The organism is Agrobacterium tumefaciens, from assembly GCF_009649785.1.
GTDB classification, from domain to species: Bacteria; Pseudomonadota; Alphaproteobacteria; order Rhizobiales; family Rhizobiaceae; genus Agrobacterium; species Agrobacterium tumefaciens.
In genome coordinates this window covers 115344-173014 of the sequence record NZ_WJOK01000004.1, presented here as the reverse complement: position 1 = coordinate 173014, position 57671 = coordinate 115344, and the positions used below count along the sequence as shown (strand labels likewise).

At 58.4% G+C, this 57671-nt stretch carries 50 protein-coding genes and 1 pseudogene (2 of these 51 cut by a window edge); 36 read left to right on the top strand and 15 right to left on the bottom strand.

The features are described from left to right. From GH784_RS06060 to GH784_RS06040, 5 genes are all read left to right on the top strand, one after another. Nucleotides 1-659, top strand: the end of a protein-coding gene (locus GH784_RS06060) for a gamma-glutamyltransferase family protein (protein WP_025596001.1). 1126 nt of this gene lie to the left of the window's left edge; the window shows 659 of its 1785 coding nt (coding positions 1127-1785); the start codon falls outside the window, past its left edge; its stop codon occupies nucleotides 657-659. A gap of 4 nt (nucleotides 660-663) precedes the next feature. Next, entirely contained in the window at nucleotides 664-2475 is a 1812-nt protein-coding gene (locus tag GH784_RS06055) for an ABC transporter ATP-binding protein (RefSeq protein WP_025596002.1), read from the top strand. A gap of 240 nt (nucleotides 2476-2715) precedes the next feature. After that, complete coding sequence (locus GH784_RS06050) at nucleotides 2716-4170, top strand: sensor histidine kinase (RefSeq protein WP_025596003.1); 1455 nt, start codon at nucleotides 2716-2718, stop codon at nucleotides 4168-4170. Next, nucleotides 4167-4604, top strand: a complete 438-nt coding sequence (locus GH784_RS06045) for a response regulator (protein WP_003517744.1) — start codon at nucleotides 4167-4169, stop codon at nucleotides 4602-4604. Before GH784_RS06050 ends, GH784_RS06045 begins: the two co-directional genes overlap by 4 nt. Nucleotides 4605-4608: 4 nt before the next feature. Beyond that, nucleotides 4609-5646 carry a sensor histidine kinase gene (locus GH784_RS06040; protein ID WP_025596004.1) on the top strand — a complete coding sequence of 346 codons (1038 nt, stop codon included), beginning with the start codon at nucleotides 4609-4611 and terminating at the stop codon, nucleotides 5644-5646. A gap of 210 nt (nucleotides 5647-5856) precedes the next feature. Here GH784_RS06040 and GH784_RS06035 read toward each other — a convergent pair whose 3' ends face one another. Together GH784_RS06035 and GH784_RS06030 are read right to left on the bottom strand one after the other, a co-directional pair. Further along, a complete protein-coding gene (locus GH784_RS06035) occupies nucleotides 5857-6081 on the bottom strand; it encodes a hypothetical protein (protein ID WP_003517740.1) in 225 nt (74 codons plus the stop codon). Between the two features lie 129 nt (nucleotides 6082-6210). Then, a complete protein-coding gene (locus GH784_RS06030) occupies nucleotides 6211-6420 on the bottom strand; it encodes a cold-shock protein (RefSeq protein ID WP_003517737.1) in 210 nt (69 codons plus the stop codon). A 224-nt stretch (nucleotides 6421-6644) separates the two neighbouring features. On the opposite strand from GH784_RS06030, the pseudogene GH784_RS27370 reads away from it, so the two are divergent. Further along, nucleotides 6645-6850, top strand: a pseudogene (locus tag GH784_RS27370) (type II toxin-antitoxin system VapC family toxin); the annotation flags it as partial. A gap of 66 nt (nucleotides 6851-6916) precedes the next feature. Here the strand turns inward: GH784_RS27370 and GH784_RS06020 are convergent. The 5 genes from GH784_RS06020 to GH784_RS06000 all read right to left on the bottom strand — a co-directional run bounded on the left by GH784_RS06020 (nucleotide 6917) and on the right by GH784_RS06000 (nucleotide 13966). Then, complete coding sequence (locus tag GH784_RS06020) at nucleotides 6917-8920, bottom strand: CocE/NonD family hydrolase (RefSeq protein ID WP_153793274.1); 2004 nt, start codon at nucleotides 8918-8920, stop codon at nucleotides 6917-6919. Between the two features lie 105 nt (nucleotides 8921-9025). After that, on the bottom strand, nucleotides 9026-10639 hold the full coding sequence (locus tag GH784_RS06015) for an ABC transporter ATP-binding protein (RefSeq protein ID WP_076844814.1): 1614 nt from the start codon (nucleotides 10637-10639) through the stop codon (nucleotides 9026-9028). Next, on the bottom strand, nucleotides 10636-11460 hold the full coding sequence (locus GH784_RS06010) for an ABC transporter permease (protein ID WP_112291291.1): 825 nt from the start codon (nucleotides 11458-11460) through the stop codon (nucleotides 10636-10638). Before GH784_RS06010 ends, GH784_RS06015 begins: the two co-directional genes overlap by 4 nt. Next, a complete protein-coding gene (locus GH784_RS06005) occupies nucleotides 11457-12404 on the bottom strand; it encodes an ABC transporter permease (RefSeq protein WP_003517729.1) in 948 nt (315 codons plus the stop codon). Before GH784_RS06005 ends, GH784_RS06010 begins: the two co-directional genes overlap by 4 nt. Beyond that, nucleotides 12404-13966 (bottom strand): ABC transporter substrate-binding protein, encoded by a 1563-nt coding sequence (locus GH784_RS06000; RefSeq protein WP_013761343.1) that lies wholly within the window; start codon nucleotides 13964-13966, stop codon nucleotides 12404-12406. The genes GH784_RS06005 and GH784_RS06000 overlap by 1 nt, the downstream gene beginning before the upstream one ends. 234 nt (nucleotides 13967-14200) lie before the next feature. Here GH784_RS06000 and GH784_RS05995 point away from each other — a divergent pair, with 234 nt between their 5' ends. Continuing rightward, a complete protein-coding gene (locus tag GH784_RS05995; protein ID WP_003517727.1) occupies nucleotides 14201-14467 on the top strand; it encodes a CBU_0592 family membrane protein in 267 nt (88 codons plus the stop codon). Nucleotides 14468-14473: 6 nt separating this feature from the next. Here the strand turns inward: GH784_RS05995 and GH784_RS05990 are convergent, their stop codons facing one another. Then, nucleotides 14474-15364 carry a LysR substrate-binding domain-containing protein gene (locus GH784_RS05990; protein WP_013761341.1) on the bottom strand — a complete coding sequence of 297 codons (891 nt, stop codon included), beginning with the start codon at nucleotides 15362-15364 and terminating at the stop codon, nucleotides 14474-14476. 118 nt (nucleotides 15365-15482) lie between these two features. Further along, the gene (locus GH784_RS05985; protein WP_003517716.1) at nucleotides 15483-15701 is read right to left on the bottom strand and encodes a hypothetical protein; all 219 of its coding nucleotides are present in this window, start codon (nucleotides 15699-15701) and stop codon (nucleotides 15483-15485) included. Nucleotides 15702-15999: 298 nt separating this feature from the next. On the opposite strand from GH784_RS05985, the gene GH784_RS27725 reads away from it, so the two are divergent. Beyond that, nucleotides 16000-16326, top strand: coding sequence for a GCG_CRPN prefix-to-repeats domain-containing protein (locus tag GH784_RS27725; protein ID WP_013761339.1), 327 nt, complete (start codon nucleotides 16000-16002; stop codon nucleotides 16324-16326). Between the two features lie 269 nt (nucleotides 16327-16595). On the opposite strand, the gene GH784_RS05975 is transcribed toward GH784_RS27725, so the two are convergent. Both GH784_RS05975 and GH784_RS05970 read right to left on the bottom strand, forming a co-directional pair. Next, nucleotides 16596-17390 carry an SDR family oxidoreductase gene (locus GH784_RS05975; protein ID WP_038493680.1) on the bottom strand — a complete coding sequence of 265 codons (795 nt, stop codon included), beginning with the start codon at nucleotides 17388-17390 and terminating at the stop codon, nucleotides 16596-16598. 251 nt (nucleotides 17391-17641) lie between these two features. Continuing rightward, nucleotides 17642-18532 (bottom strand): LysR family transcriptional regulator, encoded by an 891-nt coding sequence (locus tag GH784_RS05970; protein WP_038493677.1) that lies wholly within the window; start codon nucleotides 18530-18532, stop codon nucleotides 17642-17644. 133 nt (nucleotides 18533-18665) lie between these two features. On the opposite strand from GH784_RS05970, the gene GH784_RS05965 reads away from it, so the two are divergent. Then, the gene (locus GH784_RS05965; RefSeq protein ID WP_246670448.1) at nucleotides 18666-20180 is read left to right on the top strand and encodes an MFS transporter; all 1515 of its coding nucleotides are present in this window, start codon (nucleotides 18666-18668) and stop codon (nucleotides 20178-20180) included. A 152-nt stretch (nucleotides 20181-20332) separates the two neighbouring features. On the opposite strand, the gene GH784_RS05960 is transcribed toward GH784_RS05965, so the two are convergent. Both GH784_RS05960 and GH784_RS05955 read right to left on the bottom strand, forming a co-directional pair. Further along, nucleotides 20333-21268, bottom strand: coding sequence for an MYG1 family protein (locus GH784_RS05960; RefSeq protein WP_153793273.1), 936 nt, complete (start codon nucleotides 21266-21268; stop codon nucleotides 20333-20335). 253 nt (nucleotides 21269-21521) lie between these two features. Then, nucleotides 21522-22805 (bottom strand): cystathionine gamma-synthase family protein, encoded by a 1284-nt coding sequence (locus GH784_RS05955; protein ID WP_112391039.1) that lies wholly within the window; start codon nucleotides 22803-22805, stop codon nucleotides 21522-21524. A 126-nt stretch (nucleotides 22806-22931) separates the two neighbouring features. Between GH784_RS05955 and GH784_RS05950 the strand changes: the two genes are divergently transcribed. Next, a complete protein-coding gene (locus GH784_RS05950) occupies nucleotides 22932-23390 on the top strand; it encodes an Lrp/AsnC family transcriptional regulator (RefSeq protein ID WP_013761333.1) in 459 nt (152 codons plus the stop codon). Nucleotides 23391-23471: 81 nt separating this feature from the next. Here the strand turns inward: GH784_RS05950 and GH784_RS05945 are convergent, their stop codons facing one another. Continuing rightward, a complete protein-coding gene (locus tag GH784_RS05945; RefSeq protein WP_323131466.1) occupies nucleotides 23472-25499 on the bottom strand; it encodes a hypothetical protein in 2028 nt (675 codons plus the stop codon). 332 nt (nucleotides 25500-25831) lie between these two features. Here GH784_RS05945 and GH784_RS05940 point away from each other — a divergent pair, with 332 nt between their 5' ends. From GH784_RS05940 to GH784_RS05820, 25 genes are all read left to right on the top strand, one after another. Then, the gene (locus tag GH784_RS05940; protein ID WP_065688923.1) at nucleotides 25832-27478 is read left to right on the top strand and encodes an ABC transporter ATP-binding protein; all 1647 of its coding nucleotides are present in this window, start codon (nucleotides 25832-25834) and stop codon (nucleotides 27476-27478) included. A 294-nt stretch (nucleotides 27479-27772) separates the two neighbouring features. Further along, nucleotides 27773-28258 carry a MarR family winged helix-turn-helix transcriptional regulator gene (locus GH784_RS05935; RefSeq protein WP_026330963.1) on the top strand — a complete coding sequence of 162 codons (486 nt, stop codon included), beginning with the start codon at nucleotides 27773-27775 and terminating at the stop codon, nucleotides 28256-28258. Then, complete coding sequence (locus GH784_RS05930) at nucleotides 28258-28968, top strand: SDR family NAD(P)-dependent oxidoreductase (protein ID WP_065688924.1); 711 nt, start codon at nucleotides 28258-28260, stop codon at nucleotides 28966-28968. Before GH784_RS05935 ends, GH784_RS05930 begins: the two co-directional genes overlap by 1 nt. 1 nt (nucleotide 28969) lies before the next feature. Continuing rightward, entirely contained in the window at nucleotides 28970-30301 is a 1332-nt protein-coding gene (locus GH784_RS05925; protein ID WP_035199278.1) for an NAD(P)/FAD-dependent oxidoreductase, read from the top strand. A gap of 140 nt (nucleotides 30302-30441) precedes the next feature. Beyond that, entirely contained in the window at nucleotides 30442-32103 is a 1662-nt protein-coding gene (locus tag GH784_RS05920) for a peptide ABC transporter substrate-binding protein (RefSeq protein WP_025596018.1), read from the top strand. Nucleotides 32104-32227: 124 nt separating this feature from the next. Beyond that, complete coding sequence (locus GH784_RS05915) at nucleotides 32228-33178, top strand: ABC transporter permease (protein WP_013761327.1); 951 nt, start codon at nucleotides 32228-32230, stop codon at nucleotides 33176-33178. 42 nt (nucleotides 33179-33220) lie between these two features. After that, on the top strand, nucleotides 33221-34111 hold the full coding sequence (locus GH784_RS05910) for an ABC transporter permease (RefSeq protein WP_003517690.1): 891 nt from the start codon (nucleotides 33221-33223) through the stop codon (nucleotides 34109-34111). 12 nt (nucleotides 34112-34123) lie between these two features. Continuing rightward, on the top strand, nucleotides 34124-35449 hold the full coding sequence (locus GH784_RS05905) for an NAD(P)/FAD-dependent oxidoreductase (RefSeq protein WP_111804116.1): 1326 nt from the start codon (nucleotides 34124-34126) through the stop codon (nucleotides 35447-35449). Nucleotides 35450-35508: 59 nt separating this feature from the next. Then, on the top strand, nucleotides 35509-35850 hold the full coding sequence (locus tag GH784_RS05900; RefSeq protein WP_153793293.1) for a cupin domain-containing protein: 342 nt from the start codon (nucleotides 35509-35511) through the stop codon (nucleotides 35848-35850). 418 nt (nucleotides 35851-36268) lie between these two features. Next, nucleotides 36269-37177 (top strand): LysR family transcriptional regulator, encoded by a 909-nt coding sequence (locus GH784_RS05895; RefSeq protein WP_003517687.1) that lies wholly within the window; start codon nucleotides 36269-36271, stop codon nucleotides 37175-37177. 147 nt (nucleotides 37178-37324) lie between these two features. Next, nucleotides 37325-38107: a carbon-nitrogen hydrolase family protein gene (locus GH784_RS05890; protein WP_003517686.1), complete on the top strand. Its 783-nt coding sequence runs from the start codon at nucleotides 37325-37327 to the stop codon at nucleotides 38105-38107. Between the two features lie 15 nt (nucleotides 38108-38122). Then, a complete protein-coding gene (locus GH784_RS05885) occupies nucleotides 38123-38788 on the top strand; it encodes an RraA family protein (protein ID WP_153793272.1) in 666 nt (221 codons plus the stop codon). Nucleotides 38789-38850: 62 nt separating this feature from the next. Then, nucleotides 38851-39891, top strand: coding sequence for an ABC transporter substrate-binding protein (locus GH784_RS05880; RefSeq protein WP_112650519.1), 1041 nt, complete (start codon nucleotides 38851-38853; stop codon nucleotides 39889-39891). A gap of 299 nt (nucleotides 39892-40190) precedes the next feature. Beyond that, nucleotides 40191-41264, top strand: coding sequence for an ABC transporter ATP-binding protein (locus tag GH784_RS05875; protein WP_019566397.1), 1074 nt, complete (start codon nucleotides 40191-40193; stop codon nucleotides 41262-41264). Beyond that, a complete protein-coding gene (locus GH784_RS05870; protein WP_003517681.1) occupies nucleotides 41261-42139 on the top strand; it encodes an ABC transporter permease in 879 nt (292 codons plus the stop codon). Before GH784_RS05875 ends, GH784_RS05870 begins: the two co-directional genes overlap by 4 nt. Before the next feature lie 12 nt (nucleotides 42140-42151). Then, nucleotides 42152-42946, top strand: a complete 795-nt coding sequence (locus GH784_RS05865) for an ABC transporter permease (RefSeq protein ID WP_013761321.1) — start codon at nucleotides 42152-42154, stop codon at nucleotides 42944-42946. A 12-nt stretch (nucleotides 42947-42958) separates the two neighbouring features. Beyond that, nucleotides 42959-44359: an ethanolamine ammonia-lyase subunit EutB gene (locus GH784_RS05860; protein ID WP_019566395.1), complete on the top strand. Its 1401-nt coding sequence runs from the start codon at nucleotides 42959-42961 to the stop codon at nucleotides 44357-44359. Beyond that, entirely contained in the window at nucleotides 44359-45135 is a 777-nt protein-coding gene (eutC, locus tag GH784_RS05855) for an ethanolamine ammonia-lyase subunit EutC (protein ID WP_153793271.1), read from the top strand. The genes GH784_RS05860 and eutC overlap by 1 nt, the downstream gene beginning before the upstream one ends. 105 nt (nucleotides 45136-45240) lie before the next feature. Beyond that, nucleotides 45241-46638: an NAD(P)/FAD-dependent oxidoreductase gene (locus GH784_RS05850; RefSeq protein ID WP_153793270.1), complete on the top strand. Its 1398-nt coding sequence runs from the start codon at nucleotides 45241-45243 to the stop codon at nucleotides 46636-46638. After that, a complete protein-coding gene (locus GH784_RS05845; RefSeq protein ID WP_113090437.1) occupies nucleotides 46635-47897 on the top strand; it encodes an NAD(P)/FAD-dependent oxidoreductase in 1263 nt (420 codons plus the stop codon). Before GH784_RS05850 ends, GH784_RS05845 begins: the two co-directional genes overlap by 4 nt. After that, nucleotides 47897-49294 carry an FGGY family carbohydrate kinase gene (locus tag GH784_RS05840; RefSeq protein WP_153793269.1) on the top strand — a complete coding sequence of 466 codons (1398 nt, stop codon included), beginning with the start codon at nucleotides 47897-47899 and terminating at the stop codon, nucleotides 49292-49294. The genes GH784_RS05845 and GH784_RS05840 overlap by 1 nt, the downstream gene beginning before the upstream one ends. Nucleotides 49295-49638: 344 nt before the next feature. Then, nucleotides 49639-52044: a glucan 1,4-alpha-glucosidase gene (locus GH784_RS05835; RefSeq protein ID WP_194842948.1), complete on the top strand. Its 2406-nt coding sequence runs from the start codon at nucleotides 49639-49641 to the stop codon at nucleotides 52042-52044. A 36-nt stretch (nucleotides 52045-52080) separates the two neighbouring features. Next, nucleotides 52081-53085 carry a phosphogluconate dehydrogenase (NAD(+)-dependent, decarboxylating) gene (gene gnd, locus GH784_RS05830; RefSeq protein ID WP_019566389.1) on the top strand — a complete coding sequence of 335 codons (1005 nt, stop codon included), beginning with the start codon at nucleotides 52081-52083 and terminating at the stop codon, nucleotides 53083-53085. Continuing rightward, nucleotides 53082-54467, top strand: coding sequence for a glucose-6-phosphate dehydrogenase (gene zwf / locus GH784_RS05825; RefSeq protein WP_019566388.1), 1386 nt, complete (start codon nucleotides 53082-53084; stop codon nucleotides 54465-54467). Before gnd ends, zwf begins: the two co-directional genes overlap by 4 nt. 35 nt (nucleotides 54468-54502) lie before the next feature. After that, complete coding sequence (locus GH784_RS05820) at nucleotides 54503-55180, top strand: ROK family protein (RefSeq protein WP_111804122.1); 678 nt, start codon at nucleotides 54503-54505, stop codon at nucleotides 55178-55180. Between the two features lie 66 nt (nucleotides 55181-55246). Here GH784_RS05820 and GH784_RS05815 read toward each other — a convergent pair whose 3' ends face one another. Further along, nucleotides 55247-57025 (bottom strand): diguanylate cyclase, encoded by a 1779-nt coding sequence (locus GH784_RS05815; RefSeq protein ID WP_026330958.1) that lies wholly within the window; start codon nucleotides 57023-57025, stop codon nucleotides 55247-55249. A gap of 345 nt (nucleotides 57026-57370) precedes the next feature. On the opposite strand from GH784_RS05815, the gene GH784_RS05810 reads away from it, so the two are divergent. After that, a protein-coding gene (locus GH784_RS05810) for an ABC transporter ATP-binding protein/permease (RefSeq protein ID WP_019566385.1) crosses the window boundary here: on the top strand, nucleotides 57371-57671 show its 5' portion. It continues 1646 nt past the right edge of the window; 301 of the gene's 1947 nt are visible here — the first part of the coding sequence; it begins with the start codon at nucleotides 57371-57373; the stop codon falls past the right edge of the window.

Sequence of the window (57671 nt, the reverse complement as noted above, 5' to 3'; positions counted from 1 at the left end):
CCATGGCCATGCTCGCCGAAATGAGCGGCAAGGGCACCGTCTACGAGCCCACCATGTCGCATCTTACCGAAAAACGCGGCGATACCGTGCATATCGATGTCATAGACCGCTGGGGCAACATGGTCTCAACCACGCCCTCCGGCGGCTGGCTGCAATCATCGCCAATCGTTCCGGGACTGGGCTTTGCGCTTAATTCCCGCGCCCAGATGTTCTGGTTGAAGGAAGGCCTGCCGACCTCGCTCGCACCTGGAAAACGCCCGCGCACCACGTTGACACCCTCGCTCGCGCTGCATCAGGGACGCCCTTCCATGGTGTTCGGTACTCCGGGCGGCGATCAGCAGGATCAGTGGCAGCTGCCCTTCTTCCTGCGTTATGCGCATCACGGCAAGAACCTGCAGGCGGCCATCGACATGCCGCTGTTCCATACCTCGCATTTTCCGGGCTCGTTTTATCCGCGCACCAGTTCGCCGGGCGAGATCATGGTGGAAAGCACCGTGGGTGATATGACGCTGCAGGAGCTTCGCCGCCGCGGACACAAGGTCACCGTTGCCGATGCGTGGTCGGTGGGGCGCCTGACTGCCGCAAAGCGGGATGCCGATGGCCTGCTGCGGGCCGCCGCAACCCCGCGACTGATGCAGGCCTATGCTGTGGGACGATGACATCATGAATACGACACCTGTTCTCTCCGTTAGAAACCTGACCACTTCTTTTCTCGTCGATGATGCTTGGAAGAGCGTCGTCCGTAACGTCTCCTTCGATGTCGCTCCGGGCGAAACCGTCGCGATTGTCGGTGAGTCCGGTTCGGGAAAGTCCGTCACCTCGCTGTCCATCATGCGCCTGCTTAGCCCCGCTTTCAGCCGGATTGAGGGTGAAGTTTTCTTGAACGGGCGCAATCTTCTGGCGCTTTCCGAGAAGGAAATGCGGGGCGTGCGGGGCAACGACGTCTCGATGATATTTCAGGAGCCTATGACGTCGCTCAATCCCATCTTCACGATCGGCCGCCAGATTTCCGAGGTCCTCATCCGGCACAAGGGCTTTTCGAAGCAGCAGGCAAGGGCGGAGACTGTCCGGCTTCTCGAAAAGGTTCGTATTCCCAACGCGGCCGGTCGCTTTGACGAGTATCCGCATCAGTTTTCCGGTGGCATGCGCCAGCGCGTGATGATCGCAATGGCGCTCGCTTCCCGGCCGAAACTGCTGATCGCCGATGAACCGACGACCGCGCTCGACGTCACCATTCAGGGCCAGATTCTCGATCTGATCAAACTGCTTCAGGAAGAGGAGGGCATGTCGGTCCTCTTCATTACTCATGATATGGGCGTCGTGGCGGAGATCGCCGACCGCACCATTGTGATGTTCCGGGGCGATGAGGTCGAGACCGGACCAACCGGGGATATATTCCAGCGCGGCAAGCATCCCTATACGCGGGCGCTGCTTTCGGCGGTGCCGAAGCTCGGCTCGATGCGCGACCGGCAGTGGCCGACGCGCTTTCCGGTGCTCGACATGAAAACCGGCCTGTCGACCGAGCCGGTAGAAGTGGCCGAAACGGTTGCGAGCGGACAGACACCTGTCCTGTCGGTCAAGAACCTCGTGACGCGGTTTCCCATCCGCTCCGGCCTTTTGGCCCGGCAGACGGGTGCGGTTCACGCGGTCGAAAACGTCTCCTTCGATCTGTTTCAGGGGGAGACGCTTGCACTGGTCGGCGAGTCCGGTTGCGGAAAGTCGACGACCGGCCGCTCGATCATGCGTCTTGTCGAACCGACGGCCGGCGAGGTTTCGCTCGATGGTTACGATGTGATGCGGCTCGATACCGTCGGCCTGCGCAATATGCGTAAGTCCGTACAGATGATCTTTCAGGATCCGTTCTCGTCGCTCAATCCGCGCATGACGGTGGGTACGGCGATTTCCGAACCCTTCATCAAGCACAAACTGGGCACCACGAAGCAGGCGAAGGAAAAGACTGCCGATCTCCTCGAAAAGGTTGGTCTAACCGCCGACATGGCGAGCCGCTATCCTCACGAATTTTCCGGCGGCCAGCGCCAGCGCATCGCGATTGCCCGTGCGCTTGCCCTCGATCCGAAGGTCATTGTTGCCGACGAAAGCGTGTCGGCTCTCGATGTTTCGATCAAGGCGCAGGTCTGCAACCTGCTCCTCGACCTGCAACAGAGCCTCAATCTCGCTTTCCTCTTCATCTCCCACGATATGGCGGTGGTGGAGCGTGTCAGCCATCGCGTCGCGGTGATGTATCTCGGTGAGATTGTGGAGATCGGTCCGCGCGCTGCTGTTTTCGACAATCCGCAACATGCCTACACGAAGAAACTCATGGCGGCAGTGCCGGTACCCGATCCGGCGCGACGCGGAATAAAGCGCGGCATATCCAACGATGAACTGAAAAGCCCGATACGGCCGATGGGATTTCAAACGCCGACGCGAAACTATAAAACCGTTTCCCCGGGCCATCTGGTTCAGGTTGTTTAAGGCAATTCTGGCATTCCGGGTTGAAAAACCGTGAAGTTTCGCACCGCTATCCGCTATTCTGAGCGGAATATTTTTTACAGCCTCGCTCAACGCGCGTCGTCAAAAGTGGTTCCCATATGAATCGAAAATAAAACGTTCGATTCAATGCGCCGCATATTCTAGTTTGCGCGCGAATGAGGTGCATGCCGGGAATTTACAACTGTGATTAGTTTTTCGCCTTTTGCTCAGCGAAGCCTGTTTATGCTCGCTGTAGGTGTTGCAATATTGACCGGAATGGTCGCCACTTCGCTGTGGCTGGTGCAGGTGAACAACCGGTACTCGCAAGAAACAGCCGAGTTGCGCCGTGTGCGGGCTGCCATTCTCGATATCCTGACGTCGATGCAGGACATTGAAACGGGGCAGAGGGGTTATCTGCTGACCAACAACATCGAGTATCTGAGCCCATATCAGGAGGCCTTGAGCCTGTTGCCGCAGAGGCAGTCCAGACTTCTCGAAGTGCTGAAGGACCAGAAGCAATACGAGCAGGATCTGACGGATCTCGGTAATGCCGTCGCCAACAAGCTGGCTGAAACCCAGGAAACCATCGATCTGCAAAAGGCAGGACGCATCACCGAGGCAGTCGAAGTCGTCCGTGAGAATGACGGCAAACGGTTCATGAACGAAATCAGGGCGATCTTGTCGAAGCTGCAATCGCAGACCGACGATCGGCTCCGCATCATCGTCGGAGACCAACTTGGCGCCGCCAATACATTGCAATGGGTAACGCTCGGCGGCACGCTGGCGATCCTGCTTGTTGTCGGCGGTTCAATCTTTCTGGTTTTCACATATATCCGTGCGTTGAACCGGTCTCGGGAAGATGTTGACGAGTTAAATCGCCATCTGGAGGAGCGGGTTGAGGAAAGAACCCGTGATCTTCGCAGCGCCAATCAGGAAATTCAGCGCTTCGCCTATATCGTCACGCACGATTTGCGTGCGCCGCTCGTCAATATCATGGGGTTCCTCTCCGAATTCGATACGTCCCTGAAGCCGGTCACCGCATATGTGCTCGCAGACGGCAAAATGCCTTCCGACGACGTGGTTCGGGATGCCAGACTGGCTGTCGAGGAAGATCTTCCCGAGGCGATCAGTTTCATCCGCTCTTCGACACGCAAGATGGACCAGCTGATCAATGCGATCTTGAAGATATCGCGCGATGGTCAGCGAAAGCTGCAGCCGGAAAAAGTCGACATAGAGACATTACTGTCATCGCTCTCCGAGACGGTTCGTCACCAGATCAATGCCAATGGCGGCGAGATCAGTGTCGAGACATCAAAGCTGACAGTCGTGACGGATCGTATCTCTATCGACCAAATCCTTGGCAATCTTTTCGACAATGCGGTGAAATACCAGATGCCGGGACGACCGCTGCGATTGACTGCCCGTGCTTATCCGTCCGGGCGGGGTGCCATCAGCATCGAAGTCAGCGACAACGGGCGCGGCATTGGCGAGCATGATCTGGAGCGGGTGTTCGAACTCTTTCGCCGCGCCGGTGATCAGGATCAGCCGGGGGAAGGCATCGGCCTTGCCCATGTTCGGTCGCTAATAAGAAGTTTAGGAGGAGACATTAAGGTGAGTTCCGAACTTGGCAAAGGCAGTACATTTACATTGCTGTTGCCGAGCGATCTCAGAAAAGTGACGAAAGAAGGCGAAAAATGAAGGCAACCGGTCAAGAGGTAACGATCATTATGATCGAGGATGACGAAGGTCATGCTCGGCTGATCGAGAAGAACGTACGTCGCGCAGGTGTGAATAACGAGATCATGCCCTTTACGCTCGGTGCAAAGGCACTCGACTACATCCTCGGTGAAAACCGCGATGGCGTTGTCAGCAAAGATCGATATCTTCTCGTTTTGCTCGATCTTAACCTCCCTGATATGTCGGGTATCCGAATTCTCGAGGAGATCAAGAGTAACGAATATACGCGCCGTTTGCCGGTGGTCGTTTTGACGACGACGGATGACGAAACCGAGATTCAGAAATGTTATGACCTTGGTGCAAATGTCTATATAACCAAGCCGGTCGACTACGAAGGCTTTGCGAGTGCGATAAAGAACCTCGGCCTGTTCTTCTCCGTAATTCAAGTACCTTGAAGGCATGATGGCATTGCGCGTTTTGTATGTTGATGATGATCCGGCTCTGGCGCGGCTTTCCAGCCGGATCCTCGGTCGTCACGGAATGGAGGTGGTCCATGCCGCATCCGTGGCGTCCGGGCTCAAGATGTTTCAAGACGAGCAGTTCGATATCGTCGTTCTGGACCATTACTTCCAGACATCGACGGGAATGGAGTTCCTTGCCGCGATTCAGTCCTTGCCGGGGCGGGTTCCCGTTCTTTATGTAACGGGATCGAACGAAGCCCAGATCGCGATCGACGCCCTCAAGGCGGGTGCCGCCGACTACGTCATAAAGAATGTCGGTGACGACTTTTTCCCGCTGTTGCTTACGGCTATCGATCAGTCGCTGGAAAACCATCGTCTGCGTCAGACGAAGGAGGAATCCGACCGGTTGCTGGTGAAGGCCAAGGAACATGCGGAAATGATGGTGAAGGAGATGAACCATCGGGTCGCCAACAGCCTCTCGCTGGTATCCGCCATGATTCGCCTGCAGATAAACACCATCAAGTCTGAGGAAGCCGAAGTCGCCTTGCTGGAAACCCAAAGCAGGATTTCGGCGATCGCCGGCGTTCACCGCAGCCTTTACAATACCGACAATATAGGTCTGGTATCGCTCAATTCGTACCTGACGTCGATCATCGATGGGTTGTTTCAGGCGGTTCCCGGATCTTCGTCCATTACCGTCGAAACATCGCTTTGTGACATCAGCCTCAAGGCAGACCATGCCGTAGCTCTGGGTGTCATCATCACCGAGCTGCTGACCAACGCGCTGAAATACGCTTATCCAGATCAATCCGGCACGGTTCGCGTCGGACTTTCGGAAGAAAATCGGCAATTTGTTCTCGTTGTCGAAGACGATGGTGTCGGTTCAAAGCCCGACGCATCTCCGCGTGGTACTGGCCTCGGAACAAAGCTGATTATGGCAATGGCTCAGAACATTGGTGCTCGTGTCGAGCAAACGCATACGCACCCGGAACAGGCCAAGGGAACGCGTTACACGATGACTTGGAGCGAGACGTAAACGCCGATAGCTTCGGTTTTTAAATATAATTCTAATTTAGTGATTTAATATAACTGGCGCCGCGCTTGGGCAGCTGGAACGTAAGCTTGCCTGGGAGTTGACAGGCATGCAACAGCTCAAGGCCCGGCGTCTGTATATACCGGGATGGTTAGGAAGCCGTCTGATGCGAATTGGCTTCAGGCACCTGTTCTGACGATGCCGTCAAAACCATCATCGTGCACGGGCACGCTTGGCAAGAAGAGCGGATGTCGCAGAAATGCGATCAGACTGTTCCTTTGCAAGACGTGCTTCCCGCAGCCGCAAGGTCTTGGCGTCGCGGGATTGCGTGATCGAATCAAGCTCGTCGAGCGCTTTGTCCTTTGCGAAGAACGGCGTCTGGATGTTGCTGAAGGCAACCTCGGCCTTCTGGCGCGAGATACTGTATTTTTCTGTCATGGGTGTTCCGGTGGTAAGGCTCGGCATGCGAGCGGAAAACAAAAGGCCAGGCAATTTGCCTGGCCTTGATTGGTTCGGGGTGCTTCCGGCAGTGCCAGTACATCCGTGGTCAAAGGGAAGCAAAACCCGTTAGGCAGCCTGCAGATTGCAGGCCGACATTTTGCCGGACTTGTTGTCGCGTTCCAGGTCGAAGCCAATCTTCTGGCCTTCGACGAGTTCGCGCATACCAGCCCGCTCAACGGCGGAGATATGAACGAAGGCATCTGTGCCGCCGTTGTCAGGCTGAATGAAGCCGAAGCCTTTAGTGGAATTAAACCATTTAACTGTGCCAGTGGTCATGATGAACCCTTTCATAGCGATAGAGGACCCACAGCACTGAGAAGCGCTGCGAACATTGATAGCGATTTTGAAAGGAAAGGTTCGTTCAGAACGCGGTGCCAATCGCGCAACAAGCAAAGCTAAGCAAGCAAATTCGATGGTTCGTTATAGCGTGCTTGCATGGTTGCGTCAACTATTAGTTTTTCTAATTTTTGCGTCTCGACAAAAAGTTGTGCTTGGCCATCCCTTTTACTCGCTCTGCATTGTTTTTAGCGGGAAGGCCTTCACGCAGTATCGCCGTGCGGGCGGATCCCGCACAGGCGTTTTGCCAGACTCCTTCATTGGGGCTCATGCCGCAGTTCAAGGTCTCCCGCTTCTGACACGAGACGTAGGCCGATATCGATCCTGTTTCCCAACCGTGACATTGATCGCTCCTGAACAGGAAAGCTGACAGGTACGGTATCGAGACAATAGTATGTTGTAGGCCCCCGCAAACACCTGCAAGGGCCATGCGACATCAGATGAGGTCGCGTTTGTAGCGCTCATCCCACTTCCGGGTTTTGACGAGGCTGCCATTTTCGAGTGCCGAAAGTTCTCCGGTCAGGTAGAAATTCTCCCTGTCGGAGCGCATCTCGGTGCGGCTCTCGATCTTGATGCGCCACCCATCGCGGCCAATTTCATATGTCTGGGTGAGGACGTATTTCGCGGAGAGGGGATCTCCGTCGCGAATGGTCAATTGACGCCGCAGGCTATGGCTGAGTTCGGTGTCGATGTCGTCAAACCGCAACACGCCCTCGCCGAACAAGCCGCCCACGCCTTCCGTGACATAGGTGTTGATACCCGTCTCATGGTCCTGTTCGGTCCAGCGGCGGACCGTGCCGGGATCGACCTGCGTCATGGGTGTCGATGGGCCGTGGGCAGGGGCCTCGAAACGCACAGGCTTGTCGTCACAGGTGGCACGCACGGGCAGGTCAAGCGCACTTTCTGCAATGGAGACGCTGATCGTCGCATCGTAAGGCGATGTCCATACCATCGGCCAGTAGGCCGTGGCGATGGCGAGTTGCAGCCGGTGCCCTTTGGCAAAACGATAACCGCAATCATTGAGCTTGATTGCGACATCGTAAAATTTGCCGGGTTCCAACGCTTCCGGATTTTCGTGGCTATCGCGGTGAGTCAGGTTGAAAACCTGATAACTGACACGTGTGACACAGCCATCCGGCAGGACGTCGTTGAGGCGCAGTGAAATCTGCGCGACAGGGCAATCTGCGGCAATGCGCAGACGCGCTACCGGCGCACCGAGGATATCGAAATCCTCTTCCATCAAGGCGGTTTCGAAAACGAGCGCGCCACCGTTGTCGAGCCGCTGATCGGTTGGATGTTCGCCGGGGCATCCGGTCGCCATCCATTCCCCGCCCGCCTTGCCGTGGCTTTGCGGCGAACGAATGCTGAGAATTGCCGGTTCGCTTGCCGTATCGCGCAGTTCCTTCGCTGCACCGGGGTAAAGTGAGCGGGTTGCAATTTCGGGCGAAGGCCATGTTGCTTCACCCACCCAGCGGCCTTGCGTCGTCGTGCGCGTACCGGTCGGTTCGATCGTGTCGCTGACGAAGGCGCGCAGCATCGGCTCGTCCATGACGCCGGTGTCCTTGCCTTTCAGCCAATGGTCCCACCAGCGCGTTGCTTCCTGCAGGAAGCCAATTGCGGGACCGGGAACACCATCTTGGGGGTAGATATGGCCCCACGGACCGATGATGCCGCGACGCGGGACCTGAAGGTTCTCCAGAAGCCGCGGGACGGCATTGGTATAGCTGTCCGCCCATGCGCCGATGGCAAGGACCGGGCATTCAATGGCGCTCCAGTCTTCGCAGACCGAGCCGTGTTTCCAGTAATCGTCGTAACGTTGGTGTTCCAGCCAGAGTGCGGGAAAGAAGGGGAGCTTCTCCAGGCGCTCGATCCAGCTGTCGCGCCACGTGTCGCCAACGATCTCCGGATCGAGCGGACGGCTCTGATAAGCAAGCATGATGGTGCCCCACCACAGATTGTCGTTCAGCAGCAGGCCGCCCATGTAGTGAATGTCGTCGGTATAACGGTTGTCGGTCGAATAGGCGGTGATGACGGCTTTCAGTGCCGGCGGACGGCGGGCGGCGACCTGCAGGCCGTTGAAGCCGCCCCAGCTCTTGCCCATCATGCCGACATTGCCGCTGCACCACGGCTGGCGGGAAATCCAGTCGATCACCTCGAGTGCGTCGTCCTGTTCCTGCTTCAGATATTCGTCTGCCATGTGGCCATCGGATTCGCCTGTGCCACGCATGTCCACGCGAATCGCGGCATATCCCTGGCTGGCAAAATAGCCGTGCATCGGCTCGTCGCGCCCGCGGGTTCCGTCTCGCTTGCGATAGGGAATATACTCGAGAATGGCGGGAACCGGCGATTGTTCCGCGCCCTCCGGCAGCCAAAGGCGAGCACCAAGGCGTACGCCATCGCTCATGGGAATCCAGATATGTTCTTCAACACGTATTGTCATTTGGGGTATTCCAGTCGGGTCATTTGAAGCGGGCATCGCTTTGCCGGGAGACAACAATGAAAGAATGCGAGGCGGCTCCCATCAAAGAGTGAACCGCCCCGCAGATCATGCGGCGGGGAGGCCACGTTTTGCCAGCACGCCATCCAGCCAGTCGCGCCGCAGTTCGGGGACGGAGGTGATGAGCTGTTCGGTATAGGGTTGGTAAGGAGGTGCAAAAACCTCCTTGGTCGTCCCGGTTTCGACAATGCGGCCATGCTGCATCACCATCGTCCTGTCGGCGAGCCGGCGAACGACGCCGAGGTCATGGGTGATGAACAGATAGGAGACGCCCAGTTCATCCTGCAACGAGCGCAACAGTCTGAGAATTTCTTCCGCCACGAGAGGATCAAGTGCCGATGTCACCTCGTCGCAGATGATAAGATCGGGTCTTGCGGCAAGTGCGCGTGCGATACACACGCGCTGCTTCTGCCCCCCGGAAAGCGCTTTTGGCAGGCGCTCTGCAAACTCCCGGGGCAGACCGATCAGGTCCAGCAACCGGTTCACCTCGGAGGCGCGCTCATCTTCATTCATTCCGAAATAGAACGACATGGGACGGCCGATGATCTCGCCTACGGTGTGGCGTGGATTGAGCGCCACATCCGGAAGCTGGTAGACGAGCTGGATACGGCGAAGATCTTCACGCGAACGCCTGGAGTACTTGTCCGCAAGCCGGTGTCCAGCCAGCGAAACGACACCGGAAGATTGCGGCGGCAACCCGGCGATAACCCTGGCCAAAGTGGATTTTCCCGAACCGGATTCACCCACGACTGCCAGTGTTTCGCCCTTTCGGATTTCGCAGTGAACGTTGTCCAGCACCTTCTTGCGACCGTAGTAGGCGGTGACGTCACGCGCTTCGAGCAGGATTTCACCACCCCTGTTCTGGACGGATTCGCCGGACATGCTGGCTTGGCGTTCGGAAACAAGACGGCGCGTATAGTCTTCCTGCGGGTGCTCGAGGATATCCTCGGCAGAACCGGCCTCTACCTTCTTGCCATGGCGCAAGACTATGATGCTGTCAGCAATCTGCGCGACGACGGCAAGGTCATGCGTGATGTAGAGGGCGGCGGTATTGTAGCGCTGGATGAGACTGCGGAGCAGGGCCAGAACCTCTATCTGCGTGGTGACATCGAGTGCCGTTGTGGGTTCGTCCAGCACGAGTATGTCAGGGCGGCATGACATCGCCATGGCCACCATCGCGCGCTGTAACTGCCCACCGGAGACCTGATGCGGGTAACGGTCGCCGAAATTCTGATAATCGGGAAGTTGCAGCGCTTGCAGCAGTTCCAGCATCCAGGCTTCGGCTTCCCGCCGGTTCATGACGCCGTGGTAAAGCGGCCCCTCGATAATCTGTTCGCCAATCTTCATGGCAGGGTTGAACGCCGCAGCTGCACTTTGCGCCACATAGGCGATGCGCGCACCGCGCGCCGCCTCACGACCGGCGCGATCCACCGTCATCAGCGAAACGCCATTCACGACGATTTCTCCACCAACGATTCGGCAACCGTTTCGGCCATATCCCATGGCGGCAAGCCCGATGGTGGATTTACCGGCGCCGGATTCACCGATCAGCCCTTTGACCTCACCGCGCTTGAGATCCAGATCGATACCATCAACCAGAATTGCTCCATTCGGTGCAGCAACTTTCAGGCCGCGAATTTGCAAGACCTCATTGTTACTCATCGGTCTGCTCCCTGAATTGCGCTGCGGCCAGCCAGCAGCCAGTCCACGACGAGATTGACGCCGATGGTGAGAACGGCGATGGCAGCGGCCGGATATAGCGGTGCGTAGAGGCCGTAAAGAATGGCCTGCTGGTTGTCCTTCACCATGCCGCCCCAGTCTGCGAAAGGAGGCTGAACGCCAAGCCCGAGAAAGGACAGGCCGGCCACGAACAGAAAGGTGAAGCAGAAACGCAGGCCGAATTCCGCAATGAGCGGCGGCAGGGCATTGGGCAGTATCTCCCTGAACACTAGCCAGATCAGGCCTTCTCCGCGCAGGCGCGCGGTCTCGGCATATTCCAGCACATTCACGCCCTGGGCGACAATGCGCGCCAGACGGAAGACGCGGGTGGAATCCAGAAGCGCAATGGTCACTATCAGCACGGGGATGGACGAGCCTAGCGCCTGCAGCACGACAAGAGCCGAGATCAGCACTGGAATACACATGACAGTGTCGACGATGCGCGAGAGAACCATATCGAGCCAGCCGCCGAAGATAGCCGCGATGAAACCAAGTGTGATCCCGATTGTGAAGGAGAGCAGGGACGCTGCCAGCGAAACGCCGATGGAGATTTGCGCACCGGCCAAAAGGCGCGACAGCATGTCGCGTCCGTTCTGATCAAGGCCAAACCAGTGCATTGCCGAAGGCGGATCGAAAGGCGAACCGACGATCTCCTCCTGCCCGAAAGGCGCGATATGCGGACCGGCTGCGAACAGGACGATGTTGACCGAAATGATGAAAAGACCGACCCATGCGGTTGGGGTGATGGTGCGGAGCATATTCATCGGGGATGCCTCAGGCGCGGGTTAAGCGCAATTGCCGACACATCGGCAATGATGTTTAGAATGACGTAGGTTGCGCCGAAAACGAGGGCTGCTGCCTGTACCAGCGGAAGGTCCCGCTTCGAAACGGCATCGACCATGAAACGGCCAAGGCCGTTATAGTTGAACACGGCCTCTACCAGCACCACACCGGTGATGAGATAGGCGATGTTGAACGATACGACGTTGACGATCGGGGCCGCGGCGTTGGGAAGCGCGTGGCGGAGAACCACGCGTTTGGTCCGCAATCCCTTGAGATAGGCTGTTTCGACATAGGCCTGATCCATCACCGCAAGAACGGCGGTACGGGTCATGCGCAGCATCTGCGCCACAGTAACCAGAACCAGCGTCAGAGCAGGAAGCGTGGTGGCTTTCAGCCAATCCGCAAAGCCCATGCCCGGATAAGTGTCAGCAAGGCTCGGCAAAAGATTGTACTGCACGGACACGAAAAGGATCAGCAACAGGCCCAGAAAATATTCCGGAAGGGAAACAAAGCCCAGCGCAACGATGTTGACAGCCCGATCGAACAGGCTGCCGCGCCAGATGGCACTGAACAGACCCAGAAGTACGGCAACCGGAACGGACACGACGGCGGCATACAGCGCCAGCGCCATGGTGTTCCAGAACCGCGGCCATAGGAGAGCTGCGACAGGCTGGTGGTTTGCCAGCGAATTTCCAAGGTCGCCGGTTACGAAACCGCCGAGCCAGGAAAGATAACGTTGCAGAAGGGGCTGCTCCAGACCGAGATCGGCGCGCAGCACGGCGAGAGATTCAGGCGTCGCATTCTGTCCGAGTATTGCCGACGCCACATCTCCGGGAAGAAGCTGAGTGCCGGCGAAAATAAGCGCCGACACCAGCAGAAGCGTCAAAATACCCAAAGCAATGCGCTTCAGGATAAGCTTAGTCATTATGCGTCCAACCAGACCTTTTCAGCGAGACGGGCACCCATGAAGTTGAACATCGGATGCGTGGTCACGCCCTTCAGTTTCTTGGATGTCGCATCCAGATAATCTCCGAACATCGGGATCATGGCGCCGCCCTCATTGGAGATGAGCGCCTGAAGCTCGGCATAGATTTCCTTGCGCTTCGCATCATCGAGAAGTGCACGCGCCTCGATGAGTTTCCTGTCGAAGTTTTCGTTCTTCCAGTGCGTATCATTTTGCGCCGAGGTGGACTGGTAAGCGATGGTCAGCATCTGGTCTGCTGTCGGGCGTCCGCCCCAGTATGACATGCAGAATGGAGCTTTCATCCAGACGTTGTCCCAGTAGCCATCGGCGGGTTCGCGCTTGATAGAAACATCGATGCCGCCCTTGGCCGCACTCGTGCGGAAAATCGCTGCTGCATCCACAGCGCCGGAGAAGGCGGCGTCGGAAGCGGAAATCTCTACCTTGAGCGTATCGAGGCCAGCCTGCTTCAGATAAAACTTCGCCTTCTCGGGGTCGTAGGGACGCTGCGCCAGATCCGCGGCATAAAAGCGGTCAGAACTCGGGATGGGATGATCGTTCCCGATGCGGCCGTAGCCACGCAGCGCGGTTTTCAAAAGCTGCTCGCGGTCGATGGCGTGCTTGATGGCAAGGCGGATATTGTTGTCCTTGTATGGCGCCTGCGTGCAATCCATCAGGAATGTGAAGTGCTGGCCGCCAGCCGATTGGACGATGTTGAGGTTGGGGTTACGGCGCAGCAGGTCTACTGTCTTGAAGTCGAGCTGGTTGATCGCATGGACCTGACCCGACATCATGGCATTGGTGCGTGCGGCGATATCGTTGATGACGATGACTTCCACGGCGTCAACGTGAGCGGCATTCGGCTTCCAGTAATTCGGATTACGAGTAAAGCGCGAACGAACGCCCGGATCGTAGCTTTCGAACACGAATGGCCCGGTGCCGACAGGTTTGCTGAAATCCGTCCAGCCTTCCGGCACAACGAGGAAATGGTAGTCGGACAGGATGTAAGGAAGGTCGGCATTGCCGCTTTCGAGGACGATCTTGACCTCGGTGTCGGAAAGCTTGTCGACGCTCTTGAGCGCAGACGCAACCGAGCGTGCCGCAGAGGTGGTTTCGCCACGGTGCAGGTTGATGGAGTAGATGACGTCTTCCACCGTCAGGGTCTTGCCGTTGTGGAAGGTGACACCCTGACGCAGCTTGAAGACCCACTCCACGGCGCCGGGCTGCGCTTCCCAGCTTTCGAACAATTCAGGCACAGCGTGATTGCTGGCATCGATCTCGACAAGGCCGTTCATGATCATGAAGGCCTGATTGACCGGCACCCAGTCTTTCAGGATGCGGGGATCGAGATTATCCGTGGTGCTGCCGCCGCCGATACCCAATTTCAAAACGCCACCCTTCTTCGGTGTGTCCGCGCCTTGCGCACTGGCGTCTGTGATGAAACCGGCAGAAAGCGCCGCGAGACTGGCCGCGCCGGCAAGAAAATGCCGCCGGTCGAGCGAGAAGGAAAAGGGGGAGGATGTCATGTTTGGGTTCCCTGTTTTTTATCGGGGCCGGACGAGGCGCGGCTGGCAGTGGCGTATCGTACTCGACGGTTCGGCACTAGATACCGATGCGCGCAGGGGGGTATGATTTTTGCGCATGGGGTCATGAAATCTGAGCGCATCCGGTTATCTGCGAAGCGGAGTAAAGGGATGCGCCGGAGCGGGTCCGGTGTAGCAGGCGCTCGCCGGGCGGGCGTGTTTATGGAGTGGATACAAATGGGGCTAGCGGATCTTGTCGGCCTTGCAGGAGCGTTTTTTTATCTCTTCGCCTATGCCTTGTTGCAGCTACGACTTCTGACGATAGAAGACTGGCGCTACACTCTCTTAAACGTTCTGGGTGGCGTGTTTCTGATCTACTCGCTGATATGGAATTTCAACCTCGGCTCGCTGATTTCACAGGTCGCCTGGCTGCTGTTCACCATCATCGGCTACGCGCGGTTCCTCCTGGACCGGCGCCGCAAGACACCTCCTGCGCAGGCATGACGGGTTTCAGCGCGCGGTTTTATGGTTGTCTGCAATCAGCCAATCGGAAACCTCGCGCACAATTTTACGCTGGTGGCGATCTGCCGGTCGCATCAGGTAAAATTTGCCTTCCGAGCGCATGGCATGGGAATGCACAGGAACGAGCGCTCCGCTGTCCAGTTGGTCGCGGATGAGCCAGGTCCACCCAAGCGTTGCACCAAGCCCCTGCGATGCCGCCGCGACGCAGAGGCCATAGTCTCCGAGTTTCCACTGGATTGCATCCTGTGGCGGCAACAGGTGTGACGAGCGCCACCAGTCGCTCCAATCCTGCCATTCCCGCATCGAATCTTCGATGGAGATCAAAACCGGTGCCCTCTGCTCCATAAGATTGGTCATGCCGCGGGCAGAAACGGGGACGACCTCCTCCTGGCCGAGTTCCGATAGCCAGACGCCAATCGGTCTTTCCTTGCGATAGAAAATAGCCAGGTCGAATTCATCCAGACGCAGATGTGCCACATCGTCAGTTACCCGCACCCGCAATTCGATGCCGGGAATATCGCGTTTCAGTTTCTGCAGGCGAGGCATGAACCATTGATCCGCAATCCCGCGAGAGCAGGCGATGGTGATTTGGCTGGCGCCGGTCCACGAGCGGACGCCGTCCGTGACACTTGCGATATCGAGGATCAGCCGCGATATATCGATCGAGTAGTTTTCGCCGATGGTCGTCAGTCGCACGCCTGTCGGCACGCGCTCGAAAAGCTTGGAGCCAATGAACGCTTCCAGCTTGCCGATCTGCCGGCTGACGGCGCTCTGCGTCAGGCCCAGCTCGTTGCCCGCGCGGGAGAAGCTGCCCAAACGGGACGCTGCCTCAAAAACAACAAGCGCCTCCAGCGGCGGCAATCTAAAAGACGGTTGCATTCAGGTTCCCAAAAACAGAGTTTGCCATCCGATACACCGCCGCCGCAAACTCTTCAATTTTTTTGGGATTCCATGCTGCGCTGAGGCTTTGCCACCAGCGCCTTTCTGTTACCCAAGATTAGGGCTGACGGTCCGGCATTATCAGCCAGAACAATTGCACGAGGTCGCGCCAGGTTCGAGCCAGATCCTCGGCCGTCGATGTCAGCTCCCTGTAAATATAGATGCCCGCAAGCGTGAGAACGGCTGCAAGCGTTAGAACGGCCAACAGCACCCAAGGCCAGATGAGGCGTTTGCTCTTTGGCTTTGGTTCGGGCTTAGTGTCCAGATTGGGGTTCAATCACCGTCTCCTCATTCGCTTGAGGACTATGACGAAAACCGCGGGACTGCAACCGGAGGGGATACATCGCGCCCCTTCAAACCACTGGCACATAAAAGAATAACAGGTCTGCATTGACTGGGGCGGGGCAGTGAGCCGCGCCGCCTTGACGCCGCTTCACCCTTTCGCAGCGGTCGGAACGCGAAGCCGTTATCTGCCACAATTGTGGAGTTTTTGCCACGAAAACATCAAGATTCATTCAGCCACAGTTCACCGGCAAGGGCGCTAAATCCCTCCATCCCGGAAGGAGGGAGATGAAATGCGTAAGATGATTTTAAGCGCTGGAATAATTCTCGGTGCCCTGTTCGGCAGTGGCGCGAACGCTATGCCTGTCGGTCAACCGGCCGCACCCCTGGCATCCAACGTTCAAAGTGTGGACTATGCTTGCGGACGCGGCTTTCATCTATCGCCGCGCGGATATTGCCGGCCCAATGGACCGCCGAGATATGAGCGTGGCTGGGACAGACGTGATCGCTGGGAAGCCCGCAGGGAGTGGCGTGAACGTCAGGCCCGCAGAGAATGGCGCGAGCGCAGAGATTGGCGCGAACATCGCGAATGGCGAGACCGTCGCGACTATCGATGGTAATGAAAACAGGCCCTCTCCGAACCGGGAGGGCCTTTTCCATCTGGGTGCGTCTTGAGTTTTTAGCGACGATCGTCAACGCATAGATTGATCGGTTTGCGCCAATTGCCGTCATCAGTCATTTGGGCCGAACTCTTCCCAAATGATCCAAGGTTTTGACGCGTTTGCCGGTGGTGCCACAGAACTGGTCGGTGGAAGTTCGACCTTTACTATCTTCCATCATAATGGGTGCAATGAACCAAAAAGGTTCGGTCATCCCATAGCCCGTTATTCTAGCTTCCCGGTGCTGCGGCTGATCCTGCAAGAATGCCGCCATCGATGTTCAGTTCGGCCCCAGTCATATAAGTTGCCTCGTCAGATGCGAGCAGGACTGCGAGTGCGGCTACCTCCTCGGCCCTGCCAAAGCGTTGCATGGGCGTTTCTTTGACCAGCGCGGCTTCACGATCTTTGCGATCCGGGCCATTTCCCAACATCGGCTCCCACATCGGTGTCATCACGGCTGCAGGGTGAATTGAATTGCACCGGATGTTCAGGCCCTGACCGGCGCAATATAGGGCCACGCTCTTGGTGTGGTTGCGGACGGCGGCCTTGGATGAGGCGTAGGCCGCTGCCATTGGAATTCCGACAAGCCCTGAGCGTGAGGAAATGTTGATAATCGACCCCGCACCATTTGCTCGCATGGCGCGGATTGCATAACGGCAGCCCAGAAAGGTGCCATCCAGGTTGACCGCATGGACCTTGTGCCAATCAGCAAGTTGGGCATTTTCTGGATCATGGGCTGGCGGGGCCCCTTCGAATGGTCCTTCAAAGCCTGTTATTCCCGCATTGTTGACGACGACGTCCATCTTGGGAAATTGACTGGCAATTTTCGCCCAGTCTGCCTCGCATGCGACGTCGAGACGGACAAACCTCCCGCCGATTGAGCCTGCGGTCAACAAGCCGCCATCCACGTCTATATCGGTAACGATGACCTGTGCGCCCTCGTCAGCAAACGCTTGGGCGATAGCCGCACCAATTCCGCGCGCCGCGCCGGTCACGAGTGCGGTCTTTCCAGAAAGTCTGGGCATGAATGTTCCTTTGATGCAAATGCTGAGCTAGCCAACGCGTCGTTTTAAAAAGACTGCGCTGTCATCGACGTAAGTCCGGATTATCGGCGATCTTTGTCCATGGTCATAAACTCCTCATCTGCATCCTTTATCTACCCACCACCGTCTTATCGGTCAAGAAATGCACCGTACTAGTCCGCCGATGGCTTCAATGGACGAACTCCACCGGCGCGCATAAGCCCGCCGGCATCTGTCAAGCGCAGATACTCCAGTCACGTTTCGACAAACAGATTTTCGATCGCAAAATCGATGAAAGCGCGCAGCCGCGGCGCCATGAAGCGGGCTGATGGCCAGACAATTGAAAACTGGCCTGGTGCGGCGAGATGTTCGTTCAGGACCGTCTCGAGCAAGCCATCCCTGATGGCGTCCGTCGCCAGGAATTCAGGCATGTAAGCGAGCCCCATCCCGTCAATCGCCGCCGCCCTTATCGCCTCCATATTACCGCAGGTGAGGGCGATACGCATGCTCGACAGGGGGTTGTCGCCGTTTTCCAGCAGCCATTCCTGAAACCTGCCGGAGGTCGGAAAGCGGAAGCGCAATGCTTCATGCTCTGGCAATTGGCTGGGGTGCCGGGGCGTGCCCATTCGTTGAAAATAGTCCGGCGACGCGCATAAAATGAAGCGGAATGGACCAAGACGCCGCGCTATCAGGCTGGAATCATCAAGCTCGCCACTGCGGATTGCAGCATCAAAGCCGCCCTCGATCAGATCGACGCGCCTGTCGTTAAAGTCGAGTTCCAGATCGATATCGGGATAACGCCGGCGAAATTCAGGCACGATCGGCAGCAGAAAGCGGTATCCGATTGTCGGAAGCGTCACGCGCAGACTGCCGCGGGGCAGGGCCAGATTGTCCGTTACTGCTTCATGTGCGTCGCGCAGATCGGTCAGGATGGACCGATACCGCTCAAACAGCATTGCCCCTTCATTGGTCAGAGAGACCTGCCGGGTGGTGCGATTGAACAGCCGTACGCCCAGAGATGCCTCCAGTCGGGCAACGCTCTTTCCGACAGCAGAAGGTGACAGCCCCAGGCTCTGCCCGGCCTTGGCAAAATTCAGCCTTTCGGCAACCCGGACGAAGGCATCGATCTCGCTCAACTTATCCATTGTCACTGATTAGAGAATTTTAATCCGCAATGAAAGGCCCGTGAGGCCGATTGTCGAATTCATGTCGTCTGATGAGGATGGATGCCGATACGCGACCTTGGTGTCGCGATGCCATTTCACGATTGGAGTTCGCATGAACGACGCCCCTCATAGAGCCTCAGTCAGCCGGAATTCGGTATTGGTGGCGGTGTGTCTTGCCGCCTTGACCCTTCCTTTGAACTTCTCCGCCGGTGCGGTTGCCACACCGGCGATCGGGCAGGACCTCGGGGGATCGCCTGCATCCCTCACCTGGATCACCAATGCCTTCATGCTGGCTTTCGGAAGTCTTCTGATGGCGGCAGGCGCGCTGGCAGATCGATATGGCAGAAGGCGGGTGTTCTTGATCGGCCTTGCGCTGTTTACCGGCTTCTCCTTTGCGCTTGGATTTGCGCCTTCGGTGTGGATCATCGATCTGCTACGTGCCGGTCAAGGCGTGGGCGCCGCCGCGGCCCTGGCCGGAGGTACGGCCGCACTTGCGCAGGAATTCGACGGCCACGCTAGGACGCGTGCCTTTGGGTTGCTTGGAACGACCTTCGGCGTCGGTCTTGCATCTGGTCCGCTGCTGACGGGATTGATGATTGAAACGGTCGGATGGCGGGCAATATTCCTTGCCGGCGGCCTGATCGGCCTCTTTGCCCTGATCCTCGGCCCGCCACGGATGCGTGAAACGAGGGATCCCAATGCGGCGGAACTCGACTGGCTGGGCGCTGCAAGCTTTACCCTCACACTCACCCTCTTCACCGTTGCGATGATCGAACTGCCTGTTCTCGGGTCTAACGGTATCATCGCTTTCAGCACAGGATTTGCGTTTTCGCTTGCAGCCTTCGTCTTGATCGAAATGCGGGCGGCGCGACCGATGCTGGACTTATCGCTGTTCCGTTATCCGCGGTTCGTGGGGGTGCAGCTATTGCCAATCGCCACCTGCGCCTGTTTCGTTGTTCTTCTTGTTATCATCCCGTTGCGCCTCATCGGTATCGAGCAACAAGGAGCAATCGGGGCGGGGTTTATCATGTTGGGACTGTCGGCTCCGATGCTGGTGGTGCCTATAGTCGCGACGATGTTGGCGCGTCATGTTTCGCCGGGCATGCTCTGCGGCATCGGCCTGCTGATCGCCGCCTCTGGCCTCGTCTGGCTTGCCGGCTTCACTGCAGAGGATGGAGCCATGATCGTTCTGCCCATGCTCGTCATCGGGGTGGGCGCAGGCCTGCCATGGGGCCTGATGGATGGCTTGTCCGTTGGCGTCGTGCCGGTGGAGCGTGCGGGAATGGCGACCGGCATATTCAGTACCGTGCGGGTCGCCGGTGAGGGCATCGCGCTTGCAGTCGTCAGCGCCGCCCTGTCGGCATTGACCTCGGCATCCCTAGGACGGCTGGCGCCTGTGTCTACGCCCCTCTTGTATCAGACAGGTCAGCGTCTGGCAGTGGGCGACCTGGCGGGTGCAGCGGCAATATCGTCCCACATCGGGGACGACCTGTTGCGGGATGCCTATCAGACTGCGTTTTCGACACTTTGCTGGTGGCTTGCCGCGGTGACGACGCTATGCGCCATCGCAGTCCTGTTCCTGCTGCCCAATAGTGCTGCGGTCGCCGACAAAGTGACGGCTCCGTAGATTATCGGGAACGAACACGGTGTTCCCGGTTGGGCGTGGAGGAGGAGAGTCCAGTGATGCGGGCCGAAGGACATTTGCGGGCATATCCTTTGATATGCTTCGCCGGCCCGCCTTCCGGGCGATCTCCTACTCATGTTCCGTTGTTCAATGAACTAAACTACGGTAGCAGGCAAGATCGCCTCTTTCACAGCCAGTTCTGCCATGGCGAGTGCGGCATCACGGGTTTTGGCGGCGGCAATAAACCGGCCGTTGTGGCAGAAACTCGCGCCTTCAATGCCACAAACGGCTTCCAGATCGCCATTTGTAAGGCCAGCCCATGCCGCAGGCAGGTCTGCCCGCAGTTCAAAGCCTTCATCTGCGCGACGGATACCGGTGAGACACCAGTCCTTGTCACGCGGGTGAACGACAAACAGCAGATTGTCGGCGCCCGCCTTCACAATGGCGGGCCGAAACGGCATACCCATCGGCAATTCCAGAATATGACCTTCACCGGCATCGACGATAGCCTGCATTACAAGCGCCTCGGCGCGCAGTTTCGCAGCGCTTTTGGCTATTTTCGCCTCGACGAAGCTGCGGGCAATGACGAGCGCCGCGTGGAAACTGCGATCATCGGCTTCGGGGTCGGTCTCGTCAAAAACAGGTTTCAGAGTTTCCAGCAGGACAGGCAGCGTCAGCGCAACCAGCGGCCCGGCGACGGACGGGCTGACCGCACCATTGTCGACCAGATCGACCGGCAGCACAAAGCTGCCATCGAAAGAGGTATGGACGGTTTCGACATGTTCATCGGGGATGCCGAAGGCGGCAAGATAGTCCCGGCCGAAATGCTTCCAGATCAGTCCGAATGAACTATATGGCTGACCGTCATCCCTCAGCGGCGCGCCGCGCTGATGGTGATCGAATATCCTGCTTGTCGCGTCATAGGCGCCGCCGACATCGTAGATGATGCGGTCCACGCCGGGGGTGATCCATTCCGGCGCCCGGCTGCGGACGATGCGTGCCTGCGGGAAAAGTCGGGTCAGGATGACGCTGGACAGCAGTTCGTCGGCATGGAAGCCACCGGAATGGGTGACGAGAAAATCCGGGATCATGTCAGGATAAGCCTTGTTGCTTGCGGGAGGTCCGCCTGGAATTGAGGCACCTGATACCCTTTGCCCGACGCCATCTCAACCCGTCATTCGCCGCTTCTGTATCATATTGCCGGTTCGGGACTGGCTCCACTCGTAGCGGAAGGTAACGCCGCTCCCCTTATCGCCTTCCTGCACTACGTTGGTTTCCGTGTTTCGTATGTACTGAAAAACCCATACGTATTGCAGTCGGTGAGGAGCGGCATTTGCCTCTTCGTCAGGCGGCATCCAGAGAGAGGGTCAGGTCGGCGACCAGATCGTCGGGATGTTCGATGCCGATTGACAGCCGGATCGTGGAATCAAGCACACCAATGCGCTGGCGGACGTCGGCCGGAACACCCGAATGCGTCATCGTTGCAGGATGGGAGGCGAGAGATTCCGTACCGCCAAGGCTGACCGCGAGTTTGAATATCGTGAGAGCGTTGAGGAATTTGAAAGACGCTGCCTGCCCGCCCGCAATGTCAAACGAGAAGGTCGATCCCGCACCGGTGCATTGATCTGCAAACACCTTGCCAACCGGGGACGCCGGATCGTGAAACGGCAGATAATGGATTTTCTCGACCTTGGGATGCGCCTTCAGGAACTCGGCCACCACCTTGGCATTGCTGTTTGCCCGCTCCATGCGGATTTGTAGCGTCTCAAGCGAGCGCCCGAGCATCCAGCACGAATGCGGGTCGAGCTGGGTGCCGATCGCTCCGCGTAATGCCTTCACCTGCTTCATGACATCCTTGCGACCGAGCGCTGCTCCGGCAATGAGGTCGGAGTGCCCGCCAACGTATTTTGTCAGTGAATAGAGCGAGATATCGGCACCGTGCTCGATTGGCCGCTGGAACACCGGACCGAGGAGTGTGTTGTCGCATGCGATGATTGGCCTGTGTCCCTGCTTCTGGCCGATCACGTCGGCAACGCGGCTGATCATGGGGATATCGACAATACTGTTTGTCGGGTTGGCGGGGGTCTCGATGAGGATGACGGACACCCTGCCTTTCGCCATCGCAGCCTCTGCGGCGGATATTACCGAGGCCTCGCTGACACCGTCGGCGAAACCCACCGCCGAAACGCCGAAATTGTGGAAGGTCTTTGCCAGCAGCGTCTCAGTGCCGCCGTACAAAGGCTGGGAATGGAGTACGGTGTCGCCGGGCCGGACGAAGGCGAAAAGCGTCGTCGAAATGGCGGACATGCCGGACGAGAAGAGCGCACAACTCTCGGTGCGTTCGTAAACGGCAAGGCGGTCCTCGACGATCTCGCTATTGGGATGGTTGAAACGCGAATAGACGAGGCCTGCACCTCTGCCTGCGGGCGGCTCTTTGCGGCCGGAGACATAGTCGAAGAAGTCGCGACCGTCCTCCGCCGACTTGAAGACGAAGGTCGAGGTCAGAAACACAGGCGGCTTCACCGCTCCTTCCGACAATTCCGGATCGTAGCCGTAATTGAGCATCTGGGTTTCAGGATGGAGAGCGTGGTTGCCGATATGGGTTTTAGACGGATGCGGTGCAGTCATTTGCGGAAGGTCCTCCTCAACACACGTTGAACTGTCCGCAGCTTACATCCAATCAAGTCAAAATACCTTGCATTCTGAAGCGTGGATATGTCTGATGAAGCAATACATTGCGGAGAATTGTGCTTTATGTCGCAAAAAATTGCAGATCCGATCGACCGGCGGATAGTCAAGGAGCTGTCTGCCGACGCAAGGATCACCAACAACGAACTTGCCGAGCGAGTCGGCCTGTCGGCATCTGCATGTCTGCGGAGGCTGCGACGGCTGGAAGAGACGGGGGTGATCAAAGGTTATTCCGCGATCGTTGATCCGGCAATCGAGGGATGGACGATGACCGCGCTTGCATCCATCCGTCTCAGTCGCCAGCACGATGACGAAATCCAGATGTTCGAGGCGGCCGTTCTGGACTGGGATGAGGTTCTGGAATGTCATCTCGTCACGGGTTCGAGGGACTACATGCTCAAGGTCATGTGCGGTGGGCTCGAGGACTACGAGCGCTTCATCAAGGAGAAGATCGCGAAGCTGAAATGCGTCGACACCATCGAGACCAGCTTTGTCATGAACACGATCAAGGCGCGGCGCATCTAAGCTTTGCTAGAAGGTCCGCGCCCGGTGCGTTCAAGCTCCGAGAACCGGAGCTTGAACCGTTTGGGGGTGCGATCGGACGACTTACTCGGCCGTCGCCTGGATATCGACCTTGTCGAGAAGAAGCATCGGGTTTTCAGACGCTGCAACCAGATCAAAAAGACCAAGGCCATTTGGTCCAGTGGAGCGGGCGGTAACCGTAAGAGTACCTGGGTTGTTGATGAAGCGAAGCAACGCGTCCACCGCACTCTTGAGTTTGGGCTGTTCAGCTGCGATCTGCTGCAACCCCGCGCTTGCCACGAGTGTCAGAACACCGCGCACTTGATCCTCGGTCATGTCGTTTTGCAGAGCGTAAAGCTTGATAGCCTTGGCCATCATGCCTTCGTCCTTGATCGTCAGCTTGACCTCGCGACCCGCGAGCCCCAGGAGGGCGGCCTGAGTACGATTGGTGTCGAAGGAGAAGAACTCCTCCGTGAACCCGCTCGCCAGACCGGAAAAATTGACGCTGCCAATATCCTTGCCGCGCATGGAGATTTCCCGGATCACCAGGTTCTTGTTCGGTTCATCCCAGCCGGCGGCAAGGGCATAAGACAGGGCGAGTGCCTCGAAACCCAGTTTGCGGGCTTCGACAAAAACTTCCTCGGTCGAATCTTCCGGGATCGGAAGAGAAAGGTCATCCTGCCTGATCACGATATCTGTGGGTATGCCGTTAAAGGGCTTTGTCAGACCCATCTCGAAATTCCTGAGCGTGAACTTGATGCGCTCAGGCACGCCCTCCGTCTTTTCACCAGTCTCGTCGTCTGTCTGTTCCGGGGCGGCGACGTCAACATTGATGCCTCCGACGCGGACGGTGCCCAGTTCCGGTATCAGGTGATTAAACGGGAAAGTCTCGATCTGCTTGTCGTCAAGCCCGACGATTTTGGAGAGACTCTCGATTGTGGAACTCCAGTCAAAGCCCTTGAGGCTTGCCTCGGCGACTTCGATCATGTCGACGCCATTTCCGATCGACATGCCATTCAGGCCGAAGTCGAGCTTACGGCTGTCCATCTGCATATCGATACGATCAATGCCGACCTTGACCCTTTTACCGGCAGCCCCTTCGCTTTCATCAGGCGCGTCGGCCTTGAACCCGAGCAACTGCATGTTGCTCTTGCCAATCATATCGAGAATGGACAGGGCCTTGGCGAAAATTGCCTGGCGTTCCTGAGGTGAAAGCTCGTCGGTATTTTTGGCCGCCGAAAGCGCGTTCATCGTTTCCAGAAGCGGCTCGGCCGGCATGCGGGCGCTGAAGCCGTCGCTGCGTATTTCATCGTAGGTGAAATGACCGTCTCCGTCCGAGAACGAGATTTTGCTGACGGAAAGCGGGCCATAGAGAAGCTTTGCGTCCTTATCTTCGGGACCCGCTTTTTCCGTATAGAGCCTTGCGAGGTAAGCGGCATCGAAGTCCTGTCCGGCTACGGCGCCGGTTGATACGACCAAGTGCTTCTTTTTCATCGCGCCAGTGCTGTCCGGTAGATCCATCTGGATGTCGTAGCTGGCATTGTCGATGGAATATCGGGCAACCCGGCCTTTGGCGATGTCCGAAAAGGCTACGTTCTTATAAACAGTCTTCTGCTCGGTGGTGGCGATGGACTGCGTGAATGTCATCTCAGGCGTGGAAATACGCTCTGCTGCAAAGCGCTCTATGCGCTTAGGCAAAGAGTTGGCATTTCCGTCTCCGGATACTTCAGCCGCATCCGGTTTTGTGAACGCGGCATTCTCGACACGCGCATGCGCCATCGAGATCTTGCCGGTTGGCACGTCAGCATTGATGTCGTTCAGCTCCAGTGCGCCATCCAGGAAAGGAAATTTTGGACGTCCATCGATAGCTGCAATCCGGATGTTCTTGCCATCGGCAAGCGGCAAGGCCAGTTCGCGAATATGAATCTGCCCGAGGAAATCAACCTCAACGGAACGGGCAGTTGCGCCAGTGCGAGCAACGAGTTCGCTGACCTTTGCTTCGTAGAAGGCCTTACCCCCGATGACGCCTGCAGCAGCAACAGCAATAATCGCAACCGCCGCCCATAAAGCTTTGGTCCGGCCCTTACCGGTTTGGGTATTTACCTGTTCCACGAAATTGGTCCTCTCCGACGCGATTTGAAACTGCACGCCTTTTAAGCACGCGAAAGTTGCTCCGCAAGTGGGCGCTAGCGGGACAGTTGGAGAACTTGTCCCAAAACGCAAAACGCCGGGTCCGCTCCTGACCAAACGTCAAGCGGGACCGCCTGGCATTTTGCAGATCATAAAGGTCAAGAATGCTGGGCAGCGCCAAGGTGGTGCCGGTATCGACCGTCTCGGCTACCGCCACTCACTGGACAATATAGTAGACATAGTCCACCATATTGTTTCCGACGTATGAAGCGTCGGCCAAAGCGAACAAAGTTACAAAAAAAAAAGGGGAACTTATGTCGCATCCAACCACGTCAGCCGACGTGGTGCTGTCCGTTCGCAATCTCACGGTGGATCTTCCGCCGGGAATGGAGCGCACCCACGCGGTCAAGAATATCTCTTTCGACCTCCACGCAGGTGAAATCCTGTGCATTATCGGTGAATCCGGGTCCGGCAAATCCGTCACTGCCAGCACGATCATGGGGCTGTTGTCGCCCGTGATAAAAGTCAGCTCCGGCGAAATCCATTTCAAGGGAATGGACATACTTGCGGCCAGGGAAGATAAAATCCGGCCGCTGCGTGGTCAGGCGGTCTCAATCATTTTCCAGGATCCGCTCTCCGCGCTCAATCCGTTGATGACAATCGGGGATCAGATTGCCGAAGTGCTTGAAGCGCATGGCTATGGAACGCCTGAAACCCGCAAGACCAAGGTTCTGGATCTACTTGAAGAAGTCGGTCTTCCCGACCCACCTCTGATGCGGCTGCAATATCCATTCCGTCTGTCTGGCGGACAACGCCAGCGGGTCATGATCGCCATGGCACTGGCACTCGATCCGGATGTCCTGATTGCCGATGAGCCAACAACCGCTCTCGACGTTACCACCCAGGCGCAGATCCTTGAGCTCATCCGCAAGATACAGAAGCGCAAGAACATGAGCGTCATGTTCATCACCCATGATTTCGGCGTCGTTGCCGAAATTGCCGATCGCGTCGTGGTGATGGAGAAGGGATATCTTGTAGAGCAGGGAAGGGCGGACCAGGTTCTGGTCAATCCCGTCCACCCCTATACCCAGCGACTTGTCGCTGCGGTTCCGCGGATGCGGAGCACTGAGCGTTCAGTCAGCGAAGAAGCTCCCGTCGTTCTCAAGGTCGAAAATCTTGAGAAGGAATATCGCAGCTCCGGCTCGTTTTTCCGCAAGGCCCGTATCGTCAAGGCGGTCAATGGTGTCAGCTTCAAGCTTCACAAGGGCCAGACCCTTGGTATCGTTGGCGAAAGCGGGTCGGGCAAGTCCTCGCTCGGGCGTGTCCTGCTGAAATTGCTGGAGGCGGATGGCGGTTCAATATGCTTCGATGGCCGTGACATAGCAGCGATGGACGAAACGACGTTTCGATCGTTGCGACCCTATATCCAGATGATTTTTCAGGATCCTTTCGCGTCGCTTAATCCCCGCCATACGATCGGCAGGATCTTGACGGTCGGCCCCGTTGCCCACGGAATGGCTGTGCATGAGGCGAGAATAAAGGCTCTGGGAATTCTGAAGCTCGTGGGGCTGGATGAACAGGCCTATGACCGTTACCCGCACGAATTCTCCGGCGGCCAACGCCAGCGCATCGGCATCGCCCGTGCACTGATGTTTGACCCGGTCGTCCTTGTGGCCGACGAAGCCGTGTCTGCTCTCGACGTTTCCATACAGGCGCAGGTTCTGGAGCTTCTGGCGCGGGTGCAGGCTGAAATGAAGGTGGCGATGATCTTCATCACCCATGACTTGAGAGTCGCAAGCCAGATTTGCGACGATGTGCTTGTCATGCACAAGGGAACGGTTGTCGAACAGGGGCCGCCGGCAAAAATCTTCCGGTCGCCGGCCCATCCCTATACCCGGAAACTCGTTGCTGCGATCCCCGGTGCGGACTGGGAACCTGCGGCAACTGCCGTCGGCACATAACATCGAAGTCTGACGAGCCGGACACCTCGTCAGACTTTGCATCGCGCGACATCAAAGACCGATTGCACCGCCGGATTATCGTGGATCCGGCGGCGCGAGAGGTTTTCCTTTTAAAGGTCTGATTTAAATAATAAAAATATGATTTCAGGAATAAAAAGTAGTTGCGTTTGTCTACTAATTATCCTTTCATTCAGTCACGAAACTGACATACGACATGGCCGAAAACCTGCACTGCGGCACGCCGGGAAAGCGTGTGCGCCAATGTCGATCTTTGACCATTCGAACGGAAACTCCATGTCCAAACCAACTGAAAACCCGCCGACATCGCCAACTGATATCAATCTCGACGTGCTTGAAGACACGCTGAGCTTTTACATCCGCACGATCAACCTTGCCGTATCGCGCGATCTCGATGCCCGGCTGGACGGGCTGGATGTGGCGAAGGGAACTGGAAAGATCACGACTTTGCTGCTCGTCGATGACTACCCGGGTATCCGTCCTTCAGTGATAGCTCATCTGACGATGCGGGACCGGTCTGCAATGGGCAGGATCATCGACCAGATGGTGTCGCACGATCTGATACGCCGGGAAGTGTCGCAGGAGGACAGCCGCGCCCAGGAGCTTTACATCACCGAAGCCGGAGCGGCACTTGCAACGAAAATCCGGGAGATCGTTCCGCAGCAATCGCGCGATTTCTTCAGCTTCATCCCGGAAGACGAGCAGAAGCAGGTTATCGACATTTTGCGTCGCGCCTACCGCCATATTGTGGGGCTAGCATGATGGAACGAACGACAAAACGCGTTGCTCTCATATCCGGTGCAAGCCGGGGTATAGGCGACCATATCGCTGCTACTCTTCTTGGCGAAGGCTGGTCGGTATCGCTTGGTATGCGCAGCCCGTCGCTGCCGCAATGGGCTGTGGGTCACGAGGGACAGGTCCATCTTGCCCATTATGACGCAAATGATGCGAGTGCGGAGAAGCGCTGGGCCGATGAAGCGTATCAGCATTTCGGTCGTATCGATGCTATCGTGGCCAATGCTGGCATCATGATACCGAAGACAGTGATCGAAGCGGATGACGAAGACATCGACGCCATGCTTGCGGTCAACGTCAAGGCACCGAGAAGGCTGGTTAAAGCCGCCTGGGAGGCGTTGAGCGAGAGCGGTCGTGGCCGGGTCATCATCCTCGCTTCCCTCTCCGGCAAGCGGGTGAAGTCCGCATCTGCCGGTAGCTATTCTCTCTCCAAATTTGCGGCGGTCGCGCTTGCGCATGCCATCCGACAGGCGGGCTTCGAAAGCGGCGTGCGCGCAACAGCCGTATGCCCCGGTTTCGTTGCGACCGATATGGCGACCGCCTTATCCGAACGGCCGGCGGATCAAATGACCCAGCCCGCCGATCTTGCCCGCATCATTGCCATGCTGCTGTCCTTACCGAATGAGGCTTCCGTCGCCGAATTCGCCATCAATTGCCAGCTTGAGGAGTTTTTCTGACATGCCCGGTCCTTATGTCGTTCCCGTCCATGGCGATGCGGAATTGCCGAAAGAAGTCGATGTCGTCGTCATTGGCGGCGGCATTATCGGCACCTCCACCGCGCTTGAACTCGTCGATCAGGGGCTGCGTGTTGCGCTTTGCGAAAAGGGCGGTATCGGCCACGAGCAGTCGAGCCGCAACTGGGGCTGGGTGCGCATTTCCCGCCGCGATCCACGCGAGGTGCCCTTGATGGCAGAATCGCTGCGCATCTGGGCGGATCTCAATCGTCGTACAGGGCGGGAGACTGGTTTTAAGCGTTCCGGCATCGTCTTTACATGCGCAAACGAAAAGGAATTTTCCGAGCACGAACGCTGGAACCGCAATCTGGAAGGCTACCAGATTGAAAGCCGCATGCTGAGTGCAAAGGAATTCAAGGCGAAATATCCTCATTCCAACATGGATGTCGCCGGTGCGCTCTATACTGCCGGTGATTGCCGGGCCGAGCCGCAGCGCGCCGCGCCTGCCATTGCGGAAGCTGCCCGCGACCGCGGCGCCTTCATCCTGACCGAATGCGCCGTGCGCGGTCTGCAGCTTTCCGGCGGCAAGGTGTCTGGTGTCGTGACAGAGCGCGGTGAAATTGCCTGCAAGGCGGCGGTCATGGCGGGTGGCGCGTGGTCCAGCCTGTTTCTCGGCAACAACGGTCTCGATCTGCCGCAGCTCAAGGTCATGAATTCCGTGCTGCGCACAAAGCCGCTGGAAGGCGGTCCGGAAGAGGCAATCTGGTCGAACGGTTTTGCGATCCGCAAGCGTCTCGACGGCGGATATACGATCGCTAACGGCTTCCAGAACATCGTCGACATCGTGCCCGCATCTTTCCGTTATGCACTGAAATTCCTGCCGGCTCTGCGGCATGAGTGGCGCTCGCTCGACCTGCGCCTGACTGGCCGCTTTTACGATGAATGGCGCATTCCGCGCCGCTGGGCGCTCGATGAGGCTTCGCCCTTCGAATATAATCGCGTGCTCGATCCCGTTCCGGCCATGGACATGACGGACGGCGCCTTTGCCAAGCTGAAGAAAGCCTTCCCGGTCTTCGAAAAGGCCGAAATTTCGCAGCGCTGGGCGGGCATGATCGATGTGACGCCTGACGCTATTCCGGTCATCGACAATATCGACGCCATTCCGGGCTTTCATGTTGCAACCGGCTTTTCCGGCCATGGTTTCGGCATCGGCCCGGCGGCTGGAAAACTCATGGCTGATATCGTCACAGGCCGCAATCCGATTGTCGATCGTCGCGATTTCCGTTTCAGCCGCTTCAGCGACGGCTCGAAGATCGAGCTGGTCAGCGGCTTTTGAAATGAGAAGCCCGGCGGTCAGGTGCCGCCGATCCTTTTGACGCATGAGGCAGGCAACTGCTGATGGGAGTAGTACCGCCCAAAGAGGCGGAAGCAAAAATAATCGTCGTGTTCAACCATCGGATCAAGGGGAACTAAAAAATGTCCGACCAGAACAAGCCGCTTATCAATACCACCCGCCGCCAGGCACTCGGCCTTTTGGCGCTCGGCGCATCCGGCGTCGTCCTTTCCGGTCTTCCGGGTTTTTCCCGCGCCATGGCGCAGGACAAGGCCGCCAAAGGCCAGCTCACGGTCGGCTTCTCGCAGGAGCCTACCGTGTTCAATCCACATATGCCGCATATTGAAGTAGACGAAGGCATCCATTTCAGCATCTTCGACCCGCTGTTTTATGTCGACGAGAAAGGTGCCTTCGTGGCAGCTCTCGCCGCCGAAGTGCCGACGGTCGAAAACGGCGGCATTTCCGCCGATGGTCTCAACTGGAAGGTCAAGCTGCGTGACGACGTCAAATGGCACGACGGCAAGCCGTTTACCGCTGAAGACGTGAAGTTCACGCTTGAACTTCTGGTCGATCCCAACTTCCGTTCATGGCGCAAGACCGGGCACGAATTCGTAAGGGATTTGACCGTGGTTTCGCCGACGGAAATTACCTGGAAGATGGAAAAGCCATTCGCGCCCTATCCCTCGATCCTTGCTTCCACATTTATTACGCCGAAGCACCTCCTAGGTGCGGAAGCTGACCGCAATACCGCCGCCTATAACAACGCGCCGGTCGGAACGGGCGCATTCAAATGGAAGGAGCGGGTTGCGGGTGACTACATTCTGCTCGACGCCAATACCGATTATTTTGGTGATGGCCCGCATATAGAGCGTCTGGTCTACAAATACGTACCCGACCTGAATGTGATGTACACCCAGTTCAAGACCGGCGACATAGACGTGGTGGGCCTGCAATGGATCACACCCGACCATTATGACGAGGCCAAGGATCTCGCCGGCAAGGTGGTCAACGTCGTGCCGGGCTCGACGATTGAATCCCTCTCGTTCAACATGGAACGTCCACAGTTCAAGGAGCCGGCGGTAAGAGAGGCGCTTTATGCGGCGATCGACAAACAATCGATCATCGAGGCACTTTATTACGGTTTGCCCACACCCACTGAAAGCTACGTTCCGCAGCAGTCTTTCTATTACAATCCAGATCTTCCCAAGCATGAATATTCCATCGAGAAAGCTAAAAAGCTGCTCGACGATGCGGGCTGGGCGCCCGGGGCGGACGGCATACGCGCCAAGGATGGCGTGAAGCTCGCCTTCACCTGCTCCACGACAGCGGGCAATCACATCCGCGAACAGGTTCAGCAATACATGCAGCAATCCTTCAAGGATATCGGCGTGGAGATGACCATTTCGAACCTGCCGCCAGCTGTCATGTGGGGTGACTACTGGATGCTGTCGAAGTTCGATTCGGTTATCGTCGGGCTCGACTTCCTGACCGGCCCGGATCCCGATACCTCCGACTTCTTCCGCTCGACGTCGAGTGCTGCAAAAGGCGGCTCGGGCCAGAATACCTGGCAGTTCGTCAACAAGGACGTCGATGATCTTCTGGCCAAGGGCGGCAGTCTCTTCGTGCCGGAGGAGCGCAAGGCCGTCTACCTGAAGATTCAGGAGATCATGCGCAAGGAACTGCCGCTGTTGCCACTGTTCCAGTACGCAACAGTGCGTGGTCACAAGCAGGGCGTCGAAAACGTGAAGCCAAACGTCAATAACCGTATCGATACCTGGAACGTTGCGACCTGGCGTCTGGCGTAAAGCCTACCGCAGACAGGGCTTTATGCCCGATCCATGTGAAGTGCCGGCTTTGAAGCAGCCGGCACTCTGACGGCTATTCGTGGATGGTGCTAGCCAGTTCCACGATGCGACCTGGAGTCTCATCATGCTGACCTTTCTTCTCCATCGGATATGGCAGAGCCTCGTACTTCTGCTGCTTGTCTCGATCATCGGTTTTGCCATCCTCAACCTCGCGCCTGGCGGGCCATTGTCGCAATTTGCCCTGACGCCCGGCATGACGCGGGAGGCGCTTGATCGCATCGCCCACCAGATGGGTCTCGATCGACCCTTGCCGGTGCAATATCTCGAATGGGCCTGGCGCCTGCTGCAAGGCGATTGGGGGAAATCCTATCGCGACCAACGTCCGGTTCTCGATATCATCTCCGGGCATTTGTTTGCGACCCTGCTGTTGATGGTCTCATCAACCGTCGTATCCATCCTTGTCGGCACCTGGATCGGCATCAAGGGGGCGACCAAACGTTACACGCTGTTCGATTACACCGCCACGGTCGGGGCCATGGTCGCGCTTTCAATTCCAACCTTCTGGTTCGGGCTGGTGGCCATCTATGTTTTCGCGCTCAGGCTAAAATGGCTGCCGGCGGGCAACATGTATACGATCGGCGATCAGTCTTTTTATGACTATGCAATTCACCTGATCATGCCGAGCCTGGTACTCGCCCTCGTCAACATCGCCGTCTGGAGCCGCTACATGCGGACTGCGACGCTTGACGTCATCAATCAGGATTTTGTCCGCACCGCCCGCGCCAAGGGGCTGACCCCGCGCCGGGTTCTGATGAAACACGTCGTCGGCAATGCACTTCTGCCAATGATTACCCTTGCCGGTCTGCAGCTCCCGACGATTCTCGGCGGCGCCCTCGTAACGGAGACGGTCTTTACCTGGCCCGGCATGGGCCGCCTGTTCCTCGATAGCCTTGGTTATCACGACTACCCTGTCGTGATGGGGCTCCTGATGTTTTCCGCAATTCTCGTGCTCATCGGAAGTCTGCTCGCTGACCTCATGGTTGCTCTCGTCGATCCCCGCATCCGGCTCGGATAGAGCCGGATCGACGAAACGCCGCACTCAATCGAAGGAAAGACCATGTCCGCTGCAACCCTCCATCCCTCACAGGCCGCACCGCGGTTTCACTGGTGGCAGAACCGCACGCTGCGCCGTTTCGCCCGCCACAAGCTTGCTGTGCTCGGCCTCATCATGATCACCGTCATGATTTTCGCCTGCGTGGTTGGGCCCTATCTCTTGCCTTACGATGAATTGTTCATCGATCTGCGCGCCCGTTTTGCCCCGCCGATGACCGGTTACCATATTTTCGGCACCGATCCGCTCGGACGCGACATAGCCGCGCGCCTTTTCAATGCCGGCCGCATTTCACTGCTGGTCGGGTTTTTCGCCATGGTGCTGTCGACACTGATCGGCACCATCATCGGTGTCGTTGCCGGTTATTATGGCGGGCGCATCGGCGCTATACTGATGCGTTTCGTCGATGCCTTTCTGTCTTTCCCGAGTATTTTCCTGCTTCTCGCTCTGGCTGCTTTCGTCAAACCGAGCCCGTTCATGATCACGGTTATCATTGCCGTCACGAGCTGGATGGAAATTGCCCGTCTGGTTGAAGCGGAAGTACGGTCTCTGCGCGAACGCGACTTCGTCATGGCAGCCCGTATGCTGGGCCTGCCCAATGGCTGGATCATGTTCCGGGAACTGCTGCCGAATGCTGTCGGCCCCATCATCGTTGCCGCGACCCTGACGGTTGCGCGTGCCATCCTTCTGGAAGCCTATATCAGCTTTCTCGGTTATGGCATTCAGCCGCCGCTGCCGAGCTGGGGCAATATGCTGAACGGAGCCCAGCAATATCTCGACAAGGCGCCCTGGCTCGCCATCGTGCCGGGAGTCGCCATCACGCTTGCCGTCACCAGCTTCAATTTCATCGGTGATGGGCTTCGTGATGCGCTCGATGCGCGCAGCGACCTGAACTGAAGGTTTCGGTAGATGGTTTCGTTCTCACCCTTTGACGTGACACTGTGGTATGCGACCGCAGCTTCAGCACCGCATACGGAGCCTCTTTCGGGTCGCGTGCAGGCCGATGTCTGCATCGTCGGCGCGGGTTATACCGGTCTGACGACCGCATTGGAGCTGGCGAAAACCGGCATCAATGTCGTGCTTCTGGAGCGGCAGGAAATCGGCTTCGGCGGTTCGGGCCGCAATGCCGGACATTGCACCCCGACCTTTACCCATTATAGCCTGCCAGAGCTGCGCAGGATGCTGGGTGAGCCCTGGGCGGAACGGCTGATCGAACGGCAGACGCGGGCGAATGACCGCGTCTCGAGCATGATCCGCGACTATCAGATCGACTGCGAATGGGTACAGAACGGTTATGTGATGGGCGCACCGCATAAGGGCGCCATGGATGAGATCAGGCGCAAGGTCGAGACCTATAATGCTGTGGGCGCGAAAACCCGGCTGCTCGACCGTGACGAGGTGGAAGCGGTCACCGGCAGTCCGCGTTTCGACGGCGGCTGGCTGCACGAAGAGGCAGGTCACCTCAATCCGCTCGGTTACGCCCGCGGTCTCGGCCGTGCTGTCATCCAGGAGCGCGGAAAGATATTTACCGGCTCGGCGGTGACGGGTTGCGAACGCGACATAACCGGAGGCTGGAAGGTCAAGACCGATCGCGGAGAAGTGGTCGCGTCGAAAGTGATCTTTACCACTGGCGCTTATACGGTTGGTGGTTGGCCCAAGCTGGATCGGACGTTCAAGATTCAACGCGTGTTCGTGGCCGCCACGCAAATTTTGTCCGAAGAGACCCGCCGGACCGTCCTGCCGCAGAACACGACCATTCATGATGGTCGCGGCGATATCTACGTCTACAAATACAATGCCGAAGGCCGGATCGTCGCATCGATGTTTCCCATGGGACGCCGCGGCCACGACATGGCCTATACGAGACAGGTCATGAGCGAACGGCTCAAATGGCTGCATCCAAAGCTCCGGGAAGAGATCCGCTGGGAGTATTTCTGGTTCGGCGAACTCGATATGCAATATCGCACCGTACCGCGGTTTTATGGTCTGGCGCCGGGCGTTGTGGCTTTGACCGGTCTTTCGGGCCGTGGTGTGCCGACCGGCTCGATGCTCGGTTCCATTCTTTCGGAATGGGCGCTTGGCAAGCCGGAGAACGAGCTTGCCCTGAAGCTGGAACCACTGAAGGCAGCTCCCTTCTTTATGGGTTTCGCACCCGCAATGGCGCTGCGTTACTACCGGCTGCGCGACAACATATCCACGAAACTAGCTGGGGCGGAACTGCCACCCCATGCCTGAACCGGCGCGGCCACAAGGTCCACGCCAACATTGACAAAGCAAGGAGAATTCCCGTGACAATGCCGATTTTCAACATTTCCGATGACGTGGATCTTGTTCCGGCCATGCCCGCCGAAGGCCGTGAAGGCGGTTCGTATCGTCGCCAGATATGGCAGGACCAGATCGAAAATGGCACAATCGTCGCAGTCTGGAAGGCCGAGCCCGGCATCTACAATTATCCGGGTCGTGACCTCGAGGAAACTTTTGTCGTCGTTGAGGGTGAGGCTATGTATTCGCAGGCCGAAGCCGAGCCGGTGAAGATCGGTCCCGGATCGATTATCAGCATCGCCAAGGGCGTGCCAAGCCGCCTCGAAATCCTGTCGCCGTTCCGTAAGCTCGCAACTGTCATCCCGAAGCCGTGAGGTTTGAGGGAGGGGTGCCTGCAGACTTAAGGCAGGCTGTGTCCTGTATGCGGGGCACGAAGATTGAGGTCTCGCCGGTCTGTCTTTCGTCACAGCGATCCGGTGCGACGCTGATGGCCCGACAATCAAAGATTTAAAGAAACAGGGCTCCGAGGAGACGCAGAGCCCTGTTTGCGTTCAATGGTTTGGGAAGCAGCTGGTGCAAAACAGGCCACTCATTTGAAACATCCTTGTGACCGTTATCCCTTTTCCCAGCCCCAGCCGGTGCGAAAAAGCGGTGCCAGGGCCAGGGCGTTGATCCCTTGCTTATGGGGGCGTGCATCGGACATACTTGCACTCGAACCACAAAGGGCCAAGGGCAAGACGAGCCAGCGACGTTAGTGCCGGCTCGCGGAGCCATGCGGGAAGATTTTACCTCATGAATACGCGATTTCTCGAAACTTTCCTCTGGGCTGCACGACTGAACAGCTTTTCGGCGGCCGCGGAACGGTTGAATACCACCCAGGCGTCGGTGTCCAACCGAATTGCCGCCCTCGAAAGGGAGCTTGGCGTCGTGCTTTTCACGCGCGATGTGCGCTGCGTCAACTTGACACCTGCTGGTCGTCTGGCGCTGCAGCATGCCGAAAAGATCGTCAATCTGACCGGTGAGTTCCGACAGATCGTGAGTAGCCGGGAGGCGCTGAGAGGCACCGTGCGCATAGGTGCTGCCGACACGATCGTCTATGCCTGGTTACCGCTGCTCATCCGCCGCATGAACGAACGTTACCCCGGCGTCAGCCTGGATCTGACCATCGACACCAGCCTGAAACTATCCCAGCGCATTCAAAACGGTGAGGTGGATGTCGGTTTCATCATGGGGCCGATCATGGCTGCAAATATCTACAATTCACCGCTCTGTACGTTCGAGTCCTGTTGGGTTGGCGCGGTTGAATTGCCGCTGCCGGAAACGGGCGTCACACTCGAAGATATCGCGCATTTTCCGTTACTTACCTTCTCGACAGGCTCGCAGCCACATCAGGCATTGCGCGCGTTGCTCGATTCTCACGGGTTGTCCGACAGCCGCATCTATAATTCCAATTCGCTGTCGATCATGACCCGCCTTGTGGCCGCGGCCGTTGGGGTGGGCGCTTTGCCGCGTGTGCTGGTGGACGGCATCATCAAATCCGGTGAGGCGCGTATTCTCGACATTAGTCCGTCAGTACCGCCCCTCACATTTCACACCGTTTATCAGGAGCGTGGCGACAACGCGATTGCCCGGGCCATTGCCGATATGGCGACGGAAATCGTCAGTGAAACCACCACGCAATGGATGACGGCTGCCGCCTAAATTTTGCGCTGCAGCGCAAAATGATTAATCTATAAGCTTACCTTATGGGTTTCGATAGAGTTTTTCCGTTTGTAATGAAAACAGTTCCCGTTCTTAATTCTCCTCGCAACATGAGAGGAGAGCAACGTGAAAGTCTCACTTGTTCAAATGAATACCCAGAATGACAAGGCAGAAAACCTTAAGGTTGCTGCCGATCTTATTGAGAAGGCAGTCAAGGCGGATAATCCTGACCTTGTTGTTCTTCCGGAATACTTCGCATTTCTTGGAGATAATCCCCAGGAGATGCATGAGAGCGGGGAGGAATTCCCTGACGGCGAGATTTACACGCTGCTCTCGGGGCTGGCCAAGAAGCACGCGATCACGCTGCATGCCGGCTCCATCGTCGAGAAGGAAGGCAATCGCTTTTACAATTCGACGCTCGTTTTCGGGCCGGATGGCAAACAGATCGCGCGTTACCGCAAGATGCACCTGTTCGACGTCGATACGCCAAACGGCATCAGCTACCGCGAATCCGACTCCGTTGCCCGTGGCGAAGAAGTGGTGACCTACAAGGTTGGCGACAAGACGGTCGGTTGTGGCATCTGCTATGATATTCGCTTCCCTGAACTGTTTCGCGCCCTGCGGGACAAGGGTGCAGACGTCATCGTTCTGCCAGCGGCCTTCACCCTGATGACAGGCAAGGACCATTGGGAAGTTCTGGCGCGCGCCCGTGCCGTCGAAACCCAGACCTACTTTCTGGCCGTCGGCCAGATCGGCACCCATGCGGGTGGCAAGAAGGCATGCTGGGGGCATTCCATGGTCATCGATCCGTGGGGCCACATCGTCGCCCAATGCTCCGACAGCGTTGGAACGGCCGGTGCCGTCCTTGACTTCGACTATTCGGCCAAGGTGCGCGCCAACGTACCGGTGGCGAACCACCACGTTCTCTGATCGGAGAAAGACTCAATGTTTATCGCCAACCCCATGCCCGAACAGATCGGTGCCGACATCATCGAGCTTCTTGAGAAGGTCGAAGTCGCAACGATCGGTCACGTGCTTCACTCCGGCTTCGTCGATCCTGAAATCCGCGCCGTCCTTCCGGGCAAACGTGTGGCAGGCACTGCCGTCACGCTGCGCATCCCCAATGCGGATTCGACCATGCTCCACTATCTGTCGCAGTTCGTGCGTCCCGGGGATATCGTCCTCATCGACCGTTGCGGCGATACCCGTCACGCCTGCTGGGGCGGTGTCATCACCAACACCATGAAGATGGCCGGCGTTAAGGCCGGGGTCGTTGATGGCCCGGCGACCGACTTCTCGGAGTTCGCCAAGGTCGACATGCCGATGTGGTGCCGTGGTCCTTCGCCCATCACCACCAAGATCCTCGGCCTCGAAGGCGCGATCAACGTTCCGATCAGCGTCGGCGGCCAGGTGATCAATCCGGGCGATGCGATCCTGTGCGATGAAAGCGGTGTTGTCGCTCTTCATCCAAGCCAGGCTCGAGGCATGGCTGAACGCGCCATCGGCATGCAGGAAGCCGAACTCGTGCTTCTGGAGCGCCTGCGCAACGGTGAGAAATTGCCGGACATTTCTGGCGCCAACAAGCTCGTTCAGGCCAAGCTGAGCGCCTGACATCGTCTTATGGGTGGCGGATCAGTCCGCCACTCCAAATAACAATAGAGGAGAACAGGACAATGAAGAAAACAATACTTCTGAGTGGGATTCTCATGCTCTGCGCGGCCGCTCTGCCGGCGCACGCCCAGCAGACCGTGACGTTCCTCGGCTATAGCGGCCTTTTCCAGGAGCGTTACACCAAGGCGGTCATCGAACCTTTCATGGCGGCTAACCCTGATATCAAGATCGAATATTTCCCGCAGCAGGGCTCTGCTGCAATGCTCGGCTCGCTGCGCGCCCAGAAGGCTGCGCCGCAGTCCGATATCGCTCTGATGGATGTCTCTGTCGCCAAAACAGGTACGGACGAAGGTCTGTTTGACAAGATCGACGAAAGCGTAACCAAGAATGTCGCCGACCTCTATCCTAATGCCCGCTTCGAAGGCGTGGCCGGGGTTGGCGTAACGTTCGACAATCTCGTGCTCATCTACAATACCGATGCCATCAAGACGGCTCCCGACAGCTGGAACGCTCTGAAGGATAGCGCCCTCAAGGGTAAAGTCGCCATGCTGAGCGCCCCCGATATCGTCGGTATCGGTACCACCATCATCATGGACCATATGAATGGCGGCACTGATTTCATCAAGAACATCGATGCCGGCATCAATGCGATGGCTGAAGTTGCTCCGAATGTGCAGACCTGGGAGCCGAAGCCGGAAGTCTATCCGAACGTTGTCAACGGCCAGGTTTCGCTAGGCGTGGGCTGGAACGCCCGCAGCCAGGTGAATGCTGACGGTTCCAAAGGCAAGATGAAGGTGGTTCTTCCGAAGGAAGGCACGATCCTCCAGATCAACACGCTCAACCTCGTCAAGGGTGGTCCGTCATCCGAGGCTGCGCGCAAGTTCGTTGATTATGCGCTGAGCCCGGAAGCCCAGGCTGCCTTTACCGCCGCCATGTATTATGCGCCGACCAATTCCAAGTCCTCTGTCTCTGCCGATGTGAGTGAGCGCACGGTCGTCAAGGCGATGGACAAGGTCATCCCGGTGGATTGGATTGGCCTCTCGAAGGTCCGTGACCAGATTACGCAGGACTGGCGCCGCAAGGTCATTCCCCTCAGCCGTTGAGACTTCTGCGCAGAGCGCAAAAAAAGAAAGGACTTCCGCGGCTCCCATGGCAGTCGCGGAAGCAGCACACCAAAACCCTCGGATCATCTCCTCTGTCGGCGCTGGGGCGGAAGAGGTGGGAGCCGACGCGGACATGCATGCCGAGCGGCCCCCAAGGCCTGCATCGGGGGGCACCGCGAAACGGCGCAGCGAATTTTCGCCGCGCTTGCGTAGATCAAGGGCCAAGGCATTTCCGATTCCCTGCGGGTCGGAGATGTTCTGGAGAAAGGCAAGAAGCCAGAATGGGAACTTCAGATACCATGCAGCCAGGATTCCTCTCGATTCGTTCACTGACCAAGCGCTACGAGACAATCGTCGCCGTGGATAATCTCAATCTCGAGATTCCCAAGGGCGAACTGGTTGCCTTCCTCGGTCCTTCCGGCTGCGGCAAGTCGACGTCGCTGCGCATGATTGCAGGCCTCTCTCCTGTCTCCTCGGGGTCTATCCTGATCGACGGCAAGGACGTGACGAAACTTGCGCCTTATAAGCGTGACATTGGCCTCGTTTTTCAGAGCTACGCGCTCTTCCCCCACATGACGGTCCTCAAGAATGTCATGTTCGGTCTTGAAATGCGCAAAGTGCCTGCTGCCGAGGCGGAACGCCGTGCCCGTGAGGCCATTGCCATGGTGCGTCTGGAAGGGCGCGAGGACCGTCGCCCCGCACAGCTTTCCGGGGGCCAGCAGCAGCGCGTCGCACTGGCGCGCGCCCTCGTCATCCAGCCGTCCATTCTCTTGTTTGACGAACCTCTTTCCAATCTTGACGCAAAGCTGCGCGACGAGATGCGCGCCGAGATTCGCCGTATCCAGAAACAGCTTGGCATCACTTCCATCTTCGTCACGCATGATCAGGTTGAGGCGCTCAGCATGTGCGACAAGGTCGCTGTGCTCAATGGCGGGCACCTGGAACAGCTTGGCACGCCGCACGATCTCTATGAGCGCCCGGCCACTGCATTCGTCGCCTCCTTCGTCGGTCGCACCAACAGGCTGGTCGGCAACGCCGCCGGTGACCGCATCACGGTTGGCGATGCGGTGCTGCGAGCGCCCGGTGCGCACAGCGGTAAGATCGACCTGATGGTACGGCCGCATCGCATGGCCATGACCGTCGCTGGCGACGCCGTCCCCGATTTCGACGGAGCGCCCGTCAATCGCATCGCCGGCGAAGTCCGCGATGTCTATTATGCCGGCGACATTCTCCACTACGAAATCGCCGCTGGCGGGCAGACCCTGTCCGTGGAGCGCGCGACGTCCGGCGGTGAAACGCCGGTCGCAGCAGGCAGCGCGGTCAGTCTCGTCTGGCGCGTGGAGGATACTCTGGTCTTCGGAGCAAACCGATGACGGCGGCGGTCATGATCACGGCTCCCGGTGGCCGTACCTCTTCCATCGTGTTTCTCGCAACCCTTCTTCTTGGACCCATCATTGCGGTCAACGGTCTGGCCTTCGTGTTGCCCGTCTTCAACCTGCTGCTGCTTTCCTTCCGCGAAAGCCTCGGCGGCGGCGGTCTCGGGGAAGCCCATACGCTCGACAACTGGTCGTCGACACTGACCGACGGTTTTTATATCGAGCTGATTGGTCAGAGCATCCTGACCAGCCTTATGATCACCGTTCTCACGCTGCTCGCCTCCTATCCCATCGCCCTCTACCTTCACCGGGCGCAGGGTCGCTGGAAAACGCTTTTGCTGGTGCTGGTCATTTCGCCGCTGCTCACCTCGGCGGTGGTGCGCACTTATGGCTGGATCGCAATTCTGGCGGATGACGGCCTCATCAACAACATCCTCTTCGCACTGGGCGCGCAAGGCGGGGTGCGTCTGCTGTTCAACAAGATCGGCGTCGTCATCGGGCTTACCGAAATCCTGATGCCCTATATGATCCTGGCGCTCCTCGCTGGCTTCGGCAGGCTTGATCCTCGCGTCGAGGAAGCTGCGGAAACGCTCGGCGCATCGCCCTGGAAAGTGTTCTGGCGGATCATCGTGCCGCTCACCATGCCCGGCGTGGCCCTGGGTTGCCTGCTCTCCTTCGTGCTGGCCGTCAGTTCGTTCATCACTCCCAAGCTGCTCGGCGGTGGCCGCGTCTTCCTGCTGGCAACGGAAATCTATGATCAGGCCATCGTGACGCTCAACTGGCCACTCGCCGCTACGCTTTCGATGATCATCCTCGTGATTTTCGGTGCCGCCCTGGTGCTCTATTCCCGGCTTCTGCGGGCCATTCTGTAAAGGAGATCGAAGATGGAAGAACGTCCCGCTCCGCTGGCGCTGAAAATTGTCGCCTTCATCATGTTCCTTTTCCTCCTTGCGCCCGTGGTGCTCGTCGTGCCGATCTCGTTTTCGGCCGACAGCTACATGACCTTCCCACCCTCCGGCTGGAGCCTGCGCTGGTATGTGGATCTCATGCACAATTCCAAGATGATCGGCGCCCTCGGCACCAGCACGCTCCTTGCGGTCATCGTTACCGTGCTGTCCATGCTGATTGCGCTGCCCGCCTCCTATGCCATCGTGCGGATGCGGGTGATTGGCGCGGATACATTGCTCGCCTTCTTCACCGCGCCGCTTCTTCTGCCGACCATCGTTCTTGGCCTTGCGATCCTGATCGTCTTTGCCGGTGCGGGCCTGCTCGGTACATTCACGGGTCTGGTGATCGCGCATCTGATCATCGTGTTGCCCTATGCGCTGCGTGTACTCACCACGTCGCTTGCGGGCCTGCCGCTGATCTACGAGGAGGCCGCCTCCACGCTCGGGGCGTCACCTCTTACCGTCTTTCGCCGCGTCACCATGCCGATGATCGCGCCTGGCATCGTTGCAACGGCAGCGCTTTCCTTTCTCGTCTCGTTCGATGAAGCCGTGATTTCGCTGTTCCTCACCGGTCCGCGCATCACGACGCTTCCCGTTGCCATGTATCAGCATGTCGAAACCCAGGCTGATCCGCTTGTTGCCGCCATCTCCGTTCTTCTGATCGTGCTCACGCTTGCCGTCGTCCTGATCGTGGACCGCACGGTGGGCCTCACGAAGACTTTCGTGAAGTAAGGGGCCAGAAAAATGGCTTATCGACAGATCGCAGCCGGCACGACCTATCGTTTCGACGATCTGAAAACCCTGATGGCAAAGGCGACGCCGGAAAGGTCAGGTGACCAATTGGCCGGGATCGCGGCGGAAGGGCCGGTGGAGAGACTGGCGGCACAGATGGCGCTGGCCGATCTGCCGCTTTCCACCTTTGTTGCACAGGAATTGATCGCCTCGGACGAGGACGAGATTTCGGCCCTGATAGCGCGCCAGCACGACGCACTGGCCTTCGCGCCGGTGTCTTCTCTGACGGTTGGTGAATTTCGCGAGTGGCTGCTCAATTCCAAGGTCGGGCACGCGGAACTTGAAGCGGTAAGTTGGGGTCTGACACCGGAAATGGTGGCGGCAGTCTCCAAGATCATGCGTCTGCAGGATCTCGTGACGGTATCGGCCAAACGGGAAGTCGTGACCCGTTTTCGCAACACGATTGGTCTTTCCGGCCGCCTGTCCACCCGCAACCAGCCAAATCATCCGACTGACAGTTCCCGTGGCATCGCCATCTCGGCCATTGACGGGTTGCTGCTGGGGAGCGGCGATGCGGTGATCGGTGTTAACCCGGCCACCAGCGCTGTGACGGACTATATCCGCGTCGTGCAGTTGCTTGACGATCTGCGGCAATGGCTGGACATTCCAACCCAGACCTGCTGCCTTGGCCATGTGACGACGGCCATCAAGGCGATGGAGCGCGCTGCACCCGTCGATCTGGTTTTCCAGTCGATTGCCGGTTCCCAGAAGGCCAATGCGGGCTTCGGCATTGATCTTGCCGTTCTGCGAGAGGCTCATGAGGCTGGTCAGTCGCTGAAGCGCGGAACTATCGGCAGCGACCTCATGTATTTCGAGACGGGGCAGGGGGCTGCCCTGTCGGCCGATGCGCATTTTGGTGTCGATCAGCAAACGATGGAGGCGCGTGCCTATGCCGTGGCGCGCGAATTCTCGCCGCTTCTGGTGAATACCGTCGTCGGCTTCATCGGTCCGGAATATCTCTATAATGGCAAGCAGATCATTCGCGCCGGGCTTGAAGATCATTTCTGCGGAAAGCTGCTTGGCCTGCCGATGGGTGTCGACGTCTGCTACACCAACCACGCCGATGCCGACCAGGAAGACATGGACGTGCTGCTGACCATGCTGTGCGCCGCTGATGTGAACTTCGTTATTACCGTGCCAGGCTCGGACGACGTCATGCTGAACTACCAGACGCTTTCCCATCACGATTCAATCTATGCCCGCGAAACGCTGAAGCGTCGGCCTGCGCCGGAGTTTGAGGAGTGGCTGGTGAATATGGGCGTGACGGATGCCGCCGGCCATATGATCGAGAACCCTGCGCTGATGAACCGCGGGCTTCGCGAACTTGATTTTCTTGGAAGGGACGCCGCCTGATGCGTGACCGCCGGCCCTCCCTCATCTCCAGCCCGCCGGAACGTCTCAAGGCCCTGCGTGTGGCAACCGATGCACGCGTGGCGCTCGGCCGCACGGGTGCAAGCCCGCCCACGCGCGCGGTACAGACATTTCTGTTGGATCATGCGCAGGCGCGCCAGGCCGTGTGGCGTCCGCTGGACATTGAAAAAATGGAGCGTGACTTGCGCGCTTCGGGTGCGGATGTCGTGCATGTCGCAAGCCGCGCGCAGGACCGTGCGGATTACCTGCGCCGACCCGATCTCGGCCGTGCTCTTTCAGACGAAGGCCGTCTGGCGCTCGACGGGCAGGCCAAGGGAGCCGATGTCGCATTGGTAATCGCCGACGGGCTTTCCGCAACGGCTGTGGAGATGAATGCAGTGCCGGTGGCAGCGGCATTGCTTAATTTACTTGCAAGCAACGGATTGACGGTTGCGCCGCTCACACTTGCCACGCAGGCACGGGTTGCGCTGGCGGATGATGTGGGAGCCGTCCTCGGCGCAAAGGTGACGGTGATCCTGATTGGCGAGCGCCCGGGCCTTTCGGCAGCCGACAGTCTTGGCGCCTATGTCACCTTCAGGCCGGAGACCGGGCTGCCGGATTCCCGACGCAACTGCATTTCCAATATTCGTGATGGTGGCGTGCCGCCTGTCGAAGCGGCGGGCAAGATCATGACCCTGATCAGCGCCATGTGCCAGCAGGAGACAAGTGGCGTGACGCTGGTTGAATTCGAAAAGCCGCTGACGGCTTTGTCCGACTAGAAACAAAGCAGATCTCATTCATAGCCACGAACCGGCAAGGTGCATCGGCTCGATCCGTTGCGCCTATTGATTTCGCTTTCGAACCACGAAAATAAAGGCAAGCCCATGGTCCAGAGCCTCTCCACAGCATTCGACGTCGCCGTCATCGGTGCCGGGGTGGTCGGTTGCGCGGTTGCCCGTCGTTTCGCACTGGCGGGTGCAAAGGTCGTGATCATCGAGAAGGGGTCCGATATTCTTTCCGGGGCATCGAAGGCCAACAGCGCTATCCTCCACACCGGCTTCGATGCGCCTGAAGGCAGTCTGGAACTGGAATTGGTGAAGGCAGGCCGGGCAGAATATCTGTCCATCCACAGGCAGATGGGCCTTAGCCTCGTTGAAACCGGCGCGTTGGTTTGTGCGTGGAATCCCGACGAGGCGCAAAGCCTGGAGGCGATCGCCGAGCAGGGGCGACGCAACGGCATTGCCGAGCTCGGTCTGCTTACGGCCCGGCAAGCCCGGGAATCCATGCCCGGCTTGTCCGACCGTCTTGTCGCAGCACTCGAAGTTCCGGGTGAACATGTCATCGATCCCTGGTCCGCGCCGCTGGGCTATCTTACGCAAGCGGTGGCGCTTGGCGCGCAGCTGGTGCGCAACGCCGAAGTCCTGTCCGGTGCGTTTGATGGCGCGTGGCGGATAGAGACGACGGCGGGTCCGATTCTTGCGGCGAGCGTTGTCAATGCGGCCGGATTGTTCGGCGATATCGTCGATGCGCGGCTGGGGCTTGTCCCAGACTTCACCATCAAGCCTCGCAAGGGACAATTCGTCGTTCTCGACAAGGCCGCCCGCCGGCACGTGCCGCGCATCGTCCTGCCCGTTCCCACCGAAATCACCAAGGGCATCGTTGTGTGTCCAACCGCCTTCGGCAACGTTCTCATCGGCCCGACGGCGGAAGAACAGGATGACCGCGAGCGTGCGACGGTAGAAACGGCGGCGCTGGAAGCGCTGCTGACGCGCGGCAGGGAGATCGTTCCGGTACTGGCCTCCATTCCCGTGACCGCTATCTATGCCGGCTTGCGCCCGGCCTCCGAGAAGAAACATTACCGGATTTCCGCACGGCCGGACCGGCGCGCGATCACGCTTGGCGGCGTGCGATCCACCGGTCTCAGTGCGGCACTTGGTCTGGCGCAGCACGCTCTGGCGCTTCACGAAAGTTTCGGCACGCGCTTCATGCCCCCGCCCGCAGTGCCTCATGTGACGATGCCGAACCTGAGCGAAACCTTCGAGCGGGACTGGCAGCGCGCCGATCATGGCGAAATCGTCTGCCATTGCGAGCTTGTCACCCGCCGTGAGATCGAGGCGACATTTTCCAGCGCGGTGCCGCCGGGTGATTTCGGAGGTTTGCGGCGGCGCACCCGCGCCGGCATGGGGCGCTGTCAGGGATTTTACTGCAACGCCCGGCTGGCCGCGATGACGGGCGACCGTCTGGCTGTACCGCTTGCGGTCCGTCCGGGAGACGATCGATGAGCTCCCGGAAGCCTTTTCAGCAGATGCAAAAAAACGTTCCGGATGCAGATGTAATCGTGGTCGGCGGCGGCCCGGCGGGCGTGGCGGCAGCGCTGGAGCTGAAAGCACGCGGCGTCGCGCGTGTGACGATCCTCGAGCGTGAGCCAGCGCTTGGCGGCGCACCCCGTCATTGCACACATTCGCCTTTCGGCATGCGCGAATTCGGACGCGTTTATTTCGGCCCGGCCTATGCGCGACGTCTGCAGCGGCAGGCGCAGGATGCGGGCGTTGATGTCCGCACCGGTCATTCCGTGGTGGAACTCGGACAGGACGGTACGCTGCTGGTTACGTCTGCGCGCGGCGTGGAAACGTTGAAGGCCCGGCGCATTGTGCTGGCGACCGGCGCGCGGGAAAAACCACGCTCAGCGCGGCTCCTGCCAGGCGACCGGCCGGTGGGAGTGATCACCACCGGCACGCTGCAATCCTATGTCGCCTTTCACGGCATCATGCCCTTTCGCCGGCCGCTTATCCTTGGTTCGGAACTGGTTTCCTTTTCCGCGCTTCTCACATGCCTGACGCATGGCGCGCGGCCGGTGGCGATGATCGAGCCTGAGCCGGAACCGCTGGCGCGGTCGCTTTTCCGGTGGTTTCCCCGATTGGTCGGAGTGGCCTTTTATTGCCGCGCAACACTTGTGGACATTCGTGGGAGCGGTCGTGTCGAGGAGGCCGACATCCGGCTGGCAGATGGCCGTATCCTCACCGTCAAGTGCGATGGTGTTCTCCTCACCGGGCGGTTCACGCCGGAGGCAACGCTTCTGAACGCATCCCCTGTTGATCTTGCGGCAGGCAGCGATGGACCTACGATCGATCAGGACGGCCGGATGGCCAATCCGATGTTCTTCGCCACGGGGAACGTATTGCGGGCCGTGGAAACATGTGGCTGGTCGTTTCGCGAAGGCCGCCGCGTGGGTGCTGCCGTTGCCGACGATCTCACCCTCGAACCCTGCAACGCAAAGGCAGTGCGTATCGCTTTCGCCGACCCGCTCAAACTCGCGGTACCCACCATGGTGCGATCGGGGGGGCTCGACCGGCCGGCTTTTCTCGATTTTCAGCTGCGCTTCATCAGACGTGTTCAAGGCAGGCTTTCGCTTCATCTTGATGGAACGGAAGTGTGGAGCAAGTCCGGCCGGTGGCTGCCGGAACGCCGTGTGCTTGTGCCCATTCCCCGCGCCGCCGTTGAGGCGACCCAGATTGCCTTTCACTTTCAGGAGACGAATTGATGCGCATAGCGGCGATCGATCAGGGAACGACGTCGACCCGATGCGTTGTGATAAGCGACGGTGGCACGGCGCAACTCGTCTCAAGCCTGCGTCATGCACAGTTCTATCCAAACCCCGGCCATGTGGAGCATGATCCGGAAGAGCTTTTGCGCAACATCCGCGCGGTACTGGCCGATGCCGGGCCGGTAGATGCGATCGCGATCGCCAACCAGGGCGAGAGTTGCCTGGCGTGGGATGCCGAGAGTGGGGAAGCGCTGTCGCCGGTCATCGTCTGGCAGGATGCCCGCACCGCCGAAGCCCTGGCCGCTCTGCCCCAATCGGCTGCGGAACGATCGAAAGAGATTTGCGGATTGCCGCTCGATCCCTATTTTTCGGCGAGCAAACTGTCGTGGTTGCTAAGGCACAATCCGGCGGTGGCACGGGCGAGAGCCGAAGGGCGGTTGCGCCTGGGCACCACCGACGCATTCTTTCTGGATCGGCTTGCAAGCTGTTTCCGCACCGACCTTGCAACGGCCTCGCGGACGGGACTGCTTGATCTGGCAACCGGTGCCTGGAGCCCGGAACTCTGCGCTCTTCATGGGGTGCCGCTGGATTGCCTGCCCGCAATCGGTCCTGTTAATGGCGGCTTCGGTTCCATCGAGGGAACGCCCATTCGCGTTTCCATCGTCGATCAGCAGGCGGCGCTTTATGGGCACGGTTGCCGCAAACCGGGCGATTGTAAGATAACCTTCGGCACGGGCGCCTTTCTGTTGGCCATCGCTGGTCACGAACGCCCGTTGTCGGGGGAGCTTCTGCCCACCATTGGCTGGCAAAAGCAAGGCGGCGCAGCCATTTTCGCCATAGAAGGCGGGGTTTATGACGCCGGTGCCGCGCTGGAATGGGCGCGAAAGATCGGCCTTTATGTTGACAATACCGAACTTGACGGTTTTGAGGGTTCATCGGCCGTTCGTCGTGGACTGGTGTTCGTGCCCGCATTCTCGGGCCTTGCCGCGCCATATTGGGATAGACAGGCCGTACCGCTTTTCATCGGCATGGACCACGCAACGGCGCGGAGTGACATGGTGCGCGCCCTGCTTGAGGGCATTGCCCTGCTGACGGTTCGGTTGATCGAAGCCGCGCAGACTTTCGTTCCCATCGGCGGTACGATTTCGATAGATGGCGGCCTGTCGAACAGTCGCTATTTCGCCCGTTTCCTGGCCGCTGCCAGTGGTCGGACCATCTGCGTTCCGGCCATGCGCGAGTTGACGGCGCTTGGTCTCGCGGAACTGTGCGATATCGATGTCACCGCCATGCGAAAAGATGCGGAGATATTCAAACCCGACGGATCGGTCGAAGAAGCGGATCACGCTCGCTTTGCACGCGCCATAGGCAATGCAAGGGGCTGGTCGGGCGGTTGATGTCCACTTGGAATAGCCGGTTCATCGGCAATATCGGTGTGATCCCCAACGGCCGCCCGCTCTAGCGGCGGCTTGGTGGCTGAGCGTGTTGGTCCTGCAACCCGAAACCTCCACGCGCGGCGCGGCTTAAATTACCAAATCTTTAGTTGTGTACCAGTTCGCCAATACCTAGCTTTATGGCGAGGCTGCATCCGTTGTGGATATGAGCAAGGAACCGGTAAGCCGGTTTCCTGTTGTTATCCAGGAACAGAGCCTTGGTTCAAGGTCGAGATACCCGTCATGACTGCTCAGGACTGCAATTCGCGCCACTTTCGCCTGCCTCATCAGCGTAACCGAGACATTTCATGATGCGCACCGGACTGGATTTTGCACCGGGCGCGCCTGGCATAGAAGCGCGCTGGACGTCGAGCGCCAAAAACGGGGTCGGCACTGCGCTGTCGGAAGCATCGCCTATCTGGTTCACGCTCAGCCACGGCATTCTGAACGAGGTCTATTATCCGAGGATAGACAGTGCCTGCACCCGCGATCTCGGTTTTGTTGTCACTGGGCCTGAGGGTTACTTTTCGGAGGAAAAACGCGACTGCGTATCCGTCACCCGCCCTTTTAAAAGCGGAATTCCGGCATTTCACATTACCAATACGGCGACGGATGGCTCGTTCAGAATTGAGAAACAGGTGATCAGCGATCCCGCGCGGGCCAGTGTTCTTCAGCAGCTTTCGTTCATTCCCCTGAAGGGACAAATTTCGGATTATCGCGTGACTGCGCTGCTGGCACCTCATCTCGTCAATGCAGGCAATCTTAACTCGGCTTGGATTGGCGACTATGAGGGACATCAGGTCCTCTTCGCGACCGGCCGTTCACGATATCTTGCGCTTGTCTGCGATCTGCCCTGGCGGGCAGTCAGCGCCGGTTTCGTGGGTGTTTCCGATGGTTGGCAGCAGTTGCATCGGCACGGACGCATCGTTGAAGAGTACCAGCGAGCCGATGACGGAAATGTCTCGCTGGCAGGTGAGATCGACTTCAGTGATGTCAATGGCGCGGCAACATTGGCGCTCGGCTTTGGCGAGACGGAATATGCAGCGGCTGCGGCGGCCGTTTACAGTCTGAAGCATGGCTTTGAACGGGCGCACGAGGCCTACGTTGCCAACTGGCGCAACTGGCAAGACCGGCTGGAAACGCTCGACCGCGATACGCATCACGGCATCAATTCCTATCGGGTGTCGACAGCAGTGCTCGCCGCACATCGTGCCGCCGACCGGCCGGGCGCTGTTGTTGCAAGCCTTTCGATCCCTTGGGGCGCATCGAAGAGCGATGACGATCTCGGTGGTTATCACCTGGTCTGGCCGCGCGATCTGGTGGAAGCGGCCGGCGGATTTCTGGCGGCCGGCGATCACCATGAGGCGCTGGCGATCCTCAATTATCTTCGTCAGGTGCAGCAGCCATCGGGTCGCTGGCCGCAAAATCTCTGGCTGGATGGCAAACCCTATTGGCCGGGCGTACAGATGGATGAATGCGCCTTTCCGATCCTGCTGGCGGATATGCTGCATCGATATGGTCACCTGGATCATGCCACGCGGGCGGATTTTATGCCGATGATCCACCGCGCCGCAGCCTATATTCTGGCAAATGGCCCGACGACCGGGGAGGACAGGTGGGAAGAGGATGCCGGCTACAGTCCCTTCACCCTTGCCGTCGAGATCGCTGCGCTGCTTGCCGCTGCCGAGCTTATCGATATGGACGGTGATGCTGCCGTAGCCGTACATCTACGGGAAACGGCTGATTGCTGGAACGAGCAGATCGAACAATGGACCTTTGCCGGTGACGAGACATTCTGCGCCGCGCTTGGCATTTCCGGCCACTATGTTCGCATCGCTTCGCCTGACGCGACCGACGTAGCTCGACCATTCGGCGATACGCCCATCCGCAACCAGACGCCGGACCGTTCCACGCTGCCGACCAGCGACGTCATCAGCCCCGATGCGCTTGCCCTTGTTCGCTTCGGCCTGCGCGCGCCTGACGATCCGCATATTCTCGCGACGATCAAAGCAATCGACCATTGCCTGCGTGCCGATCTGCCGCAGGGGCCTGTATGGTATAGATATACGGGCGATGGATATGGTGAGCACGCCGATGGAGCAGCATTCGACGGCACCGGGCGGGGGCGGCCATGGCCGCTTTTGACCGGCGAACGCGCCCATTACGAGCTTGCTGCGGGAAGGCGGGAGGTGGCCGAAGCGCTGCTGGTAACGCTGGAGAAATCGGCCGGTGGGAACGGCCTTTTCCCCGAGCAGCTCTGGGACCAGCCCGACATCCCCGAATACGAGCTTTTCTACGGCCAGCCCTCAGGAAGTGCGATGCCGCTGGTCTGGGCGCATGCTGAACATATCAAACTTCTGCGGTCGCTTGCAGATGGTTCCGTTTTCGACATGCCGCCGCAGGGTGTGGAACGATACATCCTCAACAAGACGCCTTCCCACCTTCGGATCTGGTGTTTCAATAACAAGATTGCCGGGATACCGGCCGGCAAGATGTTGCGGCTCGAACTGACGGATGATGCTGTCGTGCACTGGAGTGCGGATGGCTGGGTGACGACCAGCGACACCAGAACGATTGCTTCCGGCCTTGGCACATATTTCGTCGACTTGCCCGTTCAGGATATGGCGGCGGGCGACGCAATTGTTTTTACTTTCTTTTGGCCAAACACAGGGAATTGGGAAAACCAGGATTTCACCGTTCGCCTCGGCGAATGAAGTACATATCGCGCATTGGACAAATGGAGTGTCAGCATGCAGATCGGAATGGTTGGGCTTGGACGAATGGGCGCAAACATGGTGCGCCGTCTTCTGAAACAGGGTCATGATTGCGTGGTCTTCGACGTCAATCTCGACAATGTCGCAGCATTGGTGAAGGAAGGCGCAGTTGGCGCGACCTCGCCGGACGACCTGGTCGCGAAGCTGTCACCGCCACGCGCCGTCTGGCTAATGCTGCCCGCGGCAATAACGCCGAAAATTGCTCGTGACTTTGCCGCCAGACTGCAGGCGGGCGATGCCATCATCGATGGCGGCAACTCCTTCTACCGGGATGCCATCGATTTGGCGGCGGAATTTGCGCCCCGTAGCATCGACTTCATCGACACCGGTACATCCGGTGGCGTCTGGGGTCTGGAGCGCGGCTATTCTCTGATGATCGGTGGCCCGTTGGGTGCCGTGCAGCGGCTCGATCCGATTTTTGCTTCGCTTTCTCCCGGTGCGGGCCAGGGCATCGCGGCCGATCCCGTCACCGGCACGGCGCCAATGGGATATTTGCATTGCGGACCGTCAGGCGCAGGGCATTTCGTCAAGATGGTTCACAATGGCATCGAATACGGTGTTATGGCCGCCTATGCGGAAGGCCTGAATATCTTGAAGGCCGCGAATGCCGGCACGCAGCACCGGGAGGCCGATGCGGAAACGGCGCCGCTCGCCCACCCGCAATACTACCAGTTCGACATCGATCTTCCTGCCGTGACGGAGGTCTGGCGGCATGGGTCTGTCATCGGCTCGTGGTTGCTCGATCTGACGGCGGAGGCGCTGAAGCAGGACCCTCATCTCGACCAGTATGGCGGGCGGGTGTCAGATTCAGGCGAAGGGCGCTGGACCCTTCAGGCGGCCGTCGAAACGGGTGTTCCTGCGCCTGTTTTGGCTTCCGCCCTGTTCGAGCGCTTCTCCTCACGCGGTGAGGCGGAGTTTGCCGGCAAGGTACTCTCGGCCATGCGCAATGCCTTTGGTGGCCATCTGGAAAAAGCAAAATGAGGGCGCCGGCCATGGACAAGCAGCGATCGGACGTGCTCGTGGTGTTCGGTGCCACGGGCGACCTTGCCTACAAAATGATCTTTCCTTCCCTTTACGCCATGGTGAAACGCGGCGCGCTTCAAACGCCAGTCATCGGTGTCGCCTTCGATGACTGGTCGCGCGATCAGCTGATCGCGAGGGCGCGCGACGCGGTTACCAGCCACGTCGACAAGATCGATGAAGCCGTCTTCGAAAAATTCGCTTCTCAACTGCATTACGTGTCCGGCGACTACCGTAACGAGGCGACATTCGAAAAGCTGCGCGCTGAACTCGGTGACCACGGTCATCCGCTTTATTACCTCGCCATTCCGCCGTCACTGTTTGAAACCGTGGTGACCGGGCTTGATAAGGCCGGAATAGCCGCCTCGGCACGATTGATGGTGGAGAAACCGTTTGGCCGCGATCTTGCCACGGCGGAGGCGCTGAACCAGTCGCTGCACGCGGTTTTCGAAGAGGACGCCATTTTTCGTATCGACCATTTTCTCGGCAAGGAGGCGATTCAGAATCTTCTTTATTTCCGGTTCGCCAATGCGTTTCTTGAACCGGTCTGGAACCGCGACCATGTTGAAAGCGTGCAGATCACCATGGCCGAGGATTTCGGCATCAAGGGACGCGGAAAGTTTTATGACGAGGTTGGATGCATCCGGGATGTGATCCAGAACCATCTCATCAACGTGCTGTTGCTACTGGCCATGGAGCCACCGGCAACAAGCGCTTCGGACGATCTTGTCGATGAGAAAGTGCAGATCCTCAAAGCCATGCCACCACTCAGCCGCGAGGATGTTGTGCGTGGCCAGTTCGACGGTTATCTCGACGAACCCGGCGTTGCGCCCGGCTCCAGCCGCGAGACCTTTGCCGCCGTGCGGTTTCGTGTGGCCACATGGCGCTGGAACGGCGTGCCTTTCTTCATCCGCGCCGGAAAGAACCTACCTGCCCATGCAACCGAAGTTGTGGTGCGTTTCAAGCGGCCGCCGATAGCGCTTTTCGGCGATGTTGAGGCGGCGGCCGCAAATTATGTGCGCTTTCGGCTCGGGCCAGATATCGCCATCGGCATTGGCGCGCGCCGCAAGGCTGCCGGGGACGGTATGCTCGGCGAGGCGGTGGAACTGGGTGCTGTCGATGACGGCATCGGCGACATGGCGCCTTATGAACGGCTTATCGGCGATGCGATGGCGGGCGAACGCCAGCTTTTCACCCGTCAGGATGCGGCAGAACTTGCATGGAAAATCGTTGAGCCCATTCTCGACGACCCGGCGGTGCCGCCACGCTATGCCGTAGGAAGCTGGGGTCCGGTCGAGATGGAGAGTTTCGCGCCGCCTGGCGGTTGGGTTGATCCGGAGTGACGCCCATGCCGGCAAATACTACGGACGGTAGTTCAATGACACAGGATCGGATCGTTCTAGCGATCGATATCGGCGGCAGCCACGTCAAGATCCGCTCAAGTGCCGGTGGCGACGAGCGCAAGGTCGAAAGCGGCAAGGCGATGACTGGGCCAGAAATGGTCATTGCCGTAACCGCCATGGCGAAAGACATGACCTATGACGTCATCGCCATGGGATATCCCGGTCCGGTCGTCCACAACAAACCGCTTCGCGAACCGGTCAATCTGGGTACAGGCTGGGTCGGTTATGATTACGCCGGCGCTTTCCGCTGCCCCGTTCGTATCGTTAACGATGCGCTGATGCAGGCAATCGGCTCCTATCAGGGCGGGCGCATGTTGTTTCTCGGTCTCGGAACAGGCCTGGGGGCTGCGATGATCGTTGAAAACGTGGCCCAGCCCATGGAGATCGCTCATCTTCCCTATCGGAAGGGCAAAACGTACGAGCACTATCTCCGAGAGGCGTATCGCGAAGAGAAGGGCAATGCCAAATGGCAAAAGCGCGTCACTGATGTCGTAGAGCGTCTGACTGCCGCCCTTGAACCGGATGAGGTGGTCATCGGCGGCGGTAATGTCGAAAAACTCGATACCCTGCCGCCCCGATGCCGCCGCGGAGACAATGCGCTTGCTTTCGAAGGCGGATTCCAGCTGTGGAAGAACCCGAACCTCATCGTCTAGTAGGTCAAATATGCTAGGTCGGCTGCTGCTTCGATAACCACGCAATCGGCGCGGCGGAGCCTCTACCTAATCGGTTGGAGGCTTCTCGGCCGACACCCACTTGTTCCGGCCTGTCTGCTTGGCGCTCAAAAGCGCAGCGTCCGCCCGTTCCAGGACGCTGCTCACGGTTCCGGCGCCCGGTGACGTTGCGATACCGATGGATATGGTGATCGAGTCAAGCAGACGGCCCCGGTAGGTGAAAGGTGCGCGCTCGACCGCGTGCCGGAGTTTCTCCGCAACCTTGATGGCATCTTCAATGCCTCCAGTCGGCATGAGCACGGTGAATTCCTCGCCGCCGAAACGGAATAGTTCACCCAGATCGCCGACAGCTTCCGACAGCACCTGGGCGACATATTGCATCACTGCATCTCCGGCATCATGGCCAAACCGGTCATTGAAGCGCTTGAAATGGTCGATGTCGAGCATCAGACATGCAAGCGAATTGGTTGGCTTTTCAATATGCCTGTTCAGCGTCTCATCAAGCGATCGACGGTTCAAAAGCCCAGTCAGTGCGTCTTGCCGTGCCATGCCAACCAGCCGCTGCCGAAGCTGGAGGTTTGCAACGGCAAGGCCTATATTTTCGGCGAGGAGTTCGAGATATAGCCGCTCTAACTCCAGCGTCTCGCTACTCTGCGGAATTTCAAGATACAATAAGCCGACGGTTTCTCCCAATGCGGTGAGTGGTATGCACAGGCCTGTTCCGAAACTGCCATGTAGGTGATGGCAGACAACATCGTCTCCGCCCGGGTTGCTGGCGTGGGGACGTCCGCGACGGAGAGCCCAGCAATCGTCTATCGAAAATTCCGGGGCGGAAAACGAAGGATCGGACCATTGTCCGGTCGATTGGAGAACCGAACTGTTTTCCTTGAGAACAAGCAGGCGGCCGGCAATGGCCGGGAAAATCTGCGGCATGAATTTCGAAACGACGTCGGACAATTCTTCCTGATTCTGGCAGGCCTGAATCCGATGCATCATCTGCAGGATCAGGTCCTTGATGCGTTGATTCCTGCGGTGCTCCGCGTCAAGCCGTTCCCGTTCCAGCCCGTTGCTGCGGAAGATCCTGATAGCCTGGTTCATTTCACCGATTTCGTCACGCCGGCCTTCGTCGGGCAGGTCGATACTGTAATCCTGCCGGGCAAGGCGCGTGACGATGTTGCTCATTTTGATAAGCGGCAAGGCAACGCGTCTGCTGAGGACAAAATAGAGTACGGCCACAAACATCAGGGCGGTGAGCGCAAGCATCACTTTCGCGATCGATCCGTAGAAATCGCTTCGGTCTTTAGCCTGGTCAACCATCGCCTGCGAGCGGGCCGCAATGGCTTCTCTCAGCGTCGCGACGGTTGTCAGCAGGTCCGTATGCAGTCGATAGTGCTCATCGCCGAACAGGACCTGCTGTGCATCGTTCTGGCGGCCGGATCGATAGAAACCGATTGCATCGCGCTCCATTTTGTCCAGTGCGTCGGCGCTCTTTCGTATGTCCTGAAATGAGCCTGCCTCTTGCGGCGAAACACCAAGAGCTGCGAGTTTGTCCAGGGTGTTTTCAAGGTGCTTTTCCTGATCTTCGTCGACGTAGAATTTTGCGAGATGCTGTTCGTCGCCTCGCATGACGTAAAGACGCGCCTCCTCGGTGCGCTCGTCCGCAATGATCGCCAGTTCTTCGGCGAGATCGGTCAGTTCAAGATGATTCTGGATTGCCACCCGCTCTTGAGAAGCGCTTCTGGCCGATAGAATGAATGTGGTCGCCGATACTGTCGTGAGCACGAGGGTGACAGCATAAGCCAGGTTCGTGATGGTACTAAGTCGCATGATGGCGCCGTATGCTTGCCGCACGGCATGAAAACCGGGTGCGGCGGGGTCCAATTTCAGATTCTGCTTATGTTAGGCCATCTCGTCAAACGGGAAGTCAACACGCGGTTAACCGTCAATATGATCTGTCGCACCGCGGGCCAAGTCAGGCACCCCATGGCGATGCACCTGGACCGTCTCCACCAACGGTCACAATATCCGCCAGCGCGATTCCGGTATGTCGGCAGCGGGCCAGAAAGCCGTGTATTTAGAGGCTTTTGAAAAGCCCCGCGCAGCAACGGAATTATATTTCACGACGCATCACAAAGCCGTGAAACCTTTCGACGCATCGTTCGTTTAGCGCCCATGATCGATAATGACGCAGGACCGAAGCCGGTCGTTGGTGCCGACGAGACTGGCACCCAAACCGCATCCGAAAACGATGCCCATGAAAACGATGATCCGCTCCCGCCCGAGGAGATGGAACCTGCTTTGGGCTTGACGCCGGAGGAGGCCGAGGAGGCTCGCAGGAAATATCTGCTGAAGCGCTTCTGGATCAGCGCGCGAGGTTTCTGGAGCCGTCGCGGCGATCGGCTGGCCTGGCTGTTTTCGCTCGGGCTTCTGGCTATGATCGGCATAAATGTCGGCTTCCAGTATGGCATCAACG

What these genes read in the sequence shown, in the direction of transcription:
- GH784_RS05895 (WP_003517687.1), top strand. Translation starts at nt 36,269, where the DNA reads ATGAATACGCGATTTCTCGAAACTTTCCTCTGGGCTGCACGACTGAAC.
- GH784_RS05970 (WP_038493677.1), bottom strand. Translation starts at nt 18,532, where the DNA reads ATGGATAAGTTGAGCGAGATCGATGCCTTCGTCCGGGTTGCCGAAAGG.
- GH784_RS27725 (WP_013761339.1), top strand. Translation starts at nt 16,000, where the DNA reads ATGCGTAAGATGATTTTAAGCGCTGGAATAATTCTCGGTGCCCTGTTC.
- GH784_RS05815 (WP_026330958.1), bottom strand. Translation starts at nt 57,025, where the DNA reads ATGCGACTTAGTACCATCACGAACCTGGCTTATGCTGTCACCCTCGTG.
- GH784_RS05850 (WP_153793270.1), top strand. Translation starts at nt 45,241, where the DNA reads ATGGTCCAGAGCCTCTCCACAGCATTCGACGTCGCCGTCATCGGTGCC.
- GH784_RS06055 (WP_025596002.1), top strand. Translation starts at nt 664, where the DNA reads ATGAATACGACACCTGTTCTCTCCGTTAGAAACCTGACCACTTCTTTT.
- GH784_RS05820 (WP_111804122.1), top strand. Translation starts at nt 54,503, where the DNA reads ATGACACAGGATCGGATCGTTCTAGCGATCGATATCGGCGGCAGCCAC.
- GH784_RS05910 (WP_003517690.1), top strand. Translation starts at nt 33,221, where the DNA reads ATGTCCGCTGCAACCCTCCATCCCTCACAGGCCGCACCGCGGTTTCAC.
- gnd (WP_019566389.1), top strand. Translation starts at nt 52,081, where the DNA reads ATGCAGATCGGAATGGTTGGGCTTGGACGAATGGGCGCAAACATGGTG.
- GH784_RS05885 (WP_153793272.1), top strand. Translation starts at nt 38,123, where the DNA reads ATGTTTATCGCCAACCCCATGCCCGAACAGATCGGTGCCGACATCATC.
- GH784_RS05990 (WP_013761341.1), bottom strand. Translation starts at nt 15,364, where the DNA reads ATGCAACCGTCTTTTAGATTGCCGCCGCTGGAGGCGCTTGTTGTTTTT.
- zwf (WP_019566388.1), top strand. Translation starts at nt 53,082, where the DNA reads ATGAGGGCGCCGGCCATGGACAAGCAGCGATCGGACGTGCTCGTGGTG.
- GH784_RS06000 (WP_013761343.1), bottom strand. Translation starts at nt 13,966, where the DNA reads ATGACATCCTCCCCCTTTTCCTTCTCGCTCGACCGGCGGCATTTTCTT.
- GH784_RS05950 (WP_013761333.1), top strand. Translation starts at nt 22,932, where the DNA reads ATGTCGCAAAAAATTGCAGATCCGATCGACCGGCGGATAGTCAAGGAG.
- GH784_RS05940 (WP_065688923.1), top strand. Translation starts at nt 25,832, where the DNA reads ATGTCGCATCCAACCACGTCAGCCGACGTGGTGCTGTCCGTTCGCAAT.
- GH784_RS05975 (WP_038493680.1), bottom strand. Translation starts at nt 17,390, where the DNA reads ATGCCCAGACTTTCTGGAAAGACCGCACTCGTGACCGGCGCGGCGCGC.
- GH784_RS05925 (WP_035199278.1), top strand. Translation starts at nt 28,970, where the DNA reads ATGCCCGGTCCTTATGTCGTTCCCGTCCATGGCGATGCGGAATTGCCG.
- GH784_RS06035 (WP_003517740.1), bottom strand. Translation starts at nt 6,081, where the DNA reads ATGACAGAAAAATACAGTATCTCGCGCCAGAAGGCCGAGGTTGCCTTC.
- GH784_RS05995 (WP_003517727.1), top strand. Translation starts at nt 14,201, where the DNA reads ATGGGGCTAGCGGATCTTGTCGGCCTTGCAGGAGCGTTTTTTTATCTC.
- GH784_RS05860 (WP_019566395.1), top strand. Translation starts at nt 42,959, where the DNA reads ATGGCTTATCGACAGATCGCAGCCGGCACGACCTATCGTTTCGACGAT.
- GH784_RS05935 (WP_026330963.1), top strand. Translation starts at nt 27,773, where the DNA reads ATGTCCAAACCAACTGAAAACCCGCCGACATCGCCAACTGATATCAAT.
- GH784_RS05920 (WP_025596018.1), top strand. Translation starts at nt 30,442, where the DNA reads ATGTCCGACCAGAACAAGCCGCTTATCAATACCACCCGCCGCCAGGCA.
- GH784_RS05955 (WP_112391039.1), bottom strand. Translation starts at nt 22,805, where the DNA reads ATGACTGCACCGCATCCGTCTAAAACCCATATCGGCAACCACGCTCTC.
- GH784_RS05965 (WP_246670448.1), top strand. Translation starts at nt 18,666, where the DNA reads ATGAACGACGCCCCTCATAGAGCCTCAGTCAGCCGGAATTCGGTATTG.
- GH784_RS05875 (WP_019566397.1), top strand. Translation starts at nt 40,191, where the DNA reads ATGCAGCCAGGATTCCTCTCGATTCGTTCACTGACCAAGCGCTACGAG.
- eutC (WP_153793271.1), top strand. Translation starts at nt 44,359, where the DNA reads ATGCGTGACCGCCGGCCCTCCCTCATCTCCAGCCCGCCGGAACGTCTC.
- GH784_RS05900 (WP_153793293.1), top strand. Translation starts at nt 35,509, where the DNA reads ATGCCGATTTTCAACATTTCCGATGACGTGGATCTTGTTCCGGCCATG.
- GH784_RS06015 (WP_076844814.1), bottom strand. Translation starts at nt 10,639, where the DNA reads ATGAGTAACAATGAGGTCTTGCAAATTCGCGGCCTGAAAGTTGCTGCA.
- GH784_RS05960 (WP_153793273.1), bottom strand. Translation starts at nt 21,268, where the DNA reads ATGATCCCGGATTTTCTCGTCACCCATTCCGGTGGCTTCCATGCCGAC.
- GH784_RS05880 (WP_112650519.1), top strand. Translation starts at nt 38,851, where the DNA reads ATGAAGAAAACAATACTTCTGAGTGGGATTCTCATGCTCTGCGCGGCC.
- GH784_RS05905 (WP_111804116.1), top strand. Translation starts at nt 34,124, where the DNA reads ATGGTTTCGTTCTCACCCTTTGACGTGACACTGTGGTATGCGACCGCA.
- GH784_RS05915 (WP_013761327.1), top strand. Translation starts at nt 32,228, where the DNA reads ATGCTGACCTTTCTTCTCCATCGGATATGGCAGAGCCTCGTACTTCTG.
- GH784_RS05865 (WP_013761321.1), top strand. Translation starts at nt 42,152, where the DNA reads ATGGAAGAACGTCCCGCTCCGCTGGCGCTGAAAATTGTCGCCTTCATC.
- GH784_RS05930 (WP_065688924.1), top strand. Translation starts at nt 28,258, where the DNA reads ATGGAACGAACGACAAAACGCGTTGCTCTCATATCCGGTGCAAGCCGG.
- GH784_RS05890 (WP_003517686.1), top strand. Translation starts at nt 37,325, where the DNA reads ATGAATACCCAGAATGACAAGGCAGAAAACCTTAAGGTTGCTGCCGAT.
- GH784_RS06020 (WP_153793274.1), bottom strand. Translation starts at nt 8,920, where the DNA reads ATGACAATACGTGTTGAAGAACATATCTGGATTCCCATGAGCGATGGC.
- GH784_RS06030 (WP_003517737.1), bottom strand. Translation starts at nt 6,420, where the DNA reads ATGACCACTGGCACAGTTAAATGGTTTAATTCCACTAAAGGCTTCGGC.
- GH784_RS05845 (WP_113090437.1), top strand. Translation starts at nt 46,635, where the DNA reads ATGAGCTCCCGGAAGCCTTTTCAGCAGATGCAAAAAAACGTTCCGGAT.
- GH784_RS06040 (WP_025596004.1), top strand. Translation starts at nt 4,609, where the DNA reads ATGATGGCATTGCGCGTTTTGTATGTTGATGATGATCCGGCTCTGGCG.
- GH784_RS05870 (WP_003517681.1), top strand. Translation starts at nt 41,261, where the DNA reads ATGACGGCGGCGGTCATGATCACGGCTCCCGGTGGCCGTACCTCTTCC.
- GH784_RS06045 (WP_003517744.1), top strand. Translation starts at nt 4,167, where the DNA reads ATGAAGGCAACCGGTCAAGAGGTAACGATCATTATGATCGAGGATGAC.
- GH784_RS05840 (WP_153793269.1), top strand. Translation starts at nt 47,897, where the DNA reads ATGCGCATAGCGGCGATCGATCAGGGAACGACGTCGACCCGATGCGTT.
- GH784_RS06005 (WP_003517729.1), bottom strand. Translation starts at nt 12,404, where the DNA reads ATGACTAAGCTTATCCTGAAGCGCATTGCTTTGGGTATTTTGACGCTT.
- GH784_RS06050 (WP_025596003.1), top strand. Translation starts at nt 2,716, where the DNA reads ATGCTCGCTGTAGGTGTTGCAATATTGACCGGAATGGTCGCCACTTCG.
- GH784_RS05835 (WP_194842948.1), top strand. Translation starts at nt 49,639, where the DNA reads ATGATGCGCACCGGACTGGATTTTGCACCGGGCGCGCCTGGCATAGAA.
- GH784_RS06010 (WP_112291291.1), bottom strand. Translation starts at nt 11,460, where the DNA reads ATGAATATGCTCCGCACCATCACCCCAACCGCATGGGTCGGTCTTTTC.